This window comes from Deinococcus apachensis DSM 19763 (assembly GCF_000381345.1).
GTDB lineage: Bacteria > Deinococcota > Deinococci > Deinococcales > Deinococcaceae > Deinococcus > Deinococcus apachensis.
On the sequence record NZ_KB906403.1, the window covers coordinates 123,216 to 174,791 of the forward strand.

General features: G+C 69.6%; 49 protein-coding genes, 1 pseudogene and 1 CRISPR repeat array (1 of these 51 cut by a window edge). Of the genes and pseudogenes, 34 read left to right on the top strand and 16 right to left on the bottom strand.

Annotation, left to right across the window (positions count from 1 at the left end; translation table 11 throughout):
* A protein-coding gene (gene ilvC / locus F784_RS0111365) for a ketol-acid reductoisomerase (protein WP_019586856.1) crosses the window boundary here: on the top strand, positions 1-705 show its 3' portion. The gene continues 306 nt to the left of window position 1, outside the view; only the last 705 of its 1,011 coding nucleotides appear in the window; its start codon lies beyond the left edge, outside the window; the stop codon is at positions 703-705.
* An 83-nt stretch (positions 706-788) separates the two neighbouring features.
* Here the strand turns inward: ilvC and F784_RS0111370 are convergent, their stop codons facing one another.
* The 3 genes from F784_RS0111370 to F784_RS27135 form a co-directional block, all read right to left on the bottom strand.
* Positions 789-1,622 (bottom strand): rhodanese-like domain-containing protein, encoded by an 834-nt coding sequence (locus F784_RS0111370; protein ID WP_019586857.1) that lies wholly within the window; start codon positions 1,620-1,622, stop codon positions 789-791.
* A 129-nt stretch (positions 1,623-1,751) separates the two neighbouring features.
* Positions 1,752-2,402, bottom strand: a complete 651-nt coding sequence (locus tag F784_RS27585; RefSeq protein ID WP_281166709.1) for a helix-turn-helix transcriptional regulator — start codon at positions 2,400-2,402, stop codon at positions 1,752-1,754.
* Entirely contained in the window at positions 2,345-4,171 is a 1,827-nt protein-coding gene (locus tag F784_RS27135; RefSeq protein WP_026332423.1) for an ATP-binding protein, read from the bottom strand. Before F784_RS27135 ends, F784_RS27585 begins: the two co-directional genes overlap by 58 nt.
* Before the next feature lie 76 nt (positions 4,172-4,247).
* On the opposite strand from F784_RS27135, the gene F784_RS0111385 reads away from it, so the two are divergent.
* The 4 genes and pseudogenes from F784_RS0111385 (at position 4,248) to F784_RS0111400 (ending at position 8,456) form a co-directional block, all read left to right on the top strand.
* Positions 4,248-5,945 carry an SWIM zinc finger family protein gene (locus F784_RS0111385; protein ID WP_019586859.1) on the top strand — a complete coding sequence of 566 codons (1,698 nt, stop codon included), beginning with the start codon at positions 4,248-4,250 and terminating at the stop codon, positions 5,943-5,945.
* 197 nt (positions 5,946-6,142) lie between these two features.
* Positions 6,143-7,693 (top strand): 2-isopropylmalate synthase, encoded by a 1,551-nt coding sequence (locus tag F784_RS0111390; RefSeq protein ID WP_019586860.1) that lies wholly within the window; start codon positions 6,143-6,145, stop codon positions 7,691-7,693.
* A 90-nt stretch (positions 7,694-7,783) separates the two neighbouring features.
* Positions 7,784-8,079, top strand: a pseudogene (locus F784_RS25280) (DUF1330 domain-containing protein).
* Between the two features lie 83 nt (positions 8,080-8,162).
* A complete protein-coding gene (locus F784_RS0111400) occupies positions 8,163-8,456 on the top strand; it encodes an antibiotic biosynthesis monooxygenase family protein (RefSeq protein WP_019586862.1) in 294 nt (97 codons plus the stop codon).
* A gap of 3 nt (positions 8,457-8,459) precedes the next feature.
* On the opposite strand, the gene F784_RS0111405 is transcribed toward F784_RS0111400, so the two are convergent.
* The 3 genes from F784_RS0111405 to F784_RS0111415 form a co-directional block, all read right to left on the bottom strand.
* Complete coding sequence (locus F784_RS0111405; protein WP_019586863.1) at positions 8,460-8,999, bottom strand: ankyrin repeat domain-containing protein; 540 nt, start codon at positions 8,997-8,999, stop codon at positions 8,460-8,462.
* 7 nt (positions 9,000-9,006) lie between these two features.
* Complete coding sequence (guaA, locus tag F784_RS0111410) at positions 9,007-10,539, bottom strand: glutamine-hydrolyzing GMP synthase (RefSeq protein ID WP_019586864.1); 1,533 nt, start codon at positions 10,537-10,539, stop codon at positions 9,007-9,009.
* A gap of 77 nt (positions 10,540-10,616) precedes the next feature.
* A complete protein-coding gene (locus F784_RS0111415; protein WP_026332424.1) occupies positions 10,617-11,963 on the bottom strand; it encodes a PEGA domain-containing protein in 1,347 nt (448 codons plus the stop codon).
* Between the two features lie 109 nt (positions 11,964-12,072).
* Here F784_RS0111415 and F784_RS0111420 point away from each other — a divergent pair, with 109 nt between their 5' ends.
* The 9 genes from F784_RS0111420 (at position 12,073) to F784_RS0111460 (ending at position 20,645) form a co-directional block, all read left to right on the top strand.
* Positions 12,073-12,636 carry a MogA/MoaB family molybdenum cofactor biosynthesis protein gene (locus tag F784_RS0111420; protein ID WP_040383054.1) on the top strand — a complete coding sequence of 188 codons (564 nt, stop codon included), beginning with the start codon at positions 12,073-12,075 and terminating at the stop codon, positions 12,634-12,636.
* Positions 12,637-12,639: 3 nt separating this feature from the next.
* Positions 12,640-13,437 carry a hypothetical protein gene (locus F784_RS0111425; RefSeq protein ID WP_019586866.1) on the top strand — a complete coding sequence of 266 codons (798 nt, stop codon included), beginning with the start codon at positions 12,640-12,642 and terminating at the stop codon, positions 13,435-13,437.
* A gap of 55 nt (positions 13,438-13,492) precedes the next feature.
* The gene (truD, locus tag F784_RS0111430) at positions 13,493-14,569 is read left to right on the top strand and encodes a tRNA pseudouridine(13) synthase TruD (protein WP_019586867.1); all 1,077 of its coding nucleotides are present in this window, start codon (positions 13,493-13,495) and stop codon (positions 14,567-14,569) included.
* Positions 14,566-14,937, top strand: coding sequence for a hypothetical protein (locus tag F784_RS0111435; protein WP_019586868.1), 372 nt, complete (start codon positions 14,566-14,568; stop codon positions 14,935-14,937). Before truD ends, F784_RS0111435 begins: the two co-directional genes overlap by 4 nt.
* Positions 14,934-15,383, top strand: coding sequence for a DUF3293 domain-containing protein (locus F784_RS23015; RefSeq protein WP_019586869.1), 450 nt, complete (start codon positions 14,934-14,936; stop codon positions 15,381-15,383). The genes F784_RS0111435 and F784_RS23015 overlap by 4 nt, the downstream gene beginning before the upstream one ends.
* Positions 15,384-15,419: 36 nt before the next feature.
* Positions 15,420-17,123 carry an AlbA family DNA-binding domain-containing protein gene (locus tag F784_RS0111445; protein WP_019586870.1) on the top strand — a complete coding sequence of 568 codons (1,704 nt, stop codon included), beginning with the start codon at positions 15,420-15,422 and terminating at the stop codon, positions 17,121-17,123.
* A 212-nt stretch (positions 17,124-17,335) separates the two neighbouring features.
* Positions 17,336-18,598 carry an ABC transporter substrate-binding protein gene (locus tag F784_RS0111450; protein ID WP_019586871.1) on the top strand — a complete coding sequence of 421 codons (1,263 nt, stop codon included), beginning with the start codon at positions 17,336-17,338 and terminating at the stop codon, positions 18,596-18,598.
* A 249-nt stretch (positions 18,599-18,847) separates the two neighbouring features.
* Positions 18,848-19,780, top strand: coding sequence for a carbohydrate ABC transporter permease (locus tag F784_RS0111455; RefSeq protein ID WP_019586872.1), 933 nt, complete (start codon positions 18,848-18,850; stop codon positions 19,778-19,780).
* A gap of 13 nt (positions 19,781-19,793) precedes the next feature.
* Positions 19,794-20,645: a carbohydrate ABC transporter permease gene (locus F784_RS0111460; protein WP_019586873.1), complete on the top strand. Its 852-nt coding sequence runs from the start codon at positions 19,794-19,796 to the stop codon at positions 20,643-20,645.
* 245 nt (positions 20,646-20,890) lie between these two features.
* On the opposite strand, the gene F784_RS0111465 is transcribed toward F784_RS0111460, so the two are convergent.
* From F784_RS0111465 to F784_RS0111495, 7 genes are all read right to left on the bottom strand, one after another.
* Positions 20,891-22,078, bottom strand: a complete 1,188-nt coding sequence (locus tag F784_RS0111465) for an ABC transporter substrate-binding protein (RefSeq protein ID WP_019586874.1) — start codon at positions 22,076-22,078, stop codon at positions 20,891-20,893.
* A 376-nt stretch (positions 22,079-22,454) separates the two neighbouring features.
* On the bottom strand, positions 22,455-23,171 hold the full coding sequence (gene otsB / locus F784_RS0111470) for a trehalose-phosphatase (RefSeq protein ID WP_019586875.1): 717 nt from the start codon (positions 23,169-23,171) through the stop codon (positions 22,455-22,457).
* Complete coding sequence (locus F784_RS0111475) at positions 23,168-24,541, bottom strand: alpha,alpha-trehalose-phosphate synthase (UDP-forming) (protein WP_026332425.1); 1,374 nt, start codon at positions 24,539-24,541, stop codon at positions 23,168-23,170. The genes otsB and F784_RS0111475 overlap by 4 nt, the downstream gene beginning before the upstream one ends.
* Before the next feature lie 64 nt (positions 24,542-24,605).
* Positions 24,606-25,382 (bottom strand): SDR family oxidoreductase, encoded by a 777-nt coding sequence (locus tag F784_RS0111480; RefSeq protein ID WP_245557835.1) that lies wholly within the window; start codon positions 25,380-25,382, stop codon positions 24,606-24,608.
* Between the two features lie 94 nt (positions 25,383-25,476).
* Positions 25,477-26,685 carry a zinc-dependent alcohol dehydrogenase gene (locus F784_RS0111485; RefSeq protein ID WP_019586878.1) on the bottom strand — a complete coding sequence of 403 codons (1,209 nt, stop codon included), beginning with the start codon at positions 26,683-26,685 and terminating at the stop codon, positions 25,477-25,479.
* Positions 26,682-27,452, bottom strand: coding sequence for an SRPBCC family protein (locus tag F784_RS0111490; RefSeq protein WP_019586879.1), 771 nt, complete (start codon positions 27,450-27,452; stop codon positions 26,682-26,684). Before F784_RS0111490 ends, F784_RS0111485 begins: the two co-directional genes overlap by 4 nt.
* Complete coding sequence (locus tag F784_RS0111495; protein WP_019586880.1) at positions 27,449-27,862, bottom strand: hypothetical protein; 414 nt, start codon at positions 27,860-27,862, stop codon at positions 27,449-27,451. The genes F784_RS0111490 and F784_RS0111495 overlap by 4 nt, the downstream gene beginning before the upstream one ends.
* Before the next feature lie 384 nt (positions 27,863-28,246).
* Between F784_RS0111495 and F784_RS23020 the strand changes: the two genes are divergently transcribed.
* The 5 genes from F784_RS23020 to F784_RS23025 all read left to right on the top strand — a co-directional run bounded on the left by F784_RS23020 (position 28,247) and on the right by F784_RS23025 (position 34,077).
* Complete coding sequence (locus F784_RS23020; protein WP_019586881.1) at positions 28,247-29,767, top strand: sugar ABC transporter ATP-binding protein; 1,521 nt, start codon at positions 28,247-28,249, stop codon at positions 29,765-29,767.
* Complete coding sequence (locus F784_RS0111505) at positions 29,760-30,767, top strand: ABC transporter permease (protein ID WP_026332426.1); 1,008 nt, start codon at positions 29,760-29,762, stop codon at positions 30,765-30,767. Before F784_RS23020 ends, F784_RS0111505 begins: the two co-directional genes overlap by 8 nt.
* A 78-nt stretch (positions 30,768-30,845) precedes the next feature.
* Complete coding sequence (locus F784_RS0111510) at positions 30,846-31,799, top strand: ABC transporter substrate-binding protein (RefSeq protein WP_019586883.1); 954 nt, start codon at positions 30,846-30,848, stop codon at positions 31,797-31,799.
* Positions 31,800-31,858: 59 nt separating this feature from the next.
* A complete protein-coding gene (locus F784_RS0111515; RefSeq protein WP_019586884.1) occupies positions 31,859-32,869 on the top strand; it encodes a sugar phosphate isomerase/epimerase family protein in 1,011 nt (336 codons plus the stop codon).
* On the top strand, positions 32,869-34,077 hold the full coding sequence (locus F784_RS23025) for a Gfo/Idh/MocA family protein (RefSeq protein WP_019586885.1): 1,209 nt from the start codon (positions 32,869-32,871) through the stop codon (positions 34,075-34,077). Before F784_RS0111515 ends, F784_RS23025 begins: the two co-directional genes overlap by 1 nt.
* Positions 34,078-34,273: 196 nt before the next feature.
* Here F784_RS23025 and F784_RS0111525 read toward each other — a convergent pair whose 3' ends face one another.
* Positions 34,274-35,104 carry a DODA-type extradiol aromatic ring-opening family dioxygenase gene (locus tag F784_RS0111525; protein ID WP_040383066.1) on the bottom strand — a complete coding sequence of 277 codons (831 nt, stop codon included), beginning with the start codon at positions 35,102-35,104 and terminating at the stop codon, positions 34,274-34,276.
* A gap of 134 nt (positions 35,105-35,238) precedes the next feature.
* Between F784_RS0111525 and F784_RS0111530 the strand changes: the two genes are divergently transcribed.
* From F784_RS0111530 to F784_RS0111540, 3 genes are all read left to right on the top strand, one after another.
* Positions 35,239-35,973, top strand: a complete 735-nt coding sequence (locus tag F784_RS0111530) for a ThuA domain-containing protein (protein ID WP_019586887.1) — start codon at positions 35,239-35,241, stop codon at positions 35,971-35,973.
* Positions 35,970-36,986: a Gfo/Idh/MocA family protein gene (locus tag F784_RS0111535; protein ID WP_019586888.1), complete on the top strand. Its 1,017-nt coding sequence runs from the start codon at positions 35,970-35,972 to the stop codon at positions 36,984-36,986. Before F784_RS0111530 ends, F784_RS0111535 begins: the two co-directional genes overlap by 4 nt.
* Positions 36,987-37,178: 192 nt before the next feature.
* Positions 37,179-37,916: an alpha/beta hydrolase gene (locus tag F784_RS0111540; RefSeq protein ID WP_019586889.1), complete on the top strand. Its 738-nt coding sequence runs from the start codon at positions 37,179-37,181 to the stop codon at positions 37,914-37,916.
* A gap of 10 nt (positions 37,917-37,926) precedes the next feature.
* Here the strand turns inward: F784_RS0111540 and F784_RS0111545 are convergent, their stop codons facing one another.
* A complete protein-coding gene (locus F784_RS0111545) occupies positions 37,927-38,952 on the bottom strand; it encodes an HD-GYP domain-containing protein (protein ID WP_026332427.1) in 1,026 nt (341 codons plus the stop codon).
* A 97-nt stretch (positions 38,953-39,049) separates the two neighbouring features.
* Between F784_RS0111545 and F784_RS0111550 the strand changes: the two genes are divergently transcribed.
* The 11 genes from F784_RS0111550 (at position 39,050) to F784_RS0111600 (ending at position 47,960) form a co-directional block, all read left to right on the top strand.
* On the top strand, positions 39,050-39,742 hold the full coding sequence (locus tag F784_RS0111550) for a YkgJ family cysteine cluster protein (RefSeq protein ID WP_019586891.1): 693 nt from the start codon (positions 39,050-39,052) through the stop codon (positions 39,740-39,742).
* A 1,613-nt stretch (positions 39,743-41,355) separates the two neighbouring features.
* Positions 41,356-41,613 carry a hypothetical protein gene (locus F784_RS23030; RefSeq protein ID WP_040383035.1) on the top strand — a complete coding sequence of 86 codons (258 nt, stop codon included), beginning with the start codon at positions 41,356-41,358 and terminating at the stop codon, positions 41,611-41,613.
* Positions 41,614-41,707: 94 nt separating this feature from the next.
* Positions 41,708-45,148, top strand: a complete 3,441-nt coding sequence (locus F784_RS0111560) for a hypothetical protein (protein WP_019586893.1) — start codon at positions 41,708-41,710, stop codon at positions 45,146-45,148.
* Positions 45,145-45,669: a hypothetical protein gene (locus F784_RS0111565; RefSeq protein ID WP_019586894.1), complete on the top strand. Its 525-nt coding sequence runs from the start codon at positions 45,145-45,147 to the stop codon at positions 45,667-45,669. The genes F784_RS0111560 and F784_RS0111565 overlap by 4 nt, the downstream gene beginning before the upstream one ends.
* Positions 45,670-45,681: 12 nt before the next feature.
* Complete coding sequence (locus tag F784_RS0111570; RefSeq protein ID WP_019586895.1) at positions 45,682-45,879, top strand: hypothetical protein; 198 nt, start codon at positions 45,682-45,684, stop codon at positions 45,877-45,879.
* An 11-nt stretch (positions 45,880-45,890) separates the two neighbouring features.
* On the top strand, positions 45,891-46,160 hold the full coding sequence (locus tag F784_RS0111575; RefSeq protein WP_157465199.1) for a hypothetical protein: 270 nt from the start codon (positions 45,891-45,893) through the stop codon (positions 46,158-46,160).
* Positions 46,161-46,311: 151 nt separating this feature from the next.
* Complete coding sequence (locus F784_RS0111580) at positions 46,312-46,608, top strand: hypothetical protein (RefSeq protein WP_019586897.1); 297 nt, start codon at positions 46,312-46,314, stop codon at positions 46,606-46,608.
* Positions 46,605-46,793: a hypothetical protein gene (locus F784_RS0111585; RefSeq protein ID WP_019586898.1), complete on the top strand. Its 189-nt coding sequence runs from the start codon at positions 46,605-46,607 to the stop codon at positions 46,791-46,793. The genes F784_RS0111580 and F784_RS0111585 overlap by 4 nt, the downstream gene beginning before the upstream one ends.
* A complete protein-coding gene (locus F784_RS0111590) occupies positions 46,790-47,050 on the top strand; it encodes a hypothetical protein (RefSeq protein WP_157465200.1) in 261 nt (86 codons plus the stop codon). The genes F784_RS0111585 and F784_RS0111590 overlap by 4 nt, the downstream gene beginning before the upstream one ends.
* Positions 47,047-47,538, top strand: a complete 492-nt coding sequence (locus tag F784_RS0111595) for a hypothetical protein (RefSeq protein WP_019586900.1) — start codon at positions 47,047-47,049, stop codon at positions 47,536-47,538. The genes F784_RS0111590 and F784_RS0111595 overlap by 4 nt, the downstream gene beginning before the upstream one ends.
* Positions 47,535-47,960, top strand: coding sequence for a hypothetical protein (locus F784_RS0111600; protein ID WP_019586901.1), 426 nt, complete (start codon positions 47,535-47,537; stop codon positions 47,958-47,960). The genes F784_RS0111595 and F784_RS0111600 overlap by 4 nt, the downstream gene beginning before the upstream one ends.
* Before the next feature lie 345 nt (positions 47,961-48,305).
* Here the strand turns inward: F784_RS0111600 and F784_RS26180 are convergent, their stop codons facing one another.
* On the bottom strand, positions 48,306-48,788 hold the full coding sequence (locus F784_RS26180; RefSeq protein ID WP_157465201.1) for a hypothetical protein: 483 nt from the start codon (positions 48,786-48,788) through the stop codon (positions 48,306-48,308).
* A 1,004-nt stretch (positions 48,789-49,792) separates the two neighbouring features.
* On the opposite strand from F784_RS26180, the gene F784_RS0111605 reads away from it, so the two are divergent.
* Positions 49,793-50,107, top strand: a complete 315-nt coding sequence (locus tag F784_RS0111605) for a hypothetical protein (RefSeq protein WP_019586902.1) — start codon at positions 49,793-49,795, stop codon at positions 50,105-50,107.
* 98 nt (positions 50,108-50,205) lie between these two features.
* Positions 50,206-51,576: a CRISPR direct-repeat array (repeat unit 29 nt; unit sequence CGGTTCATCCCCACGCCTGTGGGGAACGC).

Sequence of the window (51,576 nt, forward strand, 5' to 3'; positions counted from 1 at the left end):
AAGGCGCTCGCCTTCGGGCACGGCTTCAACATCCACTTCGGGCGCATCAAGCCGCCCGCCGGGGTGGACGTGTTCCTGGTCGCCCCCAAGGGACCCGGCCACATGCTGCGCCGCGTGTACGTGGATGGGGCGGGGATGCCCAGCATCTTCGCGGTGGGGCAGGACGCGAGCGGTCAGGCGCGGGAGATCGCGCTGGCGTATGCGCGCGGCATCGGCGGCACCCGGGCGGGCGTGCTGGAGACCACCTTCAAGGAGGAGACGGAGACGGACCTCTTCGGCGAGCAGTCGGTCCTTTGTGGCGGCGTGACGCACCTGATCCAGGCGGGCTTCGAGACGCTGGTGGAGGCGGGCTACCAGCCCGAGATCGCCTACTTCGAGACGCTGCACGAGGTCAAGCTGATCGTGGACCTGATCTACGAGAAGGGCTTCGAGGGGATGCGCTACTCCATCTCCAACACGGCGGAATTCGGTGACTACGTGACCGGCCCGCGCATCATCACGGACAAGACGAAGGCGACGATGAAGGACGTGCTGGGCGACATCCAGAGCGGCAAGTTCGCCCAGAGCTTCATCCAGGACGCCGAGAGCGGCTTCCCCTACATGAACGAGCAGCGCCGCAAGATGCGCGATCACCTGCTGGAGACGGTGGGCAAAGAGCTGCGGGGCAAGATGCCGTTTATCAACAAGCAGGCGCTGGAGGTTTAGGAGCGGTCAGCGGTCAGCGGCCAGCCCTTCCGGGGAGGAAAGGCTGGCCGCTTTCGTGTGGCACCGGCTTCCCAGTTGTGGCTTCAGGGCTCCGGGTGCGGTGTCCAGTGGGAGGCGGCCAGGGAGCGCAGGGACACCGGGTCGGAGGGTCCGGCCATTGCAGTTCGCAGGTCGTTCAGCGAGCCGGGGAAGAACGAGACGTTATGGAAGGCGTTCCTGGCGATCTCCTCCGCCACCGCCCGTGCCTGCTGCGCGTCCTTGCCGAAGACGATCAGGCGCGTGTTGTGGTCTTCCATCGGCAGGCGCCCGTCGTCCTTGGCCTTCGCCACGTCGGCCAGGGGGATGTCGTGGGCACCGTTCAGGCTGCCCGCCCGGAAGTCCTCCTCGCTGCGCCCGTCCACCCACCACGCGGTCCGGTCGCCCCCGGCGATATAACGCGCACCATCCGCCTCGGTGACCATCACGCCGCCCAGGGCACGCCAGATGGGCGCCCCGAGCTGGTAGCGCCGCACGTTCGTGAAGCCAGCCGTGAGCAGTTCCTCGCTCAGACGCTTGCTCTTGCCGCACAGCGGGCCGTTGCAGTAGAGCACCAGCGCCCGGCTCCGGTCACCCGCGACGAGCCGCTCGATCTCCCGCACGTCGCTGACGTACTGGCTGTCACTCACCCCCGGTTTGCGCGCGACATTGAGGGCACCGGGGATGTGACTGATGGCCCACTCCAGGTGGGGCCGCGCGTCGAGCACGAGGGCGCTCCCGTCCGCCAGAATCCGGCGCAGCTCCTGAGTGGACACTTCCGGCGTCTTCACGTTCGCCTCGCCCAGGGTGGTGGTGAAGACCGTGGCGACCAGGCCGGGCGTCTGGGCGAGGGCGAGGGACGTGAGGGCGGATAGGGCGAGCAGGCGGAACTTGCCGTTCATGGGTCACCTCCGCCCCCACGGTGCGCCCCGGGGTCCCCGCCCCGCATCGGGTGAATTACCCAGATGCGGGGCGACGTCTCTGCGGGGTCGGCCCGCTCGCCTTCAGGGACAACCCCACCTCCCCGCCCGTCAGACCAGCCCCTCGCGCACGGCCAGGGCGGTGGCCGCCGCGCGGGAGTTCACCCCGAGCTTGCCAAACAGGTTCTCGCCGTGCCGCGCGACCGTCTTCTCGCTCACCTCCAGGGCGCGGGCGATCTCGCGGTTGCTGCGTCCGGCGGCCATCAGGCGCAGCACCTCCTGCTCACGGCAGGTCAGCCCGGCCGTCGCCCGGATGGGGGACGGGATGGGGCGCCATTGCAGGGCCTCGGCCACAGCCGCCCCCAGGCCGAGCAGGGCGCCCTCCTGCCCCTCCCGGGCATAGGCCGCGCGGCTGAGTTTCGCCCGGGCGCGCCGGAGCGTGCGCTCGATCTGCCGCCCGTCGAGCGGGGCGGGGAGCGCCCCCACCCCCTCCCGCACGGCCCGCGCCGCGCTCACCCAGCGCACCGCCCGGGCCGCCTCGCCCGAGGCGACCGCCAGCGCGGCGAAATCCTCCAGCGCCTCGGCGACGTTGCGGCGGTGGCCGAGCCGGACGGCGCGGGAGAGGGCCTGCCCCAGCAGCGGGAACGCGGCGGGCAGGTCCCCCCGCAGGGTGGCCTCCAGCCCCAGGGCGGTCAGGGAGGCGATCACCCCCCGCTCGTCGCCGATGGCCTCCCGCAGCGTGAGGCTCTCGCGCAGCAGCACCCCCCCGCGTTCCGCGTCCCCCCGTTCCAGGTGGGCGCGGCCCAGGCTGTAGAGGGCGTACCCCATCCCGTGCCGGTTTCCGCCCTCACGCCAGAAGGCCAGCGCCCGGGAGAGGAGCGGGAGGGCGTCCTGAGCCTCCCCCCAGTACAGCTCCAGCCGCCCCAGGTTGAAGAGCGGCGTGGTGCGTCCGAAGTCCCGCGGCCCTCCTCCCACAGGGTCAGCGCCTCGGTCAGGAAGGCCCGGGCCTCCTCCGGACAGGCGGCGTTGTGAGCCAGCACCCCGAGTGAGTTGAGGGCCGCGGCCACCGCCAGCCGGTCCCCCCGCTCCCGGGCGAGGGCGAGCCCCTCCCTCAGGCGCCACTCGGCCTCGGCGTGGTCCCCCTGCATCCGCGCCATCTCCCCGGCGAGGTAGGCGGCATGGGCACCGGCGGTCTCGTCTCCCGGCAGGCGCAGGGCCTGCTCCAGCCAGCCCCGGCCCTCGGTGAGGTGACCGTGGACGCTCCAGAAGTTGCCCAGCGCGGCGGCCAGCCGCAGGCCCAGGGGGGCGTCGTGGTCGAGCGCCCAGGCGAGGGCGGCCCGGAAGTTCCCGTGCTCGCGTTCCAGCCGGGCGAGGGCCGCCCCCTGCCGCTCCCCCCACACCTCGCGGTCCCCGGCGAGCGCCACGTCGAGAAAGTGCCGCGCGTGCCGGGCCTGCCACCCGGCCGTCTCGCCCAGGACTGATTGCCGCTCCAGGGCATACTCCCGGATGGTTTCCAGCAGCCCGAACCGCGGCGTGCCGTCCGGATTCTCGCCGGGGCGCACGAGCCCGTGGCTCACCAGGAGTTCCAGCCGGGCCAGCGCCTCGCCCTCCGGCACACCCGTCACGGCGGCCACCCCCGGCAGGTCCGCCCCGTCCACGAACGTGCCCAGGGCGCGCAGCACAAGGCGAGCGGTCTCCGGCAGCAGGGCCTCGCTCCAGGCGACCGTCGCCCGGACGGAACGCTGATGCTCGGGGCGGTCGGCCGGGCCGCCGGACAGCAGGGGCAGGCTGGGGTGCAGGTGCCCGAGCAGCGCCTCCGGGGAGAGCGTGCGGACGTGCGCGGCGGCGAGTTCGAGGGCCAGCGGCAGCCCGTCGAGCCGGGTGCAGACCCCCGCCACGGCGGGGGCATTCTCCGGCGTGAGCGTGAAGTCGCGCCGCACTGCCCGCGCCCGCCGCCGGAACAGCTCGACCGACGGCGCGGCGGCCAGCTCCCCGAAGGCTGCGCCGGGTGGGGGCAGGGCGAGCGGTCCCAGGGCGTAGTCCCGCTCCAGCGAAACCCCCAGGGGCACGCGGCTCGTGACCAGGACCGTGAGGTGCGGGGCGTGCCGCAGCAGGTCCTGCGCGAGTTCCCCCACCCCGGGCAGGTGTTCGGCGTTGTCGAGCAGGAGCAGCAGCCGCCTGCCCCGCAGGAACTCGCGGACGCGGGTCAGGGGCTCCGCCGCCCCGTCCTTCAGCCCCAGCGCGCGGGCCACCACGGGGGCGAGGGGCGCGTCGGTCCGGACAGCTGCCAGCGGCACCACCGCCACCCCGTCGGGAAAGTCGGGGGCGAGCGCCCTTGCCAGGGTGAGCGCGAGCGCCGTCTTCCCCGTTCCCCCCGCGCCGCTCAGGGTCAGCAGCGGCACCTCCTCCCGCCGCAGCAGCGCGGCGAGTTCCGCGAGTTCCTCCCCGCGCCCCACCAGAGGCACGAGGTGGGCGGGCACTCCCCCCGAGGCGGGGACGCCCGGCAAGGACGGCGAGGTGGACTCGTTCATGGGCACCTCCCCCTCACAATACGCTCACCCGGTGAGAGGGGCACCAGACTCGAAGGGGCCCGCTTAGCATGTCCCCATGACCACGTTCACCCTGCGTCGTCAGGACGCCCTGGCCTGGAGCGGCGAACACGAGTGGCGCAAGGGCCAGTCCTACGTGCGGGGCCTGACGGGCCTGAGCGCGCGGCCGGAGAGAACGGCGACGGTGCTGCGGGGGACCGCCTACGGGCAGGAGCCGTATCAGGTCCGCGCGACGCTGGAGGGTGGGGAGGTCGTGTCGGCCCGCTGCTCGTGCCCCGTGGGTGGCGGCGGCCACTGCAAGCATGTCGCGGCGCTGCTCGCCCGGGCGGTGGAGGACCCACGCGCCTTCGCCGGGGTGCCTGAACTCTCGGAGGCGCTCTCCGGCCTGAGCGTCCCCGAACTCCACCGCCTGATCAGTCGAATGCTCGACCGCGCGCCGGAGCTGGAGGCGCTGGTGTACGCGAGTTCGGCCCCCAGCGCACCTGCCGGAAGTGCCCGCGGGCAGATCGAGGCGGCCTTCGACGCCATCCGCCGCACCTACAACCCCGAGTGGGACCACGAGGGCGAGGGGCCGGACACCGAGGCCATCGACCTCGTGCTGGAGGGGGCGGACGGACTGCTGGAGAATCTGGACGCGCTGGATTCGGCGTGGGCAGGGCAACTTCTCGACACCTACCTCACCGTGCTGGACGGTATCGGGGACACCTACGACGGGGACTTCGACTGGGGGCTGGACGACCTCCAGGCGCGGGCGCTGGCGGCGGTGCAGACATTGCTCGTCAGCGGCAAGCTGGACGAGGGGGCGCGCGAGGACGCCTTCGAGGCCGTGCAGAGCGAGGTGGCGTCCGGCCGGTGGAATTCAGATGACGAAGCGTTCTTCGACCTCGTGGCAGCGCTGCGGGAGGACGAGCGGGCCTCCCTGCTGAATCTGCTCCGCAACCTCGTGAAGGGGGAACGCTCGGAGTATCTCCGGCAGCAGTACGCCCGCGCGCTCTACCACCTCACCGCCAACGACAACCTGAGCGACGAGGAGGCCGAGGCGCTTTTGCGCGCAAGTGGCAACCTCGGTGAGTTGCTGGACTTCCTGCTCGAACGCGGGCGAACCGAGGACGTGCGGCGGGCGGTGCGCGAGGCCGGGCGGCGCGCCCACTTTCCCGAACTGGAACCCGTCTTCGCGGCGCACGATCAGCTTCCCCTGCTCGAAGCCCTGGCCCACGAGGGGCGGGAGCAGGAGCAGACCCGCCGCTGGCTCTTTGCGCGGTACGTGGCGACTGGGCGAAAGCCGGAAGCCCACGCCCTGGCCCGCGAGGTCGTCCTGAAGTCTCCCACCCCGGAGTGGCTGATCTCGCTGAAGGATGTCAGCCCCGACTGGGAGACGGAGCGGGCGGAGATCACCTCGCGGCTGTGGCGCCAGAAGGGGCACACCGAAGTCCTGATGGACCTGTTGCTGCGCGAGGGGCTGGCCCAGGAGGCGCTGCGGCTCGCGGGCGAGCGGGACATCGTGCCCGTGCGTCAACTGCTGGCCCTGGCCGGACAGCTTGACGCAGAGCGGGCCGTACCGTTAATCGTGCGGGCCGCGCAGCTTCACATCGACCTCCGCAACCGCAACGGCTATCACGAGGCGGCGCAAATCCTCTCCCAACTTCCCACGCTTGTCGGTCGGCCGGAAGCTCTCACCCAGGTCCGGGCCGTCGTGGAGCGGCAACCCCGCCTCCCTGCCTTGCGCGACGAGTTGAGGCAGGCGGGGTTGCTGTAGACCTCACCCGTGTAGACGACTCCCCTTGCCCGCAAAGCCTCCTGCCGTTACAGTTGCGCCATGTATCCGTTCGGCCTGCTTCTTCTTGGCGTTCCTCCGGTGGAGTGAGCGGCGAAGGAGCCTGCCCGAATCCCCCGGAGGAACCGCCCTCCGGGGCTTTTCTTTGTCGCCCGCCCCTCGCCACCCAGGAGCCCCGCATGACCCAGCAACCCGCCGACGGCCAGCGTATCCGCATCTTCGACACCACTCTGCGCGACGGCGAGCAGTCGCCGGGCGTGGCGCTGAACCACACCCAGAAGCTGGAGATCGCGCACCAGCTCGCCCGCTTGGGCGTGGACGTGATTGAGGCGGGCTTTCCCATCGCCTCCCCCGGCGACCTGGAGGGCGTAAGCCGCATCGCGCGGGAGGTGCGGGGGCCAGTTATCGCCGGACTGGCCCGCGCGAACCGGGCGGACATCGAGGCGGCGGCGAAGGCGGTCGAACTGGCGGACAAGCCGCGCATCCACACCTTCATCGCCACCAGCCCGATTCATATGGCGAAGAAGTTGCAGTTGGAGCCCGACGCCGTGATCGAGCGGGCGGTGGAGGCCGTGCGCCTGGCCCGCTCCTTCGTGGACGATGTGGAATTCAGCGCCGAGGACGCCACCCGCAGCGACCGGGCATTCCTGGCGCGCATCTTCCGCGCGGCGGTGGAGGCGGGCGCGACCACGATCAACGTGCCCGACACGGTGGGCTACACCACGCCTGAGGAAATCCGCGACCTGTTCGCGTACCTGCGGGCCGAGTTGCCGGGGCATGTCATCCTCTCCGCCCACTGCCACGACGACCTAGGGATGGCGGTGGCGAACTCCATCGCGGCGGCCGAGGGGGGCGCCCGGCAGATCGAATGCACGGTGAACGGCATCGGCGAGCGGGCGGGGAACGCGGCGCTGGAGGAGATCGTGATGGCCTTTCACACGCGAAGGGACCACTACGGCTTCGAGACGGGCATCCGCACCCGGGAGATCTACCGCTCCAGCCGCATGGTGAGCCGTCTGAGCGGGATGCCGGTCCAGCCCAACAAGGGCGTGGTGGGCGACAACGCCTTCGCGCACGAGTCGGGCATCCACCAGGACGGGGTGATCAAGGCGCGCGAGACGTACGAGATCATGAACGCCGAACTGGTCGGGCGCGAGGCCGCCGTGCTGGTGATGGGCAAGCACTCGGGCCGCGCGGCCTTCCGCAAGGCGCTGACCGATCTGGGCTACACGGTGGACGAGGAGCGCGTCAAGCACCTCTTCGCCCGCTTCAAGGACATGGCCGACCGCAAGGGGCAGATTTACGCCGACGACCTGCGCGCCCTGGTTGAGAGCCGCAGCGACGTGCCGCAGACCTTCACGCTGGAGGGCTTCCAGATCACCAGCGGCATGAACATGACCCCGGTCGCCTTCGTCCGCCTCCAGACCCCGGACGGCTCGGCCGAGGCCACCGCGCACGGCGACGGCCCAGTGGAAGCCGCCTTCCAGGCGATCAACCGGATCACGGGCATTACCCCGGTGCTGGAGAGCTACCGCATCCAGGCCGTCACGGGCGGCGGCGACGCGCTCGGCGAGGTCAGCATCGGCGCCCGGTACGGGGAGACGACGCTGCACGGCACGGGAGTGGCGACGGACGTGGTCGAGGCCTCTGCCCGCGCCTGGCTGCGCGTCATCAACCAGGTCGTCGCCGGAATGGGCAAGAGCCGCCAGGTGAGCCAGACGACGGTGTAACCGGGAGTGGGGGGCAGAAGGTGGGGGGAACTCCGCCTTCTCGCTCTTTGTGGAAAGTGAACTTACCGACCCTCAAGTTCAGGAGGAAGCATGAGCGCCTACGTGATCGGACTGATTGATGTCCACGACCCCGGGGGTTACCCTGCCTATTCCCAGCACGTCCCCACGACCCTTGAACCGTACGGCGGCCAGTTTCTCGTGCGGGGGGCCAGCCCGTGGCCCTGGAGGGCGAGGCACCGGGCCGGGTGGTGGTCATCGCCTTTCCCTCTGCCGAGCAGGCCCGCGCCTGGTACGAGTCCGAGGGGTACACGCGCATTCGCCCCCTCCGGCAGCAGAGGGCGACCGGCCACCTCATCGTGGTTCAAGGCGTAGACGCCACTTCCTGAAGCCACAGGTGAGTTAGATGCCCGTGTAGAAAGAGTGGAAAGGGGCGGAGGATCCGGCCGCCTCTTCCTTGCAGGGAGGGCTAATGGTTCTGGAAATTGCGCTGCTGAACATCCGCTCGGAACAAACAGGCGCGTTCGAGGCCGCTTTTGCCCGCGCCGAGCGCATCATCTCCGGCATGAGCGGGTACGTCCGCCACGAGCTACGACGCTGCCTCGAAGACGACCACAGGTACGCCCTCCTCGTCTGGTGGGAGACGCTGGAGGACCACACCGTAGGTTTTCGGGGAAGCGCTGAGTATCAGCAGTGGCGCTCGCTGCTGCACCATTTCTACGACCCATTCCCGACGGTGGAGCATTTCGTTAGGGTGACGGCCTAACCTCTACCGCTCCGGCATCTGCCCCAACAGGGCTTCGAGTTGAGCCGCTGTGTCGGGCGCGCCCATCGCTCTTGCCGAATCGAGGACCGACTGACCACGTGCGTCCCGTGTATGCAGGTCGGCGCCATGCATGAGCAGCAACTCGACCACCTCCGTCCGGTTGAACATGGCAGCCATCATCAAGGCCGTCCGACCGTCGGGTCCCGCGCTCTCCACATCGGCGCCGTGGTCGAGCAGCAACCGCACCATGGGCACGTTCCCCTTGAAGACGGCGCCCAGGAGCGGTGTCTGTCCCTGGTCATTCCGCAGTTCGGGGTCGGCGCCGTGCTTCAGCAATTCCCGCGCGGCCTCCAGATGCCCGTGGTAGCTGGCGAGCATCAGCAGGCTGTCGCCCCGCTGGTTCAGCAGGTTGGGGGGCAGGCCGCGGTCCATCAGGGGAGCGAGCCGCTCCGAGTCCCCGAAGCGCACGAGGTCGAACACCGCCTGGATGTATTCCAGCGTCTCCTGATCGAGTTCCGGTTTCTGCCCGGAGTCACCTGTCATGTTCCCCTCACTCCCACTCAATCGTGGCGGGCGGCTTGCCGGTGATGTCGTATACCACGCGGTTGATCTCGTGGACGTGGTTCACGATGCGGTTGCTCATCGTCGCCAGGAAGTCGTAGGGCAGGCGGGCCCACTCGGCGGTCATGAAGTCGTCGGTGGTCACGGCGCGCAGGGCGGCGGTGTAGGAATAGGTGCGCTCGTCGCCCATCACGCCGACCGACTGGATGGGCGTCAGGATGGCGAGGGCCTGTGAGCAGCCGTCGTAGAGACCGAACTCACGCAATCCCGAGATGAAGATGTCGTCCACCCGCTTGAGGATGTCCAATTTCTCCTCAGTGATCGCGCCCAGGCAGCGGATCGCCAGGCCAGGGCCGGGGAAGGGGTGGCGCATCCGAATCTGGTCGGGGAGACCCAGCAGCCGCGCGATCTCCCGCACCTCGTCCTTGAAGAGGGTGCGGAAGGGCTCGACGAGCTGGAAGGCGAGGTCTTCGGGCAGGCCGCCGACGTTGTGGTGGCTCTTGATATTCGCCGCGCCCGATTTGTCGGAAGATAAACCGCCCGCTGACTCGATCACGTCCGGGTAGAGCGTTCCCTGCGCGAGGAAGTCGAAGGGACCGTATTGTCTCGCCTCGCGCTCGAAGGCCCGGATGAACTCGCGGCCGATGATCTTGCGCTTCTGCTCGGGGTCGGAGACGCCGTGAAGGGCACCCAGGAACTCCGCCCGGGCATCTACCGTGACGAGGTTGACGCCGAGGGGCCGCAGCGCCGCCTCCACCTGTTCCCGCTCGCCCAACCGGAGCAGCCCGTGATCGATGAAAACGGCGGTGAGCCGGTCGCCAATGGCCCGCGCGAGGAGCAGGCCGAGCGTGCTGGAATCCACGCCGCCGCTGATGGCGAGAAGAACCCGGCCGTCGCCCACCTGCGCCTGAACGTCCGCAATCAGCTCGTCGATGATGTGCTCGGCGTTCCAGTCGCGGTTCACGCCGCAAATCTCCAGGAAGTTCGCCAGCAGTTGCCCGCCCTTGGGCGTGTGGACGACTTCGGGGTGGAACTGCACCCCGTAGCGGCGCGTCTCCGGGTTCTCGATGGCGGCGACCGGCGTGTCCTCTGTCTCGGCGACGACCTCGTAACCGCGCGGAAGTTGTGTCACCGAGTCGCTGTGGCTCATCCAGGCGACAAATTCGCCCTGAATCCCCTGGAAAAGTTGGCCGCCGTAGCGGGTCAGGTCGGCCTTACCGTACTCGCGCTTGCCCGCGCGCCGCACGTCGCCGCCCGCCTCGTGGGCGAGGAACTGCATCCCGTAGCACAGGCCCAGGATGGGCACGGGGAGGTCGAGGACGCCGGGGGCGGGACGGGGCGCGTTCGCGTCATAGACGCTGTTGGGGCCGCCCGAGAGAACGATGCCCTGGGGGTTTTCCTGCGCGATGCGCTCCAGGCTGGCGGTGCCCGGAAGGATCACGCTGTACGCGCCGAGTTCGCGCAGGCGCCGGGTGATCAGGCGCGTGAACTGGCTGCCGAAGTCGAGGATGACGACACTCACGGGGCCGATTGTGTCACGGGGCGGGTCCGGGATGTCCCTGTGAGCTGGTCAGGAAGGGCGGGGCGGCCACCCGCCGCTCAGGGCGTCAGGTTGATCTGGACGGGCACCTTGCTCGGCGCCGTCACACTGACGGTGCCGGGGGTGTACCCGTCAGCCGCCACGCGCAGGGTGTAGTCGCCCGGCTGCGGCAGACGAACCAGGCCCGGAGCCTGACCCACCTCCTGCCCGCTTTTCACACCTGCACCCCTGGGCGCGGAGACGATGCTCAGGCGCACCCGCACCCCTTCCCCCCCCTGCACCGCGAAGCGAACCTCGCAGCACGGCTCGGAGGCGGCGACGGCCGAGGTGGGCGCCACCGTCGAGGTCGGGGCGGCCCGCCGGGCCCACCACACCCCGGTGAGCAGCAGCAGAAGGAGCAGCGCCAGCACGGGCAGCAGCCAGCCCGGAGCACGGCGGCTGGATCGTGGGGCAGGCGCGTGATCAGATTTCACCACGTGGCGGGTGCCGTCGGCGTCCCAGGCGATGCGGACCGGCTCGCCCGCCACCCGCCGGGGAGGAACACGGCCCGTCGTGACCCGGGGAGGGGTGGGGGTGACCGGGGGAGCGGTGTCCTCCTCCGGTGAGGCAGGGGCAGGCTCGGTGGTCGCCTCAACGGGGGCGGGAGACGGCGCCGCCTCGGCCGCGGCCTCCTCCGCACCGCTCTGCACTGGGCTGGAAGGCGCCGCCGCGACCACGACCGGGGTGGACGGCGGCACGGGGACGGGTGTGGCGGGCGGGTCCTGCTGGCCCGCGTTCTGCTGCCCTGGGGTGGGCGGGGGAGCCTCCCCGGGTTCCGGTGACACCGCCACCGGGGCGCGGGGGGTGGCACCACGTTTGCGAGCGGCTTCCGGTGGGCTGACCGCGTCCAGCCGGGCGAGGAGGTCGCGGGCCGTGGCTCCGGCGGGCGCGTCCCGCAGGGCGGGGGGAATCCCTCCCAGCGTCCTCAGGGTGTCCGCCAGGTCACTCAGGTCCTGGGTGGGGTTCACTTCCCCGCCCCAGGGCAGCCCCGCTCCCGCCAGCGCCACCCGCCCGTCCACGCTCCAGAGTTGCGCGGGGCCGACGCCCCCGTGAGTCAGGCCCGCCTCGTGCAGCGCGGCCAGGCCCGACAGCGCCCCCCGCGCGGCGAGCAGGGGGTCGGAGGCGGGGAGCGCGTGCGGCGGCAGCTCGGTGACCACGTAGGCCGTGTCGCCGTCAATGCCGCCCTCGCTGGGGGACAGCAGCGAGGGGTGGGGGGGCAGGCCAGGCAGGGGCGCGGCGTGCGGAAGTACATGCAGCAGCACCGGCATCCCGGTCAGGCGGTCGGTCGCGCGCAGCGTCCGCACCGCTCCGGCAGGCCGGTCGCCCGTCAGTTCGCGTGCGGCCACATAGGGGCCGATGGGCTTCACAGGGGCAAGTATAGGGGCCAAATGTGAAATCCCACGCAGGAAGGCCAAGGCCCCCGGAGGGTAAGGGAAACCCACCTCTTCCCCACCGGGCGGGCGTATCGTGCCGAACATGACGGACGCCCCGCCCCCCCAGGCCGCCGCGAGTCCCACCACCGCCCACCACGCCGCCGCGCCCCGGTCCGTGAGGGTGGCGGTCCTGACGGTCAGCGACACCCGCACCGAGGAGACCGACACCAGCGGGCAGTACCTGCTCGCCGAGTTGCGCGCCGGGGGGCACGAGGTTGTGGGCTACCGGGTCGTGCGGGACGAGGCGCCCGAGATTCGCGCCGCGCTGGAGGGGTTCATGCGGGACGCCACGGTGGTCCTCTCCAGCGGCGGCACCGGGATCACCGGGCGGGACGTGACGATCCCGGTCGTGGAGTCGCTGCTCACCAAACCCATGCCCGGCTTCGGCGAACTCTTCCGCATGCTGAGCTACCGCGAGGTGGGGGGCGCGGCCATGCTCTCCCGCGCGGTCGGGGGGCTGGCGGGGGGCACGCTGCTCTTCGCCCTGCCCGGCAGCCTGAACGCCGTCCGCACCGCCTGGGTGGGCCTGCTGCGGGACGAACTGGGCCACCTCGCCTTCGAGGTCGCCCGGCACGGCCAGCCGGGGGCGGCGGGCAGGGTCGGCTGAGCCGTGGAGCCCTGGTTCAGCCTCCTGCCGATCTCGCGGATCACGCCGCCCTACGCCCTGGCGCTCGCCCTGATCGCGGGGTACTGGCTGTGGCGGGTGGCCCGCGAGGCCCGGCACCGCTGGGCGCCGCGCGTGTCGTGGTGGGCCGTGCCCGGCCTCGCCCTGCTGTGGGCGGCGCCGCTGGCCGACGTGCCCGCCCTGTTCGGCCTGGGGGCGGCGGCGCTCCTCCTCGCCGAGTTCTGGCCGGGGGCCTTTCGCCCGGCGCGGGAGCGCCCGGGTTGGGCGTGGCCGCTCGTGGGCGTGCTTTGCGGCCTCGCGCTGCTGGCTCTGGTCGCCACTGGGGGCGGCACGCAGGCGGGCGCCGAGGTCCCCGTCACGCTTGCCCTGGCGGCGCTCCTGGCCGGGCTGGGGGGGCTGCTCTCGGCGGGGCTGTACCGGGAGCGGAGCCGTCCCCGTCCACCCGGGCTGGAGGTGCGCTTCGCCCCGGTCCAGCTTCCCGAGTGGCCCGACCTGAGCGTCACCCTGACCGAGCGGGGGGCGCGTCTCGTCAACGTCTCGAATGGGCCGCTGCGGCTGGCGGGCTGGTCGCCGTCCGGCGTGAACGCCTGGCTGCGGGTGCGGACCGAGGGCGGCACCCCCCTCAACACCCTCGCGGTCGGGCAGAGCGCCTTTCTCCCACTGAACGAGCGCGAGGGGGGCGTGCGGGTGTGGTACGTGCCGGGGAACGGCCGCGCCGGGCCGCGCCTCTTCCGGGCGGACTGGACCCCGCAGGCCTACGCCGACCAGCGGGTGCTGAATTGAGGGCCGCAGGGGGGGTCTCCCGCCCCTCTCACCCCCCGCGGCCCCCGGCGGGCGTATGGTGGGCCTCATCGTGAGTCTGGTGTTCGAATGGTCGGCGCTCGCCGCGCTGACGGATACGCCTGGAACGGGTGGCCGTCTGCGCGCAGGGCCGGAGGATTTCCGGGTAGAGGAAGTGCCCGCCTACCCGCTGTCGGGCGAGGGCGAGCACCTCTTCGTGCATCTGGAGAAGACGGGGCACACCACCGCCCACGTGCTGCGGGAGCTGGGCGCGCAGCTCGGAGTGCGGGACCGGGACGTGGGGGTGGCGGGGCTCAAGGATCGCCACGCCGTCACCACCCAGTGGATCAGCCTGCCGGGGAAGTTCGAGGAGCGTCTGCCCGCCTTCGGGATGGAAGGTGTGCGGATATTGGAGACCCGGCGCCACGGCAACAAGCTGGGGCTGGGGCACCTGCGCGGCAACCGCTTCGTGGTGCGGGTGCGGGACGCGGCGGGAAGGGCGGACCAGGCGGCGGTGACGCTCGCGCTACTCGCTGCCCGGGGTGTGCCGAACTACTTCGGGCCGCAGCGCTTCGGCCTGCACGGGTTGAACGCCGAGGAGGGGCTGCGGGTGCTGCGCGGCGAGTCCCGGCTGCGCGACCCCCGCGTGCGCCGCTTCCTGACGACCTCGGTGCAGAGCCTCGTCTTCAACCGTTTTCTGAGCCTGCGGCTGGAACGCGGCGTCTTCGACCGCCTGCTGGCCGGGGACATGGCGAAAAAGCACGACACGGGCGGCGTCTTCCTTGTCGAGGACGCGGCGGCCGAGTCCCCCCGGGCCGAGCGGGGCGAGGTGAGCGCGACCGGGACCCTCTTCGGGAAGAAGACCAAGCCCCTCACGCTCGACGCGGGCGAGCTGGAACGCGAGGCGCTGGCGACCTTCGGCCTGACGCCGGAGGTGTTCGCCTCCCGCCGGGGAGACCGCCGCCTCACCCGCATCTTTCCCGAGGGCGCCCAGGTCCAACCCGAGGAGGACGGCTACACCGTGGCCTTCACCCTTCCCAAAGGCTCCTTCGCCACCAGCGTGCTGCGTGAGCTGACGAAGACGGACGTGGACGCGCTGGAGAGCCCAGGCGAGGACGGGGAGGAAGACGAGTGAGGCGGGCGGGCCTGGCCGCGCTCCTCACGCTGCTGGGGGCCACCCTCGCGGCGCGCGCGCCCTCCGCGCAGCTTAGCCTGCGGCCCTCGTTCGGTGGGGCGGTGCTCGAAGGGCGCATCGTGGCGGGGCCTGGCGACGAGCTGACGGGGGTGTGGAGCGAGGGGGGCCACGCCCGGCTGCTGAAATGCTCGCCGCGCTGCGCGGTCGTGCCCGCCGTTCCCGTGCCGGGCACCCTGCTGGTGGGCACCGGCACCCCCTACCGGGTGGTCGTCAGCGGGGCCTTCCGCACCGGGCAGCGCGTCAAGCTGGCCCTGCGCTTCAGGGACATGCAGATCCTCAACGTGGACGCCGTCGTCATCCGACCTTGAGGAAGGAATTCCGCGCGGCCTTCCTGGGCACGGTCTACGGTCCGGTGGGGGAGCGCGTCCGGCTGGCGGGGGAAAGGGGTCCTGCCCCCACCTGGGCGCGGGGAGAGTGGGCTGTCGTCACCGCCTGGAATCCGGGGGGGCGGCGCGTGCCGGAGGAGGCCAATGTCCAAGCGGCGGCGGTCCTGCTCGCCCGGGTGCGGGCCGCCGGGCTCTCCCCCCTCCCCGCCCACAACGGCGAGGGCGAGTGGCGGGAGGAGGCGCTGCTCATTCCCGGGGCGCGGCTGCGGCAGGCGGCAGCCTGGGGTGCCGACTTCGGGCAGGCGGCAGTCCTGTGGGGCGCGGGACGGCGGGCCGCGCTCGTCTGGCTGAACGGGGAGGGGGTCGTGGGCGTGGAGCGGCGCTGGGTGCGGCGGGTGGGGCCCGGCTCCCCCACTTCCCACCCCTGAGCGCCTTTCCCGCCTCCCCGCGTATACTCCGGCCCTGTGACGGCCGACTCCCCCAACGCGATCTCCCCCCTCGGGGTGCTGCCCCCGCCGGGGTCGTCGTGCGTGCATCTGCCGCTGGACGTGACCCCCCAGGAACTCGCGCGGTATGCGGTCGGGCTGGCGAATGCGCGGGGCGGCACGGTCCTGGTGGGCGCCGATGCCACCGGGGAGCGGGACGCGGGCGAACTGCACCCCCTGATGGTCACGCACGCGATCTTCGAGCTGTCGGGCGGGCGGCTGACCGTGAACGTGCAGCACCACCGCCAGCCGGGCGGGGCGAGGGTGCTCGCGGTGTTCGTCCCGCAGGCTCCCTATGTCCTCGCCGCGCCGGACGGGGCGGTCCTGGCCTGGGACGGGGCGCACCTCGTCCCGGTCACGCCCGCGCAGAGCGAGCCCGTGCCGCAGCAGGACTACACCGCCGTCGTGCCCCCCGACGCCTCGCTCGCCGACCTCGACCCGCACGAGGTCGCGCGGCTGCGGGGGCTGGGGCAGCGCGGCGGCCTGGCCCACCTGCCCGACCTCGACTTCCTGCGCGAGCTGGGGCTGCTTATCCCCAGCGGCGGGGCGCTGCGCCCCACCCTGGCGGCCATCCTGCTCGCGGGCACCCCGGCGGCCTTGAGGGCACACGTCCCCCAGGCCGAGGTCTGCTTCTATCACCACCAGACGCCCGACGTGGAGTTCCAGTTCCGCGAGGACCTGCTGCGGCCCATCCCCGCGCTGCTCACGCGGCTGGCCGAACTCATCCAGGCGCGCAACCGCTTCACGCCCGTGCAGGTGGGCCTCTTCCGCATCGAGGTCTGGGACCAGGATGAGGCGGTGTACCGCGAGGCGCTGCTCAACGCCCTGACCCACCGCGACTACACCCTGCGCGACGCGGTGCATGTCCACCACTACCCCGACCGGCTGGAGATCATGAACCCGGGCGGGCTGCCGGGCGGGATCACGCCGGGCAACATCCTTCGCCACCAGCCCAAGCGGCGCAACCCGCTGCTGGCCGAGGTCCTGGCGCGGCTGGGATTGGTCGAGCGCGCGGGTGTGGGCGTGGACAAGATGTACGGCCTGATGCTGCGCTGCGGCAAGGAGCCGCCGGAGTACACGACCTACCCCGACGCGGTGACCCTGGCCCTGCACTCGCCGGGTTTCGACGCCGAATTCGTGCGCTTCGTGGCGCGCAAGCAAGAAGAGATGCAGACCTTATCCCTCGACATGCTGATCGTCCTCTCGCTGCTCGTGCGGGAGGGCGAGGCGACCCGCGCCGGGCTCGCCCGCGCCCTGCAACTCCCCGAGGACCGCACGCCGAGACTGCTGCGCGGCATGGAGGACCATGGCCTGATCGCCCGCTCCGGCCCGGGGCGCGGCATCGCCTACACCCTCAGCGATGAGGTGCGCCGGGCGCTGGGCCGGGGAGTGCCTGAGCCCCGCACGGCCCCGCCCCCCGCCAGGCCTGCCCGGGACCTGCCCGCCCGCCCGCCCCGTGCCCCCCGGGCGGCCCCCGATCCCAGCGGTCCCACCCCCGCCGAGGTCCGGGCCGTCGCGCTCGCCCTGGTCCGCGAGCGGGGCCACGTCCGCAACCGCGAGCTGCGGGAGGCCTGCGGCCTCAGCACTCAGCAGGCCTGGCGGGTGCTGCGCCGCCTGGTGCTGGAGGGCCACCTCGTGAAGCGCGGCACCGGCACCCGCGACGCCGCCTATGAGCCGCGCTGAGGCTGGCCGGTACCCTCTGGGCGTTGGCCTTCCCGTTCTCGCTGTGGAGGCGTGAGCCTCGCGTCCTAGACGCCAAAGGGCGCCCCTTCTCATCAAGAAACGATTGACAGCCCTGGGTCCGGCGTGTAGCCTTCCCCTACCGTTTGATGTTCAGTGGTGGAACCGCTTCCGAAGCAGTGGGCAGTTCCGGTTTCAGCCACCAGGGGGGATGCATGAAGAAAGCCATCGCCATCGTCAGCCTGACCGCCGCCTTTGCCGCCGCCAGCCAGTCCCAGGCCGTGACCATCACGCTCGCCTGCGGCACGGTGGGCCAGGAGTTGCAGCTCTGCAAGGACGGCGCGGCGCGCTGGTCGAAGAAGACGGGCAACACCGTCAAGATCTTCGAGAGCCCGAACCTCACGAACGACCGCCTGGGCCTGTACCAGCAGCAACTCGCCGCGCGCAGCAGCGACATCGACGTGTACCAGCTCGACGTGATCTGGCCCGGCCTGCTCTCGCAGCACTTCGTGGACCTGAAGGGCAAGATTCCGGCCGCTGAGATCAACCAGCACTTCAAGGGCATCGTGGACGCGAACACCGTGAACGGCAAGCTGGTGTCGCTGCCCTGGTTCACCGACGCGGGCCTGCTGTTCTACCGCACGGACCTGCTGAAGAAGTACGGGTACTCGGCTCCCCCCAAGACCTGGGCCGAACTCGCCACCATGGCGAAGAAGATCCAGGACGGCGAGCAGAAGACCAACAAGACCTTCACGGGCTTCGTCTTCCAGGGCAAGAACTACGAGGGCCTGACCTGCGACGCGCTGGAGTGGGTGAACTCCTTCGGTGGCGGCACCATCGTCGACAGCACCGGCAAGATCACCATCAACAACCCCAAGGCCGCTCAGGCGCTGGACACGGCTGCGAGCTGGATTCGCAACATCAGCCCCGCTGGCGTCACCACGTACGACGAGGAAGCGGCCCGCGGCATCTTCCAGTCGGGCAACGCGGCCTTCATGCGGAACTGGCCCTACGCCTGGGCGAACGGTCAGGGTCCGGACTCCAAGGTGAGGGGCAAGATTGGCGCGGCGCCCCTACCCGCCGGTCCTGGCGGCAAGCCCGCTGCGACGCTGGGTGGTTGGAACCTCGGCGTGAGCGCGTACTCCAAGAACCAGGCCGCCGCCATCGACCTGGTCCGTTACCTGACCAGCCCCGCTGAGCAAAAGATTCGCGCCATCGAGGGCTCGTACAACCCCACCATCCCGGCCCTGTACAAGGACCAGGCCGTCCTGAAGGCCAACCCCTTCTTCGGCAGCCTGTACAGCGTGTTCACGAATGCTGTACCCCGCCCCTCCGCCCCCACCAAGGGCAAGTACAACCAGGTCTCGCAGGCCTTCAGCTCCGCCGTCAGCGACGTGCTCAACGGCAAGAGCAAGGGCCAGGCGGCCGTCGCCAGCCTTGCCACCAGCATCGCCCGCATCAAGGGACGCGGCTTCTAAGCTTGCCTGGGGACGCGGCGCGGTTCGCGCGCACCTGAGCATCCCCAGGGGGGACGTCCACCACATGGACGTCCCCCTCCTCGTTCGGCTTGCTTCACGTTTGCTCCAGTCCATGCTCATACCGCTTCACCGCGGTGAGCGCAGGCTGAAGAAGCCTTTTTCTCCGGAAGCTCGTCGTCACCGCCGCACACGCCGCTGCGGCCAGCGCGCCCACCAGCACTCCGGCTGGGCGAGACAGGGGGCTCATTCATGACCACGAACGCCACACCCACCTCGGCGGCGCCCACCCGCAGGCGCGGGATCGAGGCCGCCCGCGCCCGGCAGGCAATCTGGCTGCTGCTGCCCACGCTGATCGCCCTAGCTATTGTCGCGGGCTATCCGCTGTACCGCACCATCTTCTACTCGCTGTACGACGCGAACCTGACCTCGCCGGATCAGCGGACCTTCCTGGGGCTGGGCAACTTCTGGTTCACCACCTCCGACGGGGTGCCGCTGGGCTTCCTGCAAGACCCCAAGTGGTGGACGGCGGTGAAGAACACGCTGCTGTTCACGGTCGTCTCGGTGTTCCTGGAAACCGTGTTCGGCATGATTATCGCGCTGGTGGTCAACAGCGCCTTCCGGGGCCGGGCCTTCCTGCGAACGGCCATGCTGGTGCCGTGGGCGATTCCCACGGTTGTGAGCGCCCAGATGTGGGCGTACATGTACAACGACTCCTTCGGGCTGGTGGGGCGCGGCGTGCTGGGCGGGCAGGCGCTGTTGGCGAACACCGACTCGGCGATCTGGGCCCTGATCGCGGTGGACGTGTGGAAGACGACCTCCTTCATGGCGCTGCTGATCCTGGCGGGGCTCCAGAGCCTGCCCGGCGACATGTACGAGGCCGCCGACATGGACGGCGCGAGCAAGTGGACCCAGTTCTGGCGCCTGACCCTGCCGCTGCTGAGACCCGCGCTGCTCGTCGCGCTGGTGTTTCGCAGCCTGGACGCGCTGCGCGTCTTCGACATCATGTACGTCATGCTGGGACCGGTGAACGCCGCTCAGACCAGCATGACCGGCTATGCCCGGCAGGCCTTGATCGACAACCAGCTTCTCGGCCTGGGCAGCGCCGTCGCCGTGGCGATCTTCCTGATCATCATGGTGATCGTGGTGATCTACGTGACCGCCTTCCGGGTGAAGTTCGACTGAGGGGGGAAACGCCATGAACCTGCAAAAGACGAATCCTGCTCTCTACTACACCCAGCGCGTCCTGTTCTACCTGCTCGTGCTGGTGATCGCCGTTTACCTGCTGTTCCCCTTTCTGTGGGCGGTGCTGACCAGCTTCCGCCGCGCCGGGGACCTCTTCCTGCCGCCGCTGCAGTTCATCACGGCGCCCTCGACCCTGAGCAACTACACGCAGGTCTTCGCCAACGCCAGCTTCCAGCGCGGGCTGCTGTTCAGCCTGCTCGTCGCCGTGGCCTCAGTGCTGATCAGCCTGCTGCTGGGGTCTTTTGCCGCCTATGCGCTCGGCCGCTTCCGGTTCAGGGGCAAGGCCTTCATCCTGTACATCATCCTCGCCGTCAGCGTGTTTCCGCAGATCGCCGTGCTGGGCGGCCTGTTCACGCTGGTGCAGACGACAGGCCTCTTCAACAACCCCATCGCGCTGATCTTCAGCTACCTGATCTTCACGATTCCCTTCACGGTCTGGGTGCTGACCTCCTTCGTGCGCGACATCCCCGGCGAGCTGGAGGAGGCCGCGCTGGTGGACGGCGCCTCGCCCCTCCAGACGCTTTTCCGGGTGCTGTTCCCGGTGATGATGCCCGCGCTGGTCACCACTGGCCTGCTCGCCTTCATCAACGCCTGGAACGAGTACCTGTTCGCGCTGACCTTCACCAGTTCCAACCGCACGGTGCCCGTCGTCATCGCCAACTACTCCGGCGCCTCGCAGTACGACCAGCCGTGGGGGCCGATCATGGCCGCCAGCATCGTGGTCACGGTGCCGCTGATCATCCTGGTGCTCGTATTCCAGCGCAACATCGTCTCCGGCCTGACGGCGGGAGCGGTCAAGGGCTGAACACAATTCTTGGGAAAGGGGCCGCTCCGGGTGGGGTGGCTCTTTTCGTTGAAGGCTTACCCCTCAGCCCTGGGAGGCACAAAAACTCCTCCCCCTTGAGGGGAGGGGGTGAGCGGGCACGACCCCCAGAGCGGCAAGTAGGTGAGGCAGGCCATCTTGAAGCCGCCCAAGCGGGTCACATGCCCCCTCATCCCGGCCCTCTGCTTCGCAGCTTTGCAAGTCCCCCACGAGGGGAGAGCGAGAAGTTACCGCTCCGCCCTTCGCTGCGCCTCGTCCAGCGCGGCCTTGGCGCTCAATTTGCCGGTCGTGGCCTGGCTGATGGCGTCTTCCAAAAGCAGAGTCCACGCCTCGAAAGCGGGGGCGGATGGGCGCGGCACCGCGCGGTCGAGCTGGGCATGGGCAGCCCTGATCTGGGGATTCTTGGCATACCAGTCGCTCAGCAGCGGCGTCACGCTACGCCGGGTGGGAGCGTAGGCGGTGGACTTGACCCACTCGGCGAGGCGGTCGGGGTCCATCAGGAACTGCCAGAAGGCGAGTGCTCCGGCCTGCTCCTGGGCGTTGGCTCCCCTGGGCACGACGAGGTGGGCGCCGCCCAGCGGCAGGGAGCAGGGCCCCACCTTCTCACAGGGAAAGGGGGCGATGCCGAGCTGGAAGAAGGGCAGCCTGCGGGCGTCGGTCCAGTTGGCGACGCTGGCCGCGACCATCACGTTCTGCCCCCGGGCGAAGTCGAAGGCGGCGCGGGTGGCCTCCGAGAGTTTGCGGGGCTGGGCGAGGCCAGCGTCGCTCATGCGGGCGAGCTGTGTCAGAGCCTCCACCGCCTCCGGGCCATTCAGGTTGGGCCTGCCGTTCAGGACGAGGCTGCCCCCGCGCGAGGTCACGTTCGCCTCGAAGGTCCAGGCGTCGGCTGTGGCGACGAGGGGACGCCTGCCCCCCGTGGCGAGCTTGCGGCTCGTCGCCTCGACCTCGGCCCAGGTCTGGGGAGGGGTCACGCCCGACCGGCGAAACGTCCCGGCGTTGTACATCAGGACGGGCACGCTGATGTTCCAGGGCAGGCCGTAGCGTTTGCCGTTCACCTCACCCGCGCGCCAGGCCGGGGCATACACGTCGCGCGTCAGGCTGTCCGGCAGAGCGTCCGTCAGGCGGGAGAGGTCAGCAAGCTGCCCATCGGCCGCCAGCCGGGCGAAGCGGGTGAACTCCACCTGGGCGAGCGCCGGGGCCTTCCCCGCCTTCAGGGCCGCCCCTAGCTTGTCATTCAGCTCGCGGTAGTTGCCGCCCGCCACAGGAACGACCTCGTAGGCGGACTGCGAGCGGTTGAAGTCCCGGGCGTACCCGGCGACCGTGCCCTGATTCATCGCGTGCCAGAACTCGATTCGGATGGGGGCGGCCTGCGCGGAGGCCAGGAACAGCAGGGACAGGGGCAGGAGGCGGCGCATGGCCGGAGGATAGCGGGGGCAGGAGCGGAACCGCGCGGGAATTCTTCGCCCCGGCAACTCAGAGGACATCGGCGGGTTCAAGCTAAAGCCGCCAGCCTGGTGTCACCTCTTATGGTGTCCCGAGACAGGCTTTTCTCTCAATCAAGGACAACGCTCTGGTGCCCCTCCCTCTTGCTGACCCTCTCCCCTGGTGGGAGAGGGCCTGGCGCAGCCAGGGGTGATGGGGCGCCCACCGGGCAACCTCGCCCCCTCACCTCAGCTTTTAGAGCGGGTACGAAGTGGAGATCAAAGCTTAGTCCCGAGACCCCTCACTTCATTCAGGGTGACAAACCCTCCTGCATCCAGTCGAGAGCAAAGCCTGCCTCTCCCCACCGGCTCAGCCCGCCGCGCCTCCCCAGTGCCGCAGCAGCGCGACCACTTCGGCGGGGCTCTCCACGCGGTACTCGGCGGCCGTCTCCCCCTCCCCGACCTTGATCGTCACGCCGCCCCGGGCGCGCAGCCGCAGGAAGCCCTCCTCGTCGGTCACGTCGTCGCCGAGGAAGACGGGGAGGTGATGCGGGTCCTGCCGCGCCAGCCGCTCCACCGCGCGGCCCTTGCCGAAGCCCGCCGGGCGGAACTCGCGCACCTTTTTGCCAGAGATCATCTCCCATCCAGGGGGCAGGGTGATCGCGTCCAGCGCCTTCTCCACACCCGCCTGCCGCTCCCCCGCCACCTCGCGGGAGTGGACGGCCAGGGTCCAGCCCTTGTCCTCCAGCCGCAGGCCGGGCACGTCCGGGAGCTGGGCGGCAATCAGGTGAATGGCCTCGTGATCGGCCGCCGCGATCTCCTCGCCCGGCCACTCCATGCCATGCAGGCCGACCACGGGGAGGCCAGAGAGGTTCAGGAAGGCGTGGACCTGCTCGGCGAGGCGGCCGGTGACGACGGCAGCGCGGTGGCGGGGGTGGGCGACGAGACGGGAGAGCGCCTCCCGCGCCCCGGGTTCCGGCCACGCCTCCTCCGGGCGGGAGACGATGGGGGCCAGGGTGCCGTCGTAGTCGCACAGGACGAGGAGGGGACGCCCGCCCAGCGTGAGGAGGTCGGGTGGGAGGCTCATGCGCCCGCGATCTCCGCCACGAAGCCGTCGGCCCAGGTTCGCAGGTCGCTCTGGCGCAGCCGCTCGCGCAGCCGCTGGAGGCGGGCCTTTTTCTCCTCCAGGGGCATCGACAGCGCCCGGGTGAGCGCTCCTGTCAGCCCCTCCGGGTTGTAGGGATTGACCTGCACCGCCTCCGCCAGCTCGTCGGCGGCCCCCGCGAAGCGCGAGAGGATCAGCACGCCGTCCCCCGAGCAGGCGACGAACTCCTTGGCGACGAGGTTCAACCCGTCGCGCAGCGGCGTCACGAGCATCACGTCGGCGGCGCGGTAATGGGAGACCAGTTCCTCGCGGGGCACACCCCGGTAGATGTACTGGATGGGCGACCAGCCGTCCCGGGTGTGCTTGCCATTGATGCGCCCCACCAGCCCCTCCACCCGGGTGCGGAGCTGCCGGTAGGACTCCACCTGCTCGCGGCTGGGCACGGCGATCTGCAGGAGGGTCACCCTTCCGCGCGCCTCGGGGTGACGGTCGAGGAAGGTGTCGAAGGCCTCCAGACGCTCGGGAATCCCCTTGGTGTAGTCCAGGCGGTCGACGCCCAGCACGAGCTGGGTTTGCAGGGTGCGCCGGATGCGGTCGGCCGCCTCCTCGACCTCGGGGCTCGCTGCCAGCTCCTCGTAGGTGTCCACCTCGATGCCGATAGGGCGGTCCACCACACGCGAGGTCCGGCCCTGCCACTGCACCGTGTCCCCCTCCGTCTCCGCGCCGAGCACCCGGCGACAGGCGGACAGGAAGTGGGCGACGTACTCGGGCGTGTGCATCCCGATCAGGTCGGCGCCCAGCAGGCCGTCGAGCAGCTCGTGGTCCCACGGCAGGGTGCGGAACACCTCCGAGGAGGGCCAGGGGATGTGCCAGAAGAAGCCGATGCGGGCGTCTGGCAGCGCGTCGCGAATCATCCGGGGCACCAGCGCGAGCTGGTAGTCGTGGACCCAGATCAGGTCGCCCTCCCGGTAGCTCTCCACGGCGGCCTGCGCGAAGCGGCGGTTGACCTCCACGTAGGTCCGCCACTGGGAGGCCTGATAGCGCGTTCGCTCGATGAAGTAGTGGCTCATGGGCCACAGGGCGCGGTTGGAAAAGCCGTGGTAGAAGTCGCGGACCTCAGCCTCGCTCAGCCGCACGCGCTTCAGTCGGTAACGGGGGCTGCCCTGAGGCAAGTCCACATCCGCCACGCCCGGCAGTTCCTCGCCCCAGGCGATCCAGGTGCCGCCCGCGTGCTGAAGGGCCGGGTCCAGGGCGGCCGTCAGGCCCCCGATAGACGGCACCCAGTGGAGGCCTCCATCCTGGCCCCGCCTCGGCGCATACGGCTCACGGTTGGAAACGACGATCAGGCCCACGGCTGTCCTTTCGGGGGGTTGGTCATGAAACGCGCAGGGCAGTCATGGAAAGGGGCGGACTCGATCAGCGCAGCAGCGAGGCGCCGCCGTCCACGTAGATCTCGACGCCAGACACGTGACGCCCCAGGTCCGAGGCGAGGAAGAGGCAGGTGTCGGCCACATCCACGGGGTCGCCCTCGCCCTCGTTGACGGCCGGGCTGCCCTGGGGCAACTCGACCTCGATGCCGATCTTGTCCGTGCCCCGCTGCTCGGTGCGTTCCTCGATGTTCGTGTGGATCAGGCCCGGGCACACAGCGTTGCAGCGAATCTGGTGCCGTCCCAGCTCCAGCGCGACCATCTTCATGAAGGCGACCTGCCCGGCCTTGGAGGTGCTGTAGGCACTCGCGCCCGGGGTGGAAAAGGTGCGGTTGCCGTTCACGCTGCTCGTGATGATGATGCTCCCGCCCCCCGCCCGCTTGAGGTGTGGCACGGCGAAATGGACGGTGAGGTACGTGCCCTTGAGGTTGATGTCCTGCGTGCGGTCCCATTCCTCGGGCTGGAGTTCGTCGATGGGCGCCCAGACGCCGTTGATCCCCGCGTTGGCGAAGACGATGTCCAGGCGGCCGAATTCACTCACGGTCGCCTCGATGGCCTGCCGCACCGACCCCGGGTCGCTCACGTCGCAGTTCAGGTAGATGGCCCGTCCCCCCGCCCGGGTGATCTCGCCCGCGACCCCCTCGCCTTCCTCCTGCTGCACGTCGGCCAGGGCGACCATCGCGCCCTCCTGGGCGAAACGGCGGGCCGTCCCCGCGCCGATGCCGCTCGCCGCTCCGGTGATGAACGCCACTTTGCCTTCTAACATCGCCATCTGGTTTCCTCCTGTCGAGCTTGTCTCTCAGACACGAATCCTGGGGTGACGCTCCCAGGATTCAGCCGTTCCCGCGGTGGTGAGCGCCTCAGCCGGGTTTCACCGGGGCGTGGTCCTTCGGGTCCGCCCAGGGGTCGAGAACGCATTTGACGCAGCCCTCGTGCTTGTGCTTGAAGATCTGGTAGGCGTGCGGCGCCTCGTCCAGGCTCAGGCGGTGGGTGATGATCTGGGTGGGGTCGATCTCGCCGCGCTGGATGTGGCCCGTCAGGGTGTCCAGGTAGCGGTGAACGTGGGTCTGGCCGGTCCGCATGGTGAGACCCTTGTTCATAAAGGCGCCCACCGGAATCTTGTCGGCCAGGCCGCCGTACACGCCAGGCACGCTGACGGTGCCCCCCTTGCGGCAGGCCATGATCGCGGCGCGCAGGGCGTGGGGGCGGTCGCTTTCGAGTACCCGGGTCGTCTGCTTCACCGCGTCGGCCAGGCCGCCCGGCCCGCCCGCGTGCGACTCCAGGCCCACGGCGTCCATTACGCTGTCGGGGCCGCGACCGCCCGTCATCTCCTTGAGGCGCTCGAAGACGGAATCGGTCTCGTAGTTCAGGGTCTCTGCCCCAAGCTGCCGCGCCATCTCCAGGCGTTCGGGGAAGCGGTCGATGGCGATGACCCGCCCGGCCCCCAGCAGGAAGGCGCTCATGATGGCGAAGAGCCCCACCGGCCCGCAGCCGAACACGGCCACCACGTCGCCGGGGTGAATGTTGCAGTTCTCAGCCGCCATGTACCCGGTCGGCAGAATGTCGGTGAGGAAGAGGACCTGCTCGTCGGTCAGCCCCTCGGGCACCTTGTAGAGGTTCTGATCCGCGTAGACGGTGCGCGCGAACTGCGCCTGCCCGCCCGCGTAGCCACCCGTGATGTGCGAGTAGCCGTAGATGCCCGCCCCCGCATAGCCCCACAGCGCCTCGGCGAGCTTGGGGTTGGGGTTGGAGTTGTCGCACAGCGAGGTCAGGCCCTTCTGACAGTACCAGCACTTGCCGCAGGCGATGGGAAAGGGCACGATCACCCGGTCGCCGACCTTGACATTGCGAACTTCGGAGCCGACCTCCACGACCTCACCCATGAACTCGTGGCCCAGGATGTCGCCGTGGACCATCGAGGGCACGTACCCGTCCACGAGGTGCAGGTCGGAACCGCAGATCGCGGTGGCCGTGACCCGCACGATGGCGTCGGTGGGCTGGAGGATTTCGGGGTCGGGCACCGTCTCGACCTGTACCCGGTTGATGCCCTGCCACACGACGGCCTTCACGAGGTCCTCCGGTTGTCGTACATCTTCGCCTCCGCCTTCATGATCCCCTTGCGGGCGCTGGACTGGCCTTCCGTCGTGGGCACCTCGCCCACCTCCAGCAGCCGCTTGAGCCGCCGCAGGTCCTCGCCGATCTGCACCGCGGGGTCCTCTCCGAGCAGGCGGGCGACGGACGCGCCCAGCGTGCCCCCGGGCGGGCGGTAGGTCAGCGAGACGTGGATCTCGGTGCCCCGGTCGCCCGGGGCGGGCCGGAACTCCACTCGGCCCTCGTTGGGCACGGTTGAGCCCTCCAGCGAGCGCCAGGCGATGAGCCGCCCGGGCTCGTCCTCGGTGATCTCCGCGTCCCACTCCACACTCGTGCCCACCGGGGCCTTGGCGACCCAGTGCGAACGCTTGCCATCCCCGTCCTGCACTTTCACCGATTCCAGATGATCCATGAAGCGCGGCAAGTTCTCGAAGTTGCGCCAGAAGGTGTACAGCTCGTCGGCGGACTTCCCGATGGTGACCCCACGCTGCACGGCGATGGTGTCGTCGGGCGTGCGCTGAACTTGCGTGAGGGCCGCGCCCACGCTGCGGCCCATCGCCGCCCCCGAGAGGAGCAGGGCGCCGCCCGTGCCAAGGATGAGGCCCGATTCATTCTTCTGCCGCAGGCTGAGCAGGATCATCCCCAGCCCGAGCCCGCCGAAGATCAGCCGTTCCACCGGGCTGGAGTTCTGCGGGCTGACCTGCGGTTCACCGCCCTGTGACTGAGCTGCCTGTGCCTGCGTCATCCGCGCTTCCCCCTTCCCAGAAGGCGCTCGGCCAGTGTGGGCGGCTCGGCGCGCTCCATCGTCAGTGCCCGGGCGACCAGCACGTCCACGACCGTGATCGCGGTGAGCATGGCGAGTGTGTTGCCCGTCCGCTTGCGGGCCGTGGGGTCCCCCGTCGTGGCCGCCCCCAGCGTCGCAATGTCCAGCACGTCCCCTGCCACCCGCGCCCAGACCCAGGTGGTCGCCGCCGCCGGTTGCGTGAGGAGCCCCACCCCCGCAACGAGTTCGCGCAGCCCGTAGGCCCTCACGAGCGAGGAACGTTCCTCCTGCACGCCCAGGAAGCGAATCAGACTGCCCGGCGCGACCACCTCCAGGGTGCCCAGCCCGACGCTGAACCAGCCCAGCCCCCGCGCCACCTGCTCTGCGTTCATCCGTACCTCCCCTGCTCAGGTGTGGTGTTTGCTGCCCACGTTCAGGTGCCCACTCTAGGATTCCCCCCACCGGGGGTGTCTTCGCGCTTCCTTCACCGTCCCCTGTGGCGGCTGCCACGCGCCCCTGCCGAATTCCGCCTCCCCCGGCCCGGCCTCGCGGCGCGGAAATGGTGTTTGACTCGGCTGACACGGCCTCTTATGCTGAACGAGCAACAAAAGTCAGGCGGGAACGTCAGGGCAGTGAGGTGCAGGAATGGTATGGACTGCGGCCGGGCCTAGAGGCAGGGACGACCCTGGACACGCGAAGACGCGGCTCTCGGGGCATTCGTTATGGGAAAGGCCGGGCGCCTCCTCCCGCTGGATGGGGCGCCCGGAAGAGGCCGCATGACGCTGGCCCCCGCCTTCTCCTTCCAGGGCGTCTCCAAATCCTTCGGGCCGGTCGAGGTGCTGCACGACGTGACCTTCTCCACCGCACCCGGCGAGATTCACGCCCTGCTGGGCGAGAACGGCGCGGGCAAGAGTACCCTGATGAAGATTCTGGGCGGTTACCACCCGCCGACCCGGGGCGAGGTGCGGCTGAACGGCGAGCCCATTCACTTTGCGGGCAGCCGGGACGCTGAGGCGCTCGGCATCGTCCTGATCCACCAGGAGTTCAACCTCGCCGAGGACCTGACGGTCGCGCAGAACATCTACCTGGGGCACGAGACGGGCGGCTTCCTGCTGGACGATGCGGCGATGGTCCGGGGGGCTCGGGAGGCGCTGGGGAGACTGGGCGTGAGGCTCGACCCCCGCACCCGCGTGCGTGACCTCACCGTGCCGCAAAAGCAGCTCGTGGAGATCGCCCGCGCGCTGTCCCGCCAGGCCCGCGTCCTCATCATGGACGAGCCGACTGCCGCCCTCACGCCGCACGAGACGGAGACGCTGTTCGGCCTGATGCGGAGGTTGCGGGGGGAAGGCGTCACCATCGTCTACATCAGCCACAAGCTCGACGAGGTGAAGGCGATCTCCGACCGGGTGACGGTGCTGCGCGACGGCCGGTATGTGACAACAGCCTCAACGAGCGACCTGAGTCAGGCGCAGATGGCGAACCTGATGGTGGGGCGGGAACTGGAGGCGATGTTCCCGCCTAAAGGGCAGGCCGGGGCGGAGGAACTGCTCTCCGTGGAGGGGTTGGACGTGCCGGGCTGGGCGCAGGGCGTGAGCTTCACCATCCACCGGGGCGAGGTGCTGGGCTTCGCGGGACTGGTCGGGGCGGGGCGCACCGAGAGCTTCGAGGGGCTGCTGGGCCTGCGCCCGCACCGGGTGGCGAGCGTGCGGGTGAAGGGCAAACCCGTCCGCATCCGAAACCCCGGCGACGCCACCCGCGCGGGGGTCGTCTATCTCAGCGAGGACCGCAAGGGCAAGGGCCTCCACGTGGACTTCCACCTGCGCCCCAACCTGACGCTGATGACGCTGGACCACTACGCCCGGCCCCTGCTCGACATCCGGGCCGAGCGGGAGGCGCTACGCCGCGCCGCCGGGGAGTACCACATCCGCGCGGGGCGGCTCGACGTGCCCGCCAGCTCGCTCTCGGGCGGCAACCAGCAAAAACTCGCCCTCGCCAAGATTCTGGAGGTCAGCCCCGACGTGATCATCCTCGACGAACCGACGCGCGGCGTGGACGTGGGCGCCAAGCGCGAAATCTACCTGCTGATCGGTCGCCTGGCCGCAGAGGGCAAGGGCGTGGTCGTCATCAGCTCCGAACTCCCCGAACTCCTGGGCGTGTGCCAGCGCCTCCTGGTCATGCGCGAGGGCCGGGTGGTGGGCGACCTGAACACCGAGGGGCTGAGCGAGCAGGAGGTCATCCAGTACGCCACCGGTCTGAAGGTGGACAGGGTGGGGAGGACCGCGCATGTCCATGCCTGATTCCCCCGTCTCCGAGGCGGCGACGACCCGCGTCACGCCCCGCTCGGTGCTGACCCGCCTCGGGGCGCTGGGTCCCCTGCTCGGCCTGCTCGCCCTCGCTATCGTGGCGACCCTCCTCAACCCCGACTTCCTGACCGTCTCCAACCTCTCCAACGTGTTGACCCGCGCCGCCTTCACGGGCATCATCGCGGTGGGGATGACCTTCGTGATCATCTCGGGCGGCATCGACCTGTCGGTGGGCTCGCTCGCGGCGCTGATCGCGGGCTCGATGATCCTCATCATGAACACGCTCAAGACCTCGCTGGGGGCGGGGGTGGGCACCATAGCGCTGGGGATGCTCGCCGCGCTCGCCATCGGGGCTTTGGCGGGCCTCTTTCACGGCACCACGATCACGCGGGGGCGCATCGAGCCCTTCATCGTGACGCTGGGGACGCTGGGCATCTACCGGGCGGTGCTGACGTACCTGGCGCAGGGCGGGGCGATCTCGCTCGACCTGGACATCGGGGACCGCTACAGCCCGGTGTATTACGGCAGGCTGCTCGGCATCCCCATCCCCATCCTGGTCTTCGCTGCGGTGGCGCTCCTCGGCGGGCTGATCCTCAACCGCACCCGCTACGGGCGCTACGTGCAGGCCATCGGCAGCAACGAGCAGGTGGCGCGGTACGCGGCGATCAACGTCACGGGGGTCAAGATCGCCACCTACGTGCTGCTGGGGGTGTGCGTGGGCCTCGCCACCATCCTTTACGTGCCGCAGCTCGGGAGCGCCACGCCCTCGACGGGGCTGCTGTGGGAACTCGACGCCATAGCCGCCGTCATCATCGGCGGCACGGCCCTGCGGGGCGGCTCGGGCCGCATCTGGGGCACAGTGGTCGGCGCGGTGCTGCTCGTGACCATCGGGAACGTCCTGAACCTCACCAATATCATCTCCGTGTATCTCAACGCCGCCGTCACCGGCCTCGTCATCATCCTGGTCGCGTTCTTCCAGCGTGGCCGCAGGTGAAGGCAAGGGAGGAGGCCCAGCCCATGTAGCCCCGTCTCTCCGGTCCCCATCCCGCCCTCTCACGCTCAGGAGGCTTTCATGCAGGCGATCAAACGCTTCACCCTTCTTTCCGCGTTGCTGGCCGGTACCGCCCTCTCCCAGGGCACGACCAAGCAGGTCATCGGCGTCTCGATTCCCTCCGCCGACCACGGCTGGACAGCAGGCATCGTGTATCACGCCAACCAGGCCAAGGCGGCGCTGGAGAAGAAGTACCCGAACGTCCAGATCATCGTGAAGACGGCCAAGGACAGCAGCGAGCAGGCCAACCAGATTCAGGACCTCGCGACGGTGAACAAGATTAATGCCCTCGTGATCCTGCCGCAGGAGAGCGCTCCCCTGACCCGCCCGGTGGCGAACGTGAAGGCCAAGGGCGTGTTCGTGACCGTGGTGGACCGCGGCCTGACCGACCCCAAGGCGCAGGACGCCTATGTGGCGGGCGACAACACCGCGTTCGGGCGGGTGGCCGGGAACTACTTTGTGCAGCGGCTGGGTACGGCGGGCGGCAACGTGGTCGTGCTGCGCGGTATTCCCACCGTGATCGACAACCAGCGGGTGGCCGCCTTCAACGCGGCGGTGGCGAAAAACCCGAAGATCAAGGTTCTCGACGCCAAGTACGGCAACTGGAACCGCGACGACGCCTTCAAGGTGATGCAGGACTACCTCACCCGCTTTCCCAAGATCGACGCCGTGTGGGCCAGCGACGACGACATGGCGGTCGGCGTGCTGCGCGCGATCCAGCAGGCTCGGCGCACCGACATCAAGTTCGTCGTGGGCGGCGCCGGAATGAAGGAGATGATCAAGAAGGTGATGGACGGCGACGCGATGATGCCCGTGAACGTCACCTACCCGCCCTCCATGATCGCGGACGCGATGCGGCTGACGGTGGAAAGCCGCGTGACGGGCAAGCCGATGAAGGCGACGACGATCATCCCCTCGGTGCTCGTGACCAAGGCGAACGCTCAGCAGTTCTATTTCCCCAACTCGCCGTTCTAAACCAGAAGTCGCTGGAGGCCCGGCCAGGTTCGGGCCTCTCCCCTTTGCCCGGAGGTCCCATGTCCAGACCCGTTACCCTCTTCACCGGCCAGTGGGCCGACCTGCCCCTCGCCGAACTCGCCCCCCTCGCCCAGCGGATGGGCTACGACGGCCTCGAACTCGCGTGCTGGGGCGACCATTTCGACGTTCAGGCAGCCCTGCGCGACGACAGCTACGTGGAGCAAAAGCTCGCCTTTCTGGAGGAGCACGGCCTGACCTGCCTCGCCATCAGCAACCACCTCGTCGGGCAGGCGGTGTGCGACCTCATCGACGAGCGGCACCGCGAGATCCTGCCTGCCCACGTGTGGGGCGACGGCGATCCGGAGGGCGTGCGGCAACGTGCGGCGCAGGAGATGATGGATACCGCCCGCGCCGCGCAGAGGCTGGGGGTGAGCGTGGTGAACGGCTTCACCGGCTCGCCCATCTGGCACTCGCTCTACGCCTTCCCGCCGACCAGTCAGGCGTACTGGGAACGGGGGTTTCAGGACTTCGCGGCCCGCTGGCAGCCCATCCTGGACGTGTTCGACCAGGTGGGCGTCAACTTCGGGCTGGAAGTCCACCCGACGGAGATCGCGTTCGACATCGCCTCGGCACAGCGGGCGCTGGAGGCCGTCAGGCACCCGCGCTTCGGCTTCAACTACGATCCCAGCCACCTCGCGTATCAGGGGGTGGACTACGTGAAGTTCATCCGCACCTTCGCCGACCGCATCTTCCACGTCCACATGAAGGACGTGTGGTGGGGGCACGGGAACGGGGACGTGGGCGTGTTCGGCGGGCACACGACCTTCGGCGACCCCCGGCGTTACTGGGACTTCCGCAGTGTGGGGCGCGGCGACGTGAATTTCGAGGAAATCATCGTGGCGCTGAACGATATCGGGTACTCGGGGCCGCTGAGCGTGGAGTGGGAGGATGCGCGGATGGACCGGGTGCATGGCGCGACGGAGAGCGCGGCGTTCCTGCGGCGGCTGGACTTCCCCACCTCGAACGTGGCCTTTGACGCCGCCTTCGCCAAAGCGGAGCAGGAAGCCTGATGCGGCCGCTTCGCATGGGCATGGTGGGGGGTGGGCAGGGCGCCTTTATCGGGGCCGTTCACCGCATGGCCGCCCGGCTCGACGGCGAGATCAACCTCGTGGCGGGAGCCCTGTCCAGCACACCGGAAAAGGCACGAGCCTCCGGGCAAGCCCTCGGTCTGGCAGACGCCCGGAATTACGGCAGCTGGGAGGAGATGCTGGACGGCGAGCTGAAGCTGCCACCGGGGGAACGTATCGACTTCGTCTCGGTCGTCACGCCCAACCACATGCACTACCCGGTGGCCAAAGCCTTTGCCGAGGCCGGAATCCACGTCATCTCCGACAAGCCGCTCGTCCACACCTCCGAGCAGGCGCGCGACCTGATGGAGACGGTGCGGCGCTCGGACATCGTCTTTGCCGTCACGTACAACTACACCGGCTACCCGATGGTGCGGGAGGCGCGGCATCTGGTGCGGAGTGGGCAACTCGGCGAGATCCGCAAGGTCATCGTCGAGTACAACCAGGGCTGGCTCGCCACCCGGCTGGAGGAGGGCGGCAACAAGCAGGCGGACTGGCGCACCGACCCGGCCCGCAGCGGCATTGCGGGAGCGGTGGGCGACATCGGCTCTCACGCGGAAAACCTGGCGGCGACCGTGACGGGCCTGGAACTCGACGCCATCTGCGCCGACCTGACCACCTTCGTGCCGGGCCGCGCCCTCGACGACGACGGGAATATGCTGCTGCGCTTCACCAACGGCGCCCGGGGTCTGCTCTGGTGTTCGCAGATCGAGGTCGGGGCGGAGAACGACCTGCGGCTGCGGGTCTTCGGCACGCGCGGCAGCCTGTCCTGGCGTCAGGAGGAGCCGAACGCGCTGGAAGTGCAGACACTGGACGGGCCCCTTCAGGTGCTCCGGCGGGGCAACGCCTACCTGAGTCCCGCCGCCCAGGCCGCCACGCGGCTCCCCAGCGGGCACCCTGAAGCCTTTATCGAGGCCTTCGCCAACATCTATCGAGGGGCCGCCGAGGCCATTCGCGCCCGGCTGGAAGACCGCGAGCCCGATCCCCTCGTCGCCGACTTCCCAACCCTTGAGGACGGGGCACGTGGCGTGCATTTCATCGAGAAGGCTGTGGAGAGTGCGCGCAGCGAGCAGAAATGGACGGCAGCGCGGTGGCGGGCATCGGTGCCGGAGACGAACCGGGGAGAGGTGGAGCAGGCTCCACCTCCTTGAGCCACCGACGGCCCCTCAAGGAGAAGAATGTTGGCTGGGCGGACATGAACAGCCCCTCCCCCTTGAGGGGGGGGCGGCAAACATCTTGTGCCGGACAGTGTTTTCCCTATTGCACATCAAGCGTTGCAAGGGGGGAGAAGAGCTGTACCCATCGGCCTTCTCCTTGGCGTACCCAGCAGAAGAGATGCGCTTCCGCTTATTCCTCCGTTTCTCCTCCCCCACCCCATAGGCCCGCGCAGAGCAACCCGAAATACGTCGGAACCTCGTAGGACAGGAACTCGGTTCGGCGGGCTTCTGGGGCAACGGCGCCCGCCAGCACGAGCGCCTGCCACAGCCCGTCCGGCTTGGCGTCCTCCACAAAATGGGGGTCGAGGGAAGCAAGGGCCTCCAGGTCACCGCGCCCAATCAGGTCCATGACCTGGGCGTCGAGCCGGGCGGCGGCCTCGTGATACCCGTACGGCCCGAACTCGGCGTGGGTGTGGGACCAGTCGCAACTGGCGATAAGACCGACCCTTTTGCCCGGAGCGGCGGTGGCACGCCTGAGGGCGGCCCCGAAGCGCAGGTGCGGCCCGAAATCCGTTCCACGTGGCGGGTTGACGACCACGACTGGCACCTCCGGCATGAAGTGCAGCGGGATGATCGCTCCCCAGTCGAGCGGCAGGCACGAGAGCGGACCCTCGGCCGTGGCGAAGTTCAGGAGGGCGACGGGCAGACCGTCCTCGACTGCAGCTTGGGCGATGGCTCGGGCCAGGGAACGGTCCACCGGGCGCTCCATCGTCACGGTGGCGCCGTGGCTCTCGACCGTTCCCCGCACCCGCTCGGAGTCGGTCACCGTGAACTGACCCTCGGCCCGCGTCCCATGTGGGGTCAGGACCACGAGCACGTCGGGCGCGGCCTCGCGCATCCACTGCCCGAGCTGTTCCAGGCTGGCACGGGTGCGGGCCATCAGCGGCAGGTTGCCACCGCAGAGTTCCTTCAAGATTTCCGACCCGTGCGGGGCGATGCAGGCGAAGACGATGGGGGACATGACGACGCTCAGCATCGCACGGCCCCGGCGTACCGCCGGGCTGGACAAGGGACCTGACATTTCGCTTCGGTGAATGTTCCGGGGGCAGGGGGCGCCTATGCTGGGCCGCGACGATTCACCCGAGAGGAGCGGCCATGCCAGGAACATCCCGCGTCACCGTCTGGAACGAGTACCGCCACGAGAAGCGCAACCCCAAGGTGCAGGCCATCTACCCCGATGGAATGCACGCGGTTATCGCCGCCGCCCTGCAGGGGGCGGGTTTCCCCGTCCGCACCGCCACCCTCGACGAGCCCGAGCACGGCTTGACGGAGGAGGTGCTGGCGGAGACGGACGTGCTGATCTGGTGGGGCCACCTGGCGCACGGGGAGGTCTCGGACGAGGTGGTCGAGCGCGTGCACCGCCGGGTGCTGGACGGCATGGGCCTGATCGCGCTTCACTCCGCGCACTTCTCCAAGATCTTCAAACGCCTCATGGGCACGGGCTGCGACCTGAAGTGGCGCGAGGGCGACGACCACGAGCGGCTGTGGGTCGTGGCTCCCGGGCACCCCATCGCCGAGGGGCTGGGCGAGACCATCGAGCTCCTCGGCGAGGAGATGTACGGCGAGTTCTTCGACGTGCCGCCCCCCGAGACGCTGGTCTTCCTGAGCTGGTTCAGCGGCGGCGAGGTCTTCCGCTCGGGCTGCTGCTACACGCGCGGCTCCGGGAAGATCTTCTACTTCCGCCCCGGGCACGAGACCTACCCCACCTACCACCACCCGGACATCCAGCGCGTGATCGCCAACGCGGTGCGCTGGGCCGCCTCGACCCCCGGGGCCCCGCGCGCCTTCGGCAACCGCCCACCCCTCGAACCCACCGGGGAACTCGTATGACCATGAAGGTCGGCGTGATCGGCGGGGGCGGCGTCTCGCGCTTTCACTTCGCGGGGTACGCGGCGGCGGGCGCGCAGGTCGTCGCCGTGGCCGAGGCCAACCCGCAGACGCTGGAGCAGGTGCAGGCTGAGTGGCGGGTGCCGCGCGGCTACGCGAGTTTCGAGGACCTGTGCGCCGACCCCGAGGTCGAGGCGGTGTCCGTCTGCCTCCCGAACTCCCTGCACCACCCGGCGACCATCGCGGCGGCGCGGGCGGGGAAGCACGTCCTGTGCGAGAAGCCGATCTCCATGTCGCTGGAGCAGGCGCAGGAGATGATCGACACCTGTAGAGAGGCGGGCGTCATCCTCCAGATCGGTCACCACCTGCGCTCGAACGCGGCGGCGGAGAAGGCGCGGCAGCTCATCATCTCGGGCGAACTCGGCCGGGTGACCTTCGTGCGGCTGCGGCAGGCCCACGACTGGGGCGGCGGCCCGGTGCGCGAGTCGTTCCGCACCCTGGCGAGTTCGGGGGGCGGCACCCTGCTCGACAACGGGAGCCACATGATGGACCTCGCCCGCTACTTCGGCGGCCCGGTCCGCGAGGTCTTCGCCCGCACCGCCACCCTGGGCTTTGAAGTCGAGGTCGAGGACACGAGCGTCGTGTCGCTGGAGTTCGAGTCGGGGGCGCTGGGCAGCGTGGAGAACGCCTGGACCGCGACCGGGTGGGAAGAGGCCTTCTGGGTGTACGGCACGCGGGGGGCACTGGAGTACACCAACCGGCTGCAAACCCCCACCCTGCGCCACGTCTTCCGCTCGTCGCCGGGGACCGACTGGAACGAGCAGGACGTCGCCGTATACCAGTTCGCGGGTCTGGAGCCGCATTCCCGCAACGTGGTGGAGTTTCTCCAGGCCATCCGCGGCGAGCGGCCCGTCATCTGCACGGGCGAGGACGGCATGGAGGCCGTGCGGCTCATCCTCGCCAGCTACCAGAGCGCCCGGGAACGGCGCCCAATCCTGATGGCGGAGGTGAGCTGAGCAGAGACTTGGAACAGCCGTTGGATTGAAGCTGGGGGTGGAGAGAGTTCCGCCCCCTTTTCACATGCCTTCCGGTAGCGGCCGCCGAGGCTCCCTCACCACAGGGCGCTCTTGCGCGGGCATCCTGTACGTACCCATCCCACCCCATGGCGGCCCCCGCGAGGCCGTTTTCCCCCTGCTGCTGGAGGTTCCATGCGCCGCCTCGCCCTGCCGCTTCTGCTGACCCTGTTCGCCGCCCTGCCCGCGGCCCGTGCGGGGGTCGTTCAACTCCAGGCACCCGACGGCCTCACCCTGTACGCGGAGCACGTCTCCCCGGCCCGCCCCGTGGGCGCAGTGCTGCTCCTGCACGACGCGGGGCGGAATCTGCACGAGTTCGGGGGAGTGACCGGGCGGCTGGCGCGGGAAGGCTACGCCTCGCTGGCCCTCGACGCGCGCTTTGGCGGCGAGTACGACGGGTATCCCAACCGGACGGCCGCGGGGCTGGGCTCCCGCATCCTCACTGAGGCCGATACGCTCAGGGACCTGGATGCGGCCCTCGCCTGGCTGCGGCAGGCGCACCTGGGCGTGCCCCTCTTCGCGCTGGGCAGCGGCGCGGGCGGGGTGCTGCTCTTCCCGTTCGCCCTGCGGCACCCGGACCTCGCCGGAATCCTGGCGTTCAGCCTCTACCGGGGCGACCTCTTCGAGACGGACGCCCTGGCCGCCGCGCGGCAACTCCGGGTGCCCGTGTTCGTCACGAGCAGCGACGACCCCTTCGAGATCGGGGCGGCCCGGGAACTCGCCCGCGCCGCGCGGGGGGTGCAGTACGTCCCACCGGGCTTCGGCCTGCGCGGGGCGGTGACCCTCGACCCGGCCAAGACGACCGAGGCCGCCGTCAGCGAGGGGTACTGGAGGGCGGTGCTGCGCTTCCTGCGGCAGCCGGGGGCCAGGTAAGACCTCTCCCCTACGCCTCCTGCGGCAGCTTCTCCAGCAGGCCGACCAGACGCGGGTCGAGGGCCTTGCCCGCCTGGGCCCTCAAGCGGCCCACGTCGCCCGCCCGCACGTAGGCGTCGGCGGCGGTCAGGATGCGGGCGTACAGGGGGATGTCCTCGGCGGCGAGGCCCTCAGGCTCGCCCTGGCCGTCCCAGCGCTCGTGGTGGTGGCGGATGGCCTTTTGCGCCTCGGCCAGATGGGGCACGCCGTGCAGGAAGTTGGCCCCGACCTGGGCGTGCCCGGCCTCGCCGTGCAGCTTGCCCAGGTCGTGCAGGGTGGCGGCGTACCACAGCTCCTCCAGTTCGCGCTCGACCAGGCCCACCGCCCGCCCCAGCCGCATGGCCGTGTCGGCGACCGCCTGCGCGTGACCCAGGCCGTCGAACTCCTGGCTCTCGACCGCCTCCACCAGGGCGCCGGTGATCTGCCGCGCCGTCTGCCGCCACTCGTCGCGCGAGTGCAGCACGGTCAGCAGCGGCGCGACCGCTGCACCCCACGCCGCCGCAGCCTCCTGCTGCCCCGGTGTGATCTCCCCCGAGGAGGTGCGGTCGAGCACGAGTGCCCCCAGACCCCGGCCCCGGTCGCTCAGCGGCACGATGAGCGTCAGGGGCACCTCGCGCAGACCCGCGGCGTCCAGCTGGGCCTGGACCTCGGGGGGGTTGAGCTCGTACAGTTCGCGTCCCCCTCCCGTGAGCAGACGGACGCGCGGCCGGGCCCAGGGCCCCTGAAGCGGGGTGCCGATCAGTGACTTGGGGTAGCCGAACACGGCGGTGATCCGGTCCTGCCCCCGCCGCCACACCGCGTACCCCTGGGCCTGCCCCCCCAGCAGCGTGACGGCGTGGGCCAGGGCCCCCTCCAGCACCCCCTCCAGGCTGGGGCGGGCGAGCAGATCGGCCAGCACCCGCGTGGGGTCGGGCGGCTCGCCCGGGGGAACGACACCGGAATGACGGGGATCGGGCCCGGGCGGGGGCACGGACGGCGGACGGGGGCGTCGGAACACGTTCTGCCCAGTATAGCCACGCTACCCTACCCGGGTGACACCTGCGCCGACCTCCCCCACCGCGAGCCGCCCCCCCCACGCCGGGGTGACTGGCCCCGTGCAGCGGGCCTACGCGGCCTACGGGCGGCGGGCGCAGGCCTGGACCACACGCTACCAGGAGCGGGGCGGGCGGGTGTACTGCGGCGCCGGGTGCTTCGCCTGCTGCAACATGCCCATCCGCGTCAGTCTGGCTGAGGCACTGGTGACCGCTCAGGCCCTGACGGACGGGGAGGCCGCGCGTGTCGAGGCTCACGCCCGGAAGGTGCTCCACAACGCCCGCACCGCCCCGAACGACGACGTGTATGTCGAGCGGCACCGGGTGGAGGTCGGCTTCTGCCCCCTGCTGGACCGGGAGAGTGGCGGCTGCACCCGCTACGACGCGCGCCCCACCCGCTGCCGCGACACCTTCAGCGCCCTGCCCGCCCGCTACTGCGAGGCCGGGGCCTGGGAGCGGATGACCCGCCGCGAGCGCGAGAGTTACCGGCGCGAGGTCGCCCGCACCCCCGGCACGGACGGCGAATTGCACTTCATCGCGCCGCTGGAGCACCTCTCCGAGCCGGTGTGGGGGGCAGCGGCCAAGGCGATGCGCGCCGAGTGGGGATTCGAAGCCTGGGGCGACTTCTGGGTGCTGACCACCCTGGCCCGCGACGGGGCGTTCATGGCGTGCGTGACTCGTGGAGACGCCCGTGGGGCGTGGCAGGCTGCAAAAGCGCGGGGGCTGGCCCACCGGACGGTGCTGGAAATCGGCTGAGCGGAGGAGAACCCGTCGGCCCACCGCGCGGTCTGAACGGTCCGGAGCACCAGGTCGAGGTGCAACTCCAGCGGAATGCTCTTCCCCTCCGGGTCAGCGAAGGTAGAGATGAAGGAGTAGCAGGCGGTGGCGAGCGCCCGCGCCCCCGTCGCCGCGACAACCTGGGCCGACACGACATCCCGCACGTTGCCGAGCGTGAGGATTTCCGGGCGGTGTGCAGCAGAAGAAAGCTGCGTTTGAAACATTCTCTCGCCTCGAAGTGGTGGGGTTTGGGTGACACCCGACCCTCAGTCGTAGGACGCAAAAGAAAAATCCCGCGCTGGGCGGGATTTTTTCTGGTGGGTCGCCCGGGACTTGAACCCGGAACCCGCTGATTAAAAGAGGGCGTTAGGGGTATTCGGCCCCGTTTCCCCCTTCCCGGGGGAATCCGCCTAAATGCCGTGTAGAGCGGGAGAAAGCAGCGAAGGGGAGGCCGGGCGTTTCCGGTCCGGGGAGTGCATTTCCTGCCCTGAATGGGCCACGTTTGGGCCACAGTGTCCGGCTACTTCCGGGTGCGTAGCGCGTGGGGTAAGCTGTACGGGATGACGCCCACAGCCACGCTGAACGCTGCCCGATTGGGGCAGTGGCTCACGGTGGTAAATCGGCAAGGGTGGAAGACCCACACGCTGCACCTGTTCAGCGGTGAGGTGGAAGAGACGGTGTGTGCTCCCCTGATCGTGTGGGCCGCGAAGCCCGGCGAAGGAGAAGCACTGCCGAGGGTGCGGGCGCCTGAGCCTTCGCCACTGGTAGCCCAATTAGCGGTGATGAATAAGCGGGCGCACTTCCTGGCCTTCGTGCGGGCAGCGCATGGGAAGGTGCGGCACAGCGTCCGTTGGAAGACGGGCGCCAGGGTGCGGCGGCTTTGGAAGCTTCAAGCCCTGGACCGGGCGCGATGTGTCCTCAGCCGTCTACGGCGTCAAGAACGGGCATGCAGGGGACAAAATCTTACACGTCGGGCGCTTCGCACCCCAAGTAAGCACTGGAATGGTGAGCATGTGTACGCAATTGAGTGCCTAGAGGAGCGTTTTGAGCACCTTACCTCCACCTGGGCAAGTCAAGAAAACTCCAATGACGTAGATAGATCACTACTGGAATTTCTAGACGCTGAATTAAGTGCTGTGTACATGGGGTACACCGGCCCCCAGATGTGGGCATCGGGACCGGAAAGAGACCGGTACTTGCCCTACCTCCTGGCCTACGCCCGCGCTATAGGGGACAAGTGGGGGCTTGTCGAAGTGGTAGCGGCGATGCGTTACCGCCCATACAGCTTGGCTGGGCTGCTCAAGCACCTTGAACGGGCCGCCTACCGCGCCCACCTTACCCGCCGCGTTCGGCCTGTCTCTCGTCGCACCCGCGCCCCCCGGCCCCTGTACGTGCGGCCACGGCCTCCCACGGCCCCACTTGCCCCCCCTGTGGCCTGAGCGCCGGGCCGCTTCGATTCTGGCGAAGCGGTGAGCGGTAGGCCCGGCCCTGCCTGACGTGCGGCCCCTTCCCCCCGTGGGAAGGCGCGGCCCCTCAGACATGCAGCCCTAACCCGGCGAAGAAGGAAGCCGGGGCCAGGGGCAGGGGAACCCATGACACTAAACGCTCACCCTCAGGTAACGGCCCGCCCGGACGCGGCGCCCACCCCGCCCGAAGTCGAAGACCGGATGCTGACGCCCCAGGCCCTCTGGAAGCGGTACGGCCTGCCGCGTGACCTGATCTACACGGCCATACACGCTGGGGAACTGCCCGCCTACAACGCGGCCCGGCAGGGCAAGCCCCGCTTTCTGATCGCCGTCTCTGACTTCCTGACGTGGCGCGAGACGCTGCGCGTAGGGGCCAAGAAGTGACGCCCGGCGGGCAGGCCGGGCGCAGAGCGGGGAAGCTTCACTCACAGCATAAGGGGAAGACGCGCCGCCCGTCTCCCCTCGCCGGGGGTGGGCTGTGAGCGCCCTGCCTGACGCCCTGCGGCACCCGGCCAACCGGCCCCAGCCCCTCGTCGAGTGGTTGGCCGCCCAGGTGAATCCGTCCGCTGACTTGCGCGGCCTGGAAGATGGCGGCGGCGTGCTATGCGACTTCCGCCCCGGCCTGGAGGAGCGTGACCCTTCCCTCTCGGTGAGCGTGGGTACACAGGGCACGGTCTTCAAACGCTTCGGAGGGGACGGCTTCGAGGGGGGCGCGTTGGACTTCGTGGCCCTGGCCCTGAACGTCTCGAAGGGCGAGGCGGCCCGGCTGCTCATCGAGCGGGCCGGACTTGTGGACACGCCCGGCGAAGGGAAGAAGGGCTGGGGCAACCTTGGCGGTGCTGCCCCCAGCCCGGCGAAGAAGGAAGGCGGGAAGGCGCGGCGGGTAGACCCGGCCCGCGTGCGCGAGAAGTTGGCCGCACAGGGGCCGCTCACGCCAGACGCCCTGGCCCACGCCCTGCGCGGGTGGGTCCGCATCGAGGCAGGCGAAGACAGCCCGGAACACGCAGAACTCGCCCGGCGCGGCCTCTCCCCCGCCCTGGCCTCCGGCGTGCTGCGGGCGTGGCGCTTCGCCGGGAAGTACGGCGGCACGGAAGGGGGGCCGCAAAAGATCGTCCGGCTTCCGGGGTACGTGCTGCCCGGCGCCGTGGCCTTCGAGGTGCGCGGCCCGGACGGGCAGCCCTGGGCGGTGAAGGTCCGCAACCCCGGCACTAAGGTGGAGCTCGAAGCGGCAGGGGCCACACGCTACGCCTACCTCACGAAAGGCGGGCACTCCCCCGCATGGTGCGCCCCCAGCTACCTTGAAGACCCCACGCGCGTCGCGCTGATCGTCGAGGGGGAGCTGAACGCGGCGGCAGTGTGCGTGATGCTCGAAGCGACAGGCCAGGGGGACGCCTACCGAGTGCAGGGGGTGGCGAGCGCGAGCGCCTGGCCCCACCTGCACGGCCTAGAAGCGGGCCGGGCGGCCTACATCTATGCGGACCCGGACCCTGAAGGGGACGCGGCTCGCGAAGCCTGGGCGAAGGTCTGCGCGAATGCGGGGGCACAGGTCCGGCAGGTGGGGGCGGCCTTCTCCTACCTGGACCCGGCAACGGAACACCCCTCATGGATTCAGGGCGGGGACGCCTGTGATGCCCTGGCCGCGGTGGGCCGCTTCGCCACGCCGGAAGGCCACGCGGCAACGATGGGGCGGCGCTTCCTCGAAGTGCTGGCAGCGGCGCAGCCCTGGCAGCCCCCAGCCCCCCCACAAGAAGGCGGCGAAGAGGCAGGCCGGGGGGACGCCGGGGACGTGTGGGAATCCAAGCGCCGCGGCTACGGCGTGCGCGGCGGGAAGCTATGCGCCCTGACCGTGAAGAAAGACGAAGACACGGGCGAAGACTGGGAACAGGCGGAAACGTTGGCCGACTTCACGGCCTTCATCACGGCGGAAGTGATCGAGGAGGACGGCAGCGGGGAAGCTCGGCGCGTCTTCCAGATCGAGGGCACGCGCCCGGACGGTGCCCCTCTCTTCCCCCCGGTGGTGACGGTCCCCACGGCTGAGTTCTCCGGCATGGCCTGGCTCGTAGCGAAGTGGGGCGGGGAAGCCCGCGTGCCTGCCGGACAGGGCAAGAAAGACAAGGCGCGGGACGCCATACAGGTCTTGAGCAACGCCCGGGGCTACCCGCGCCGGACGGTCTACCAGCACACCGGCTGGATTGGGCACGCCGAACACGGCCCTCTGTACCTCACGGCGGGCGCAGTGATCGGCGCGGCGGGCGGTGTGGACGGCGTGGCGGTGGACTTGGGCGGCAGGCTGTCCGCCTACGCCCTGCCGGACCCGGTGACGAAGGAAGACGGCACGCCCCGGCCCCGGGAAGACGTGCGGGATGCGGTGCGGGCGTCCCTGGACCTGCTGAACCTGGCCCCGGACGCGGTGGGCGTCCCCATGCTGGGCGCGGCCTACCGGGCGGCCCTCGGCCCGGCAGACTTCGTGGAATGGACCGTGGGCCCCACGGGGCACCATAAGACCGCCTTCATGGGGCCGGTCATGAGCCACTACGGGGCGCGGTGGGGCCGGAAGTTCCTGCCGGACGGCTGGAACAGTTCGGCAAACGCGCTCGAAAGCAACGCCTTCCGGGTGAAGGATGCCCTCTTCGTGATTGACGACTTCAAGCCTTCGGGCAGCGCGGGCGACCGGGCACGGCTCGAAGGCGCGGCCTCACGCATCATTCAGGGCGCGGCGGACGGCGCGGGGCGCGGCACGCTGACGGCGGACCGGCGCACGCGGGCGGCGCTGTACTCGCGCGGTCTGATCGCCACCTCTGCGGAGGAGTTGCCGCGCGGCCACAGCAACCGGGCGCGGCTCGTGATGGTGGAAGTCAGGCGTCCCCTGATTGACTCCCCTTTGAAGTCGCGGGCCTTCTTCGAGGCGGAAGAGAAGGCGGGTGAGGGCGTCTACGCGCTGGCCCTGGCCGCCTTCGTGCGGGGCCTGGCCTCTTCCTTCGAGGCGGTGCGGGTGGGAGGCCCGGCTCACGTGCGGCGCGTGCGGGAGCTGTCCCCCCACTTTCAGGGTCAGCACGGGCGCACCGGGGATGCGGCGGCAGAGCTGGCCTACGGCTGGGAAGTCTTTCTGTCCTTTGCCGTGCGGATGGGCGCAGTAGACGAAGGGGAAGCCCTGGCCCTGTGGGACCGAGTGACGGCGGCCCTCTCGGAGACGGCGAAGGGGCAGGGGGAACACCTGACGGACGCGGACCCCGTGGCCCGCGCCCTCGCCCTGCTGTCCGGGCTGCTGGCCCAGGGGCGCGTGTACCTCGAAGACCTGCGCGGCGGCGGTCAGCCGGACCCGGAAGCGGCTCCCCTGTGCGGCTGGCAGCGGCAGCGGCGCACCTTCACGCAAGGCGGCGAAGAGGAAGAGGTCTTCTCGACGAAGCCCGGCGCGTTCATGGTCGGCTACCACGTCCACGAGAGCGGCCAGGACTGGGGCCTCTTCCTGCCGGACGGCCTCTATGAAGCATTGCAGCGGGCCGCCCAGGGGCAGGCGGGCGCCGCATTGCCGGACGCGGGGAAGCTGTGGGGCAACCTACGGGACCGCCTTCAGGGCACAGGCCTGATGAAGTGCGAGGCGGAAGCCGGGGGCCGCGTGCGCTACACGGCGAAGAGGAAGGCCCCGGACGGCGTGCGCCGCCACTTCCTGACGCTGCGTCTTCCCTTGGAGGGTCCCTCTGAATCTCTGGGGACTTTGGGGCCACTGGGGACTCATGGCGAAGAAAGCACGTCTGACACGGGTTTCCTCTGCGTCCCCAACTTAAATTATTTCTCTAATGAATTGGGGACTCTGGGGACTCTAGGAAAGAGTGACCCGTCTTCCTTCGCCGCTTCCCTTCCCCATGCGGAAGCCCTGCCGGACCTCGAAGACCTGGAACCCTGGGAGGTGGAGCTGTGACGGGCGAAGACGTGCGGGGGCTGCTGTCCGCCCTCGCGGGCGCGGGCGTGACGGTCCGCCTTTCCCCCGCGGGGGATGCCCTGGTCCTCACCGGCAGGGGCGGCCCCCCGGCTGACCTGCTAGAAGCCGTGCGGGCCGCGAAGCCTGCCCTGCTCGAAGCCTTGCGCCTGGCAAAGGTTGAGGCGCCGGACGTGGCCCCGCGGGAAGACCTGCCGCCCACGAAGGCAGGCCCGCCCCTGCCAGGCTGGGAGACGCTGGCCAGCCAGCCTGGCCGCTGCGGGAGCTGCGCCCGCTTCGAGCTGGCCCCGGACTGGGGGGCGCTGATGGGTACATGCCGCATGCCCACCGGGGCCTGGCCGGACAGCCTGCCCCCCCTCGCCATCCACGCCGGGCACAGGTGCGCGGCCTACCGGGAAGAGGGTCAGGACGTGGGCCGGGGCTACCGGGCGCGGGACGGCGGCAAGCAGTACGGGCCGCGCGTGCCTGTCCCCCTTGAAGACCGGCAGGGGGCGCGGCTGTGACGGGCGTGTTTGATGGCCTACGCCCGCACCCTGCCCCCCGGCCCGGAGCGGCGAGCGGTGCGGACGCTGTGCCTACAGGGCAGACCTGACCGGCAGGGCGTGGCCCTCGTGACGGCGGCGAGCATGGGCTACCTGTCGCGCGGCCAGATCACCCCCCAGGGCGAGGCGGTGGCCTGCGCTTTCCTTCGCCGGGAAGGGCTGGGCCTGTGAGCGGCGAAGCCATGACGCCCGCACAGGCCCGCGTGCTGCTCGAAGCCCTGCGTGGGTGGTACGTGGCCCAAGGCCAGGACGAGGGCACGGCCTTCGTTGGGCGCACCCTGGCCCGCCTGCCGGACCTCACGCCCTCACAACGGCGCGGGGCGCGGGACAGCCTGGAAGGAGCTGGGCTGCTGATGCGCGGCGGCTTCCTGCCTACCTGGGGCCGGTTGCTGGCCCTGCGCGTGGGGGCAGCCGTCCACAGCGGCCACGCCCTGCCGTGGGTGAGGACGTGACCGGCGAAGGCAGAACCGCGCCCCTCATGGCCCGGATGCGTGGTGACAGGTGGACGCCCCACGGCGTCCGGGCCGCCCTCGGAGCCTCACCCTGGGCAGCCCTCCCCCCCCTCTCTATACGCGGCCCCCACGGCGGGGCAGGTGGTGACGCATGAACCCCGACCCCAAAGAAGCCCGGCAGGCGAAGCGCCGGAAACGGCGCATGAAGTCCGGCACCCTCGAAGACGCCCGTGCCCTGCTGTGGCGGGCGCTGACGCGGGCCGGTGATCTGCTCGAAGAGGAAGACGCGGCCCTGAGCCTGAAAGCCATTCACGCCATTTCCCAGGGCGCTGCGGCCTACGCCCGCATTGTGGAAGTGGGCGAACTGGAAGCCCGGATAGCGGCCCTCGAAGGGCAGCACGGCGAAGAGGAAGGCAGCGGCCCCCGGCTGGGTAGGGGGGCGGCGTGACGTTGCGCGGCAGGCTGGCGAAGCTCGAAGCGCGGCGGCCCCCCGAGCTGGTGCGGGTCACGATCACCCGGCAGGTTGTGGGCGGCGGGGCCAGGGAAGACGGCGAAGGGTTGGATGTGGTGCGTGTCGAGCGGCGCGAGTTCACCCTGTACCCGGACGGCGTGCCGGGCCGGTGGGCGAAGTGACCGGGCGGCGCTCCCGGCTGGCCCGCCTGGAAGCCCAGCGAAGGGAAGAGGGTGGGGACATGGTGGGCATCTTCGAGGCGGACCTACAGGCGGGCGTATGGCGCGAAGTCGAGGGCGGCGCGGGCCGCACGTTGCCTCTTTCACTGGAAGACTTCGCGGAAGGCGGCAGGCTGGAAGCGGCAGGCGGGGCGCTGCTGATGCTGGCTCCGGCGGGCGGCTCGAAGATCATCGCGGGGATCAGCGGGGCGGACCTGTGAGGGCACGCGGGAAGCTGGCCCGGCTGCAAGCTCTGGAAGCCCGCGAAGAGGCCCGGCGCGAAGACATGCGGGCGGCCAACTGGGCGCAGATCGAGCGGGTGGAAGGGCTGCTGTCCCCCGAAGACCGGTCGGCGTGGCGGGACGCGCTCGCCACGCTGGAGCATGACGCCGACCCGGACAGCATGGCCCGCATGGTCCGGGCCTGTGGGTGGCTGCCCGAAGACCTGCCCGTAACTCACCCGGCGAAGGAAGACGCGGAAGCGTGGGCGGACATGGCCCTAGACGTGCCCGAAGGGGCGCCGCCGCTGGCCCCACCTGTGGGCCGGGTGGGGGACTTCGTGGGCTACTTCGAGGCGTGCGCGGCGTGGTGTGACCGTGAAGCGCGTCGCGTCCCTCTCTCGCCGGATGTTCACCGGCTGGCCCGATGGGGCCGCTCGCTCTGGCACTTCGAGGCGGCGCTGTGCCGGGTGCTGGGGGGCGAGGCATGACGGGCCGCACCCTGCGCCTTCGCCGCCTGGAAGACCTGGCACGGCAGGCCGCGGCGGGCCGCGAAGACCTGAACGCGGGCCGGGTGCGCGCGGCCCTGGGCCTGCTGTCTGATGCGGACCTAGAAGCCTTGGAAGGGGCCGTGATTGCGGCGGGCGGGGTGGGGCTGCCCGTGCGCCCTTGGGCGGACCTGCCCCCCGGCCTGCCGGAAGATCACGCGCGGGCCTGGGGCTGGGCGGCGCACATGGACCGGCTGACGGGCGCTCACCCGTGGCCCATGCCGCCTGCCGCTGCCCCTGCCGTCTTCGAGGCCCAGGCCGCGAAGGTGGAAGGGCTGGGCCAGGAAGACGCCTGGGCGCGGGTGGCGTGGGTGTTATACGCCGCCCTGGCCCGGGTGATCCTCGAAGAACAGGGGGACTTATGACGGCGAAGAATCAGGCGCCCGCTGCGCTGGAGGGCTGCTACAGGGCTTGCAATTCGTGCATTCTGCCGGGCCGTGCGCCCGCGTGGCCCCCCTCCATTTCCTCCATTTTTGGCGGTGAAAAGAGGGCGGTGAAAAGAGAAGGTCCACAGGTACAGGGAAGACCGGGGGACAGGGGCAAAGGTGAGTGGCGGGGGTGTCCATCTTGGACACGCCCCACGCTTCCGAGGAAGGGAAGACGTGGGGCGTAGGGTAGACTCAGGGCTTCAAAGGATGTGGGCGCGTTAGGAAGGTGGTGCGGGCGTCTAGGCGTAGCCTGTGGGAATCTTCCTTAGAATGCTGTTGACACTATGGCCCATTATTATTATCCCAATGTTGAATGCGGCAGCGCCAGTCGAAGGAGACGTTTGGAGCAGGCGAACCATTAAAATTCCAAGACATTACTTCAATCTGCACAGTACTATTGTTTGTAACCCTTCTCATCATCGTTAAGAAGACGGGTAATCTTGAACGAGGGGTAGCGACAAAATTTAGGGGGAGAGAATAATAAGGATTTGAAGTACAAAAGAAATCCTCAAGTAGAAATTGAATTGTTCCATTAGCATCTGTATGTGACAGACCACTCACATCAAGAAGAGGATTCGAGCTCTGCCTGCACATTTTTGTAGAATTACCCGTTGTTCCTGTTTCTCGTGACGTAACCCATCCATCGTTTGTGGAATTCAAAGCGATGTATTCACGTAGAACGATTTGTTGGTCATCTTTATCTGCTGACAGGTCCCGTCCGAGAATCGCCTCAAAATGTTTCTCCAAGCCATCGGATTCAGACATTTTGATCTCCTTGCATAGCGAGAACCCAGCTAGAGCCGTCAAAGGATTGCTGAAGCCGAGTAATTGAAATGGGCGGCGGCAACGCGGTAGTAGACGGCATTATCCGCTAAACCTTCAATGGTGCTTTACGCGCCAGTCCCGTTATGCAAAACGGGAGGGTTGGGCGGACCATTAGTCAGGGGGATTACGGCAGAAAGGCCACAGTACGAGGAAGAGCCCCTGTTTGGGCGGGTACCACATGGGTGAAACCAAGTACGTCCCCTGTCTTACCAAGATTACATGAAATGACACAATATGTCACCAACCCCAAATGCAATAGTGGTTGGAAAAGCGAGCGAATGTGCTGTAGACAACGAAAGTCAGGCACTTGGCACTTTCTTAATGACGAGGGCAGAGAAGGTTGATTCGATGATCTTACGCGCCAACGCTTCCTCCTTCGCCGTGCGTCTTTCATGGGGTGCAGACTGGGGAGCATAAGCCGGGGGCCGGGAAAGGTACAGCGAGGCATCCTGGGAGCGCTGGAAGGCGAGCCGCTGTCCGGGCCAGAGCTTGCCCGGCACCTGGGGGCCAGTGAGGGCAGCACCCGCCGGGCGCTTCGCCACCTCGCCGTTTCGGGCCGGGTGGTCTGCTTGGGCTTCACCCTAGGGGGTGGGCAGCGGTGGGGCCTGCAGGGGGCGCGGCTGGCCCTGTGGCCCTTGGAACGGGAAGCCCGGCTATGTGCCTTGATGGGGCCGCGGTTCGCCCGGTCATTCCAGCGTGCGGTGGTGGCGGCGCTGTAGCGCGGGCGGTCCACCTACCACGCTCGAACATACGGCTTGCAGCGGGCGTTCTCCTCCTTGGCCGGGAAGCGTGGGCGCAAATCGTCGCTCCTTCCAAGATGCTGGAGTGCTGTCATTTGTTGGGGGAGGAAGCGCCTAAGCTTCCCGGTGAAGCGAAGCAGCCCACCTCCTAAGTGTCGCGTTGCTGCTTCGCCATGTACCGGTCATGGGGTGCAGACTGAGGGCATGAGCCGAGGGCCGGGGCGAGTTCAGCGGGGCATCCTGGAAGCCCTGGAGGGTGGGCCGCTGGGGACGGCAGACCTCGCCCGGCACGTAGGGGCCAGGGAGGACAGCACGCGCCGGGCGCTGCGGCGGCTGGCTGCGCGGGGCCGGGTGGTCTGCCTGGGCTTTACCCTAGGCGGCGGGCTGCGTTGGGGCTTGCCGGACATGCGCGCGGCACGGCTGGCCCTGTGGCCCCTGGAACGGGAAGCCAGGCTATGTGCCTTGATGGGGCCGCGCTTCGCCCGGTCATTCCGGCGTGCGGTGGTGGCGGCGCTGTAGCGCAGCCGGGTCCTGTCACCCTGCCGGGCAGGCTGAAGGCATGACGCGGCGAAGGGTGGAAAAACCAAGATTGAATCGGCGGCTACCTGCTGTACCGGCGGTTCATCCCCACGCCTGTGGGGAACGCTGGGTCGTCACGACCATGTGCGTGTTGTCGCCCGGTTCATCCCCACGCCTGTGGGGAACGCGGGGGAGCCGGGGTCGAAGGCGGGCACCCAGGCGGTTCATCCCCACGCCTGTGGGGAACGCCGTTTGAGGGCACCACGACCACAGGGGGCGCGCGGTTCATCCCCACGCCTGTGGGGAACGCTGGGTTCTGCGCTGGGTGAGGCTGCTCCCAATCGGTTCATCCTCACGCCTGTGGGGAACGCTCATAGAGGCCGCCCAGGACGGTCTCCAGCGTCGGTTCTTCCCCACGCCTGTGGGGAACGCGGCACGCGGTATTTAGGGCCTCTGTGCTGGCCCGGTTCATCCCCACGCCTGTGGGGAACGCCGGGCCTCCGAACCGACTGCGTTCGTGCGGAACGGTTCATCCCCACGCCTGTGGGGAACGCGTGGCCAACCCCACCACCACCGTAACGGCCAACGGTTCATCCCCACGCCTGTGGGGAACGCGAACAACTCGGCCAAATCCATTAGGTAGCCGCCGGTTCATCCCCACGCCTGTGGGGAACGCCAGTTGCCCTTCGTTGATAAAAGCTATGAGAGCGGTTCATCCCCACGCCTGTGGGGAACGCAGAACGCCTCACCGCTGCCTCCAGCTCGGGTTCGGTTCATCCCCACGCCTGTGGGGAACGCCTGCACGCTGAAGCCGTCAGACTGCTGTCAGGCGGTTCATCCCCACGCCTGTGGGGAACGCGCGGTGCAGCTCGGTGATGATGAGGTGGACGGCGGTTCATCCCCACGCCTGTGGGGAACGCCAGGGTTCGGGTGTTCGGTTTCAGCATTACCACGGTTCATCCCCACGCCTGTGGGGAACGCCGGAGGCCGACCTTCCCACAATCGGGCAGAGACGGTTCATCCCCACGCCTGTGGGGAACGCGAAAGGACAGGCAGCGAGCGACCGTGAGGGAGCGGTTCATCCCCACGCCTGTGGGGAACGCGTAGCCGCCCCGAGGATGACCGCGCCACCCGTCGGTTCATCCCCACGCCTGTGGGGAACGCGAAACGGGGCGGGTCACGACTACGCAGCTGACCGGTTCATCCCCACGCCTGTGGGGAACGCGCATCGTCGGCCTGGTGGCGCTCTCGACGGAGCGGTTCATCCCCACGCCTGTGGGGAACGCCCGCAACTCTCACGGTAGCTGCCAACCATCACCGGTTCATCCCCACGCCTGCGGGGAACGCATTCATGGACAATGCACCAAAGTCCAAACCTACGGTTCATCCCCACGCCTGTGGGGAACGCAGCACGCCCCAGATGCCCAGATCGGAACTAATCGGTTCATCCCCACGCCTGTGGGGAACGC

What these genes read in the sequence shown, in the direction of transcription:
- F784_RS0111370 (WP_019586857.1), bottom strand. Translation starts at nt 1,622, where the DNA reads ATGAACGGCAAGTTCCGCCTGCTCGCCCTATCCGCCCTCACGTCCCTC.
- F784_RS27135 (WP_026332423.1), bottom strand. Translation starts at nt 4,171, where the DNA reads ATGAACGAGTCCACCTCGCCGTCCTTGCCGGGCGTCCCCGCCTCGGGG.
- F784_RS0111385 (WP_019586859.1), top strand. Translation starts at nt 4,248, where the DNA reads ATGACCACGTTCACCCTGCGTCGTCAGGACGCCCTGGCCTGGAGCGGC.
- F784_RS0111390 (WP_019586860.1), top strand. Translation starts at nt 6,143, where the DNA reads ATGACCCAGCAACCCGCCGACGGCCAGCGTATCCGCATCTTCGACACC.
- F784_RS0111400 (WP_019586862.1), top strand. Translation starts at nt 8,163, where the DNA reads ATGGTTCTGGAAATTGCGCTGCTGAACATCCGCTCGGAACAAACAGGC.
- F784_RS0111405 (WP_019586863.1), bottom strand. Translation starts at nt 8,999, where the DNA reads ATGACAGGTGACTCCGGGCAGAAACCGGAACTCGATCAGGAGACGCTG.
- F784_RS0111420 (WP_040383054.1), top strand. Translation starts at nt 12,073, where the DNA reads ATGACGGACGCCCCGCCCCCCCAGGCCGCCGCGAGTCCCACCACCGCC.
- truD (WP_019586867.1), top strand. Translation starts at nt 13,493, where the DNA reads ATGGTGGGCCTCATCGTGAGTCTGGTGTTCGAATGGTCGGCGCTCGCC.
- F784_RS0111450 (WP_019586871.1), top strand. Translation starts at nt 17,336, where the DNA reads ATGAAGAAAGCCATCGCCATCGTCAGCCTGACCGCCGCCTTTGCCGCC.
- F784_RS0111455 (WP_019586872.1), top strand. Translation starts at nt 18,848, where the DNA reads ATGACCACGAACGCCACACCCACCTCGGCGGCGCCCACCCGCAGGCGC.
- F784_RS0111460 (WP_019586873.1), top strand. Translation starts at nt 19,794, where the DNA reads ATGAACCTGCAAAAGACGAATCCTGCTCTCTACTACACCCAGCGCGTC.
- F784_RS0111465 (WP_019586874.1), bottom strand. Translation starts at nt 22,078, where the DNA reads ATGCGCCGCCTCCTGCCCCTGTCCCTGCTGTTCCTGGCCTCCGCGCAG.
- otsB (WP_019586875.1), bottom strand. Translation starts at nt 23,171, where the DNA reads ATGAGCCTCCCACCCGACCTCCTCACGCTGGGCGGGCGTCCCCTCCTC.
- F784_RS0111480 (WP_245557835.1), bottom strand. Translation starts at nt 25,382, where the DNA reads ATGTTAGAAGGCAAAGTGGCGTTCATCACCGGAGCGGCGAGCGGCATC.
- F784_RS0111490 (WP_019586879.1), bottom strand. Translation starts at nt 27,452, where the DNA reads ATGACGCAGGCACAGGCAGCTCAGTCACAGGGCGGTGAACCGCAGGTC.
- F784_RS0111495 (WP_019586880.1), bottom strand. Translation starts at nt 27,862, where the DNA reads ATGAACGCAGAGCAGGTGGCGCGGGGGCTGGGCTGGTTCAGCGTCGGG.
- F784_RS23020 (WP_019586881.1), top strand. Translation starts at nt 28,247, where the DNA reads ATGACGCTGGCCCCCGCCTTCTCCTTCCAGGGCGTCTCCAAATCCTTC.
- F784_RS0111505 (WP_026332426.1), top strand. Translation starts at nt 29,760, where the DNA reads ATGCCTGATTCCCCCGTCTCCGAGGCGGCGACGACCCGCGTCACGCCC.
- F784_RS0111510 (WP_019586883.1), top strand. Translation starts at nt 30,846, where the DNA reads ATGCAGGCGATCAAACGCTTCACCCTTCTTTCCGCGTTGCTGGCCGGT.
- F784_RS0111515 (WP_019586884.1), top strand. Translation starts at nt 31,859, where the DNA reads ATGTCCAGACCCGTTACCCTCTTCACCGGCCAGTGGGCCGACCTGCCC.
- F784_RS23025 (WP_019586885.1), top strand. Translation starts at nt 32,869, where the DNA reads ATGCGGCCGCTTCGCATGGGCATGGTGGGGGGTGGGCAGGGCGCCTTT.
- F784_RS0111525 (WP_040383066.1), bottom strand. Translation starts at nt 35,104, where the DNA reads ATGTCCCCCATCGTCTTCGCCTGCATCGCCCCGCACGGGTCGGAAATC.
- F784_RS0111530 (WP_019586887.1), top strand. Translation starts at nt 35,239, where the DNA reads ATGCCAGGAACATCCCGCGTCACCGTCTGGAACGAGTACCGCCACGAG.
- F784_RS0111535 (WP_019586888.1), top strand. Translation starts at nt 35,970, where the DNA reads ATGACCATGAAGGTCGGCGTGATCGGCGGGGGCGGCGTCTCGCGCTTT.
- F784_RS0111540 (WP_019586889.1), top strand. Translation starts at nt 37,179, where the DNA reads ATGCGCCGCCTCGCCCTGCCGCTTCTGCTGACCCTGTTCGCCGCCCTG.
- F784_RS23030 (WP_040383035.1), top strand. Translation starts at nt 41,356, where the DNA reads ATGACACTAAACGCTCACCCTCAGGTAACGGCCCGCCCGGACGCGGCG.
- F784_RS0111570 (WP_019586895.1), top strand. Translation starts at nt 45,682, where the DNA reads ATGGCCTACGCCCGCACCCTGCCCCCCGGCCCGGAGCGGCGAGCGGTG.
- F784_RS0111575 (WP_157465199.1), top strand. Translation starts at nt 45,891, where the DNA reads ATGACGCCCGCACAGGCCCGCGTGCTGCTCGAAGCCCTGCGTGGGTGG.
- F784_RS0111580 (WP_019586897.1), top strand. Translation starts at nt 46,312, where the DNA reads ATGAACCCCGACCCCAAAGAAGCCCGGCAGGCGAAGCGCCGGAAACGG.
- F784_RS0111600 (WP_019586901.1), top strand. Translation starts at nt 47,535, where the DNA reads ATGACGGGCCGCACCCTGCGCCTTCGCCGCCTGGAAGACCTGGCACGG.
- F784_RS26180 (WP_157465201.1), bottom strand. Translation starts at nt 48,788, where the DNA reads ATGTCTGAATCCGATGGCTTGGAGAAACATTTTGAGGCGATTCTCGGA.
- F784_RS0111605 (WP_019586902.1), top strand. Translation starts at nt 49,793, where the DNA reads ATGAGCCGAGGGCCGGGGCGAGTTCAGCGGGGCATCCTGGAAGCCCTG.